The 56230-nt window shown below is 53.0% G+C and carries 57 protein-coding genes, 1 tRNA gene and 1 other RNA gene (2 of these 59 running past the window's edge); 21 read left to right on the forward strand and 38 right to left on the reverse strand.

Features of this window, described 5'->3' with window-relative positions; all coding sequences use genetic code 11:
* The 4 genes from garR to ACUY4S_RS03155 all read left to right on the forward strand — a co-directional run.
* Positions 1-452 carry the 3' portion of a 2-hydroxy-3-oxopropionate reductase gene (gene garR, locus ACUY4S_RS03140; RefSeq protein ID WP_458022859.1) on the forward strand. The gene continues 439 nt to the left of window position 1, outside the view, so 452 of the gene's 891 nt are visible here — the last part of the coding sequence; its start codon lies beyond the left edge, outside the window; it ends in the stop codon at positions 450-452.
* A 128-nt stretch (positions 453-580) separates the two neighbouring features.
* Entirely contained in the window at positions 581-1726 is a 1146-nt protein-coding gene (garK, locus tag ACUY4S_RS03145; protein ID WP_312691266.1) for a glycerate 2-kinase, read from the forward strand.
* A gap of 32 nt (positions 1727-1758) precedes the next feature.
* Positions 1759-2138: RNase P RNA component class A (gene rnpB / locus ACUY4S_RS03150), an RNA gene on the forward strand.
* 575 nt (positions 2139-2713) lie between these two features.
* The gene (locus ACUY4S_RS03155; RefSeq protein WP_458022560.1) at positions 2714-3469 is read left to right on the forward strand and encodes a glutamine amidotransferase; all 756 of its coding nucleotides are present in this window, start codon (positions 2714-2716) and stop codon (positions 3467-3469) included.
* Here ACUY4S_RS03155 and ACUY4S_RS03160 read toward each other — a convergent pair.
* Positions 3449-3841: a nuclear transport factor 2 family protein gene (locus ACUY4S_RS03160; protein ID WP_312690916.1), complete on the reverse strand. Its 393-nt coding sequence runs from the start codon at positions 3839-3841 to the stop codon at positions 3449-3451. The two genes, ACUY4S_RS03155 and ACUY4S_RS03160, sit on opposite strands and share 21 nt — an antisense overlap.
* 94 nt (positions 3842-3935) lie before the next feature.
* Here ACUY4S_RS03160 and ACUY4S_RS03165 point away from each other — a divergent pair, with 94 nt between their 5' ends.
* A complete protein-coding gene (locus ACUY4S_RS03165; RefSeq protein WP_458022559.1) occupies positions 3936-4652 on the forward strand; it encodes a helix-turn-helix transcriptional regulator in 717 nt (238 codons plus the stop codon).
* Between the two features lie 142 nt (positions 4653-4794).
* Here ACUY4S_RS03165 and ACUY4S_RS03170 read toward each other — a convergent pair whose 3' ends face one another.
* Both ACUY4S_RS03170 and ACUY4S_RS03175 read right to left on the reverse strand, forming a co-directional pair.
* Complete coding sequence (locus ACUY4S_RS03170) at positions 4795-4941, reverse strand: protein YhaL (protein ID WP_312690914.1); 147 nt, start codon at positions 4939-4941, stop codon at positions 4795-4797.
* Positions 4942-4969: 28 nt separating this feature from the next.
* Positions 4970-5671, reverse strand: a complete 702-nt coding sequence (locus tag ACUY4S_RS03175; RefSeq protein ID WP_312690913.1) for a pirin family protein — start codon at positions 5669-5671, stop codon at positions 4970-4972.
* Between the two features lie 106 nt (positions 5672-5777).
* Here ACUY4S_RS03175 and ACUY4S_RS03180 point away from each other — a divergent pair, with 106 nt between their 5' ends.
* The gene (locus tag ACUY4S_RS03180; RefSeq protein ID WP_312690912.1) at positions 5778-6674 is read left to right on the forward strand and encodes a LysR family transcriptional regulator; all 897 of its coding nucleotides are present in this window, start codon (positions 5778-5780) and stop codon (positions 6672-6674) included.
* Between the two features lie 32 nt (positions 6675-6706).
* On the opposite strand, the gene ACUY4S_RS03185 is transcribed toward ACUY4S_RS03180, so the two are convergent.
* The 11 genes from ACUY4S_RS03185 to ACUY4S_RS03235 form a co-directional block, all read right to left on the reverse strand.
* Positions 6707-7054 carry a DUF805 domain-containing protein gene (locus tag ACUY4S_RS03185; RefSeq protein WP_312690911.1) on the reverse strand — a complete coding sequence of 116 codons (348 nt, stop codon included), beginning with the start codon at positions 7052-7054 and terminating at the stop codon, positions 6707-6709.
* Between the two features lie 124 nt (positions 7055-7178).
* Entirely contained in the window at positions 7179-8165 is a 987-nt protein-coding gene (locus ACUY4S_RS03190) for a glutathione S-transferase family protein (protein ID WP_312690910.1), read from the reverse strand.
* A gap of 78 nt (positions 8166-8243) precedes the next feature.
* On the reverse strand, positions 8244-8636 hold the full coding sequence (locus tag ACUY4S_RS03195; RefSeq protein ID WP_312690909.1) for a DoxX family protein: 393 nt from the start codon (positions 8634-8636) through the stop codon (positions 8244-8246).
* A gap of 204 nt (positions 8637-8840) precedes the next feature.
* Entirely contained in the window at positions 8841-9131 is a 291-nt protein-coding gene (locus ACUY4S_RS03200; protein WP_312690908.1) for a YqjK-like family protein, read from the reverse strand.
* The gene (locus ACUY4S_RS03205; protein ID WP_312690907.1) at positions 9128-9526 is read right to left on the reverse strand and encodes a phage holin family protein; all 399 of its coding nucleotides are present in this window, start codon (positions 9524-9526) and stop codon (positions 9128-9130) included. The genes ACUY4S_RS03200 and ACUY4S_RS03205 overlap by 4 nt, the downstream gene beginning before the upstream one ends.
* Before the next feature lies 1 nt (position 9527).
* Positions 9528-9830, reverse strand: a complete 303-nt coding sequence (locus ACUY4S_RS03210; protein ID WP_458022558.1) for an ElaB/YgaM/YqjD family protein — start codon at positions 9828-9830, stop codon at positions 9528-9530.
* A gap of 38 nt (positions 9831-9868) precedes the next feature.
* Positions 9869-10237 (reverse strand): DUF1090 domain-containing protein, encoded by a 369-nt coding sequence (locus ACUY4S_RS03215; protein WP_458022557.1) that lies wholly within the window; start codon positions 10235-10237, stop codon positions 9869-9871.
* A 147-nt stretch (positions 10238-10384) separates the two neighbouring features.
* Entirely contained in the window at positions 10385-10771 is a 387-nt protein-coding gene (mzrA, locus tag ACUY4S_RS03220; RefSeq protein ID WP_312690923.1) for an EnvZ/OmpR regulon moderator MzrA, read from the reverse strand.
* Positions 10772-10775: 4 nt separating this feature from the next.
* On the reverse strand, positions 10776-11438 hold the full coding sequence (gene yqjA, locus ACUY4S_RS03225) for a DedA family general envelope maintenance protein YqjA (RefSeq protein WP_312690904.1): 663 nt from the start codon (positions 11436-11438) through the stop codon (positions 10776-10778).
* A 325-nt stretch (positions 11439-11763) separates the two neighbouring features.
* Positions 11764-12540 (reverse strand): transcriptional regulator ExuR, encoded by a 777-nt coding sequence (gene exuR, locus ACUY4S_RS03230; RefSeq protein WP_312690903.1) that lies wholly within the window; start codon positions 12538-12540, stop codon positions 11764-11766.
* A gap of 124 nt (positions 12541-12664) precedes the next feature.
* Entirely contained in the window at positions 12665-13966 is a 1302-nt protein-coding gene (locus ACUY4S_RS03235) for an MFS transporter (protein ID WP_312690902.1), read from the reverse strand.
* A gap of 465 nt (positions 13967-14431) precedes the next feature.
* Here ACUY4S_RS03235 and uxaC point away from each other — a divergent pair, with 465 nt between their 5' ends.
* From uxaC to ACUY4S_RS03250, 3 genes are all read left to right on the forward strand, one after another.
* Positions 14432-15844: a glucuronate isomerase gene (uxaC, locus tag ACUY4S_RS03240; protein ID WP_458022556.1), complete on the forward strand. Its 1413-nt coding sequence runs from the start codon at positions 14432-14434 to the stop codon at positions 15842-15844.
* Between the two features lie 17 nt (positions 15845-15861).
* Complete coding sequence (locus tag ACUY4S_RS03245) at positions 15862-17349, forward strand: UxaA family hydrolase (protein ID WP_312690900.1); 1488 nt, start codon at positions 15862-15864, stop codon at positions 17347-17349.
* Between the two features lie 163 nt (positions 17350-17512).
* Positions 17513-18076: a YgjV family protein gene (locus tag ACUY4S_RS03250; protein ID WP_312690899.1), complete on the forward strand. Its 564-nt coding sequence runs from the start codon at positions 17513-17515 to the stop codon at positions 18074-18076.
* Positions 18077-18081: 5 nt separating this feature from the next.
* Here ACUY4S_RS03250 and sstT read toward each other — a convergent pair whose 3' ends face one another.
* The 6 genes from sstT to ACUY4S_RS03280 all read right to left on the reverse strand — a co-directional run bounded on the left by sstT (position 18082) and on the right by ACUY4S_RS03280 (position 23755).
* On the reverse strand, positions 18082-19326 hold the full coding sequence (sstT, locus tag ACUY4S_RS03255) for a serine/threonine transporter SstT (protein ID WP_312690898.1): 1245 nt from the start codon (positions 19324-19326) through the stop codon (positions 18082-18084).
* Between the two features lie 240 nt (positions 19327-19566).
* A complete protein-coding gene (locus tag ACUY4S_RS03260) occupies positions 19567-20532 on the reverse strand; it encodes a TerC family protein (protein ID WP_312690897.1) in 966 nt (321 codons plus the stop codon).
* Positions 20533-20776: 244 nt separating this feature from the next.
* Positions 20777-21775 carry a Gfo/Idh/MocA family protein gene (locus ACUY4S_RS03265; protein ID WP_312690896.1) on the reverse strand — a complete coding sequence of 333 codons (999 nt, stop codon included), beginning with the start codon at positions 21773-21775 and terminating at the stop codon, positions 20777-20779.
* Between the two features lie 83 nt (positions 21776-21858).
* Positions 21859-22473: a YitT family protein gene (locus ACUY4S_RS03270; RefSeq protein WP_458022555.1), complete on the reverse strand. Its 615-nt coding sequence runs from the start codon at positions 22471-22473 to the stop codon at positions 21859-21861.
* 251 nt (positions 22474-22724) lie between these two features.
* Positions 22725-23204 (reverse strand): Lrp/AsnC family transcriptional regulator, encoded by a 480-nt coding sequence (locus ACUY4S_RS03275; protein ID WP_312690894.1) that lies wholly within the window; start codon positions 23202-23204, stop codon positions 22725-22727.
* Positions 23205-23263: 59 nt separating this feature from the next.
* Entirely contained in the window at positions 23264-23755 is a 492-nt protein-coding gene (locus ACUY4S_RS03280) for a M48 metallopeptidase family protein (RefSeq protein ID WP_458022554.1), read from the reverse strand.
* 70 nt (positions 23756-23825) lie between these two features.
* On the opposite strand from ACUY4S_RS03280, the gene rlmG reads away from it, so the two are divergent.
* Complete coding sequence (gene rlmG, locus ACUY4S_RS03285) at positions 23826-24959, forward strand: 23S rRNA (guanine(1835)-N(2))-methyltransferase RlmG (protein ID WP_458022553.1); 1134 nt, start codon at positions 23826-23828, stop codon at positions 24957-24959.
* A 37-nt stretch (positions 24960-24996) separates the two neighbouring features.
* Here the strand turns inward: rlmG and ACUY4S_RS03290 are convergent, their stop codons facing one another.
* A complete protein-coding gene (locus ACUY4S_RS03290; RefSeq protein ID WP_458022552.1) occupies positions 24997-27018 on the reverse strand; it encodes an oxidoreductase in 2022 nt (673 codons plus the stop codon).
* A gap of 147 nt (positions 27019-27165) precedes the next feature.
* Positions 27166-28740 (reverse strand): autoinducer-2 kinase, encoded by a 1575-nt coding sequence (gene lsrK, locus ACUY4S_RS03295; protein ID WP_458022551.1) that lies wholly within the window; start codon positions 28738-28740, stop codon positions 27166-27168.
* 139 nt (positions 28741-28879) lie between these two features.
* On the opposite strand from lsrK, the gene lsrF reads away from it, so the two are divergent.
* A complete protein-coding gene (gene lsrF, locus ACUY4S_RS03300; RefSeq protein WP_312690888.1) occupies positions 28880-29767 on the forward strand; it encodes a 3-hydroxy-5-phosphonooxypentane-2,4-dione thiolase in 888 nt (295 codons plus the stop codon).
* On the forward strand, positions 29764-30057 hold the full coding sequence (gene lsrG / locus ACUY4S_RS03305) for a (4S)-4-hydroxy-5-phosphonooxypentane-2,3-dione isomerase (RefSeq protein WP_312690887.1): 294 nt from the start codon (positions 29764-29766) through the stop codon (positions 30055-30057). Before lsrF ends, lsrG begins: the two co-directional genes overlap by 4 nt.
* A gap of 34 nt (positions 30058-30091) precedes the next feature.
* Here lsrG and ygjG read toward each other — a convergent pair whose 3' ends face one another.
* Positions 30092-31471 carry a putrescine aminotransferase gene (gene ygjG / locus ACUY4S_RS03310; RefSeq protein ID WP_312690886.1) on the reverse strand — a complete coding sequence of 460 codons (1380 nt, stop codon included), beginning with the start codon at positions 31469-31471 and terminating at the stop codon, positions 30092-30094.
* A 432-nt stretch (positions 31472-31903) separates the two neighbouring features.
* Here ygjG and ACUY4S_RS03315 point away from each other — a divergent pair, with 432 nt between their 5' ends.
* Together ACUY4S_RS03315 and ACUY4S_RS03320 are read left to right on the forward strand one after the other, a co-directional pair.
* On the forward strand, positions 31904-33424 hold the full coding sequence (locus ACUY4S_RS03315) for a methyl-accepting chemotaxis protein (RefSeq protein ID WP_458022550.1): 1521 nt from the start codon (positions 31904-31906) through the stop codon (positions 33422-33424).
* A gap of 445 nt (positions 33425-33869) precedes the next feature.
* Positions 33870-35432 carry a methyl-accepting chemotaxis protein gene (locus ACUY4S_RS03320; protein ID WP_458022549.1) on the forward strand — a complete coding sequence of 521 codons (1563 nt, stop codon included), beginning with the start codon at positions 33870-33872 and terminating at the stop codon, positions 35430-35432.
* On the opposite strand, the gene ACUY4S_RS03325 is transcribed toward ACUY4S_RS03320, so the two are convergent.
* Positions 35429-35977 carry a PadR family transcriptional regulator gene (locus ACUY4S_RS03325; protein ID WP_312690883.1) on the reverse strand — a complete coding sequence of 183 codons (549 nt, stop codon included), beginning with the start codon at positions 35975-35977 and terminating at the stop codon, positions 35429-35431. The two genes, ACUY4S_RS03320 and ACUY4S_RS03325, sit on opposite strands and share 4 nt — an antisense overlap.
* 238 nt (positions 35978-36215) lie before the next feature.
* Between ACUY4S_RS03325 and ACUY4S_RS03330 the strand changes: the two genes are divergently transcribed.
* Complete coding sequence (locus tag ACUY4S_RS03330) at positions 36216-36986, forward strand: siderophore-interacting protein (RefSeq protein ID WP_458022563.1); 771 nt, start codon at positions 36216-36218, stop codon at positions 36984-36986.
* Positions 36987-37022: 36 nt separating this feature from the next.
* Here the strand turns inward: ACUY4S_RS03330 and ACUY4S_RS03335 are convergent, their stop codons facing one another.
* From ACUY4S_RS03335 to ACUY4S_RS03370, 8 genes are all read right to left on the reverse strand, one after another.
* Positions 37023-38192, reverse strand: a complete 1170-nt coding sequence (locus tag ACUY4S_RS03335) for a DNA repair protein (protein ID WP_312690882.1) — start codon at positions 38190-38192, stop codon at positions 37023-37025.
* A gap of 247 nt (positions 38193-38439) precedes the next feature.
* Complete coding sequence (locus ACUY4S_RS03340) at positions 38440-39582, reverse strand: response regulator (protein WP_458022548.1); 1143 nt, start codon at positions 39580-39582, stop codon at positions 38440-38442.
* Positions 39575-40672 carry an HDOD domain-containing protein gene (locus tag ACUY4S_RS03345; protein ID WP_458022547.1) on the reverse strand — a complete coding sequence of 366 codons (1098 nt, stop codon included), beginning with the start codon at positions 40670-40672 and terminating at the stop codon, positions 39575-39577. The genes ACUY4S_RS03340 and ACUY4S_RS03345 overlap by 8 nt, the downstream gene beginning before the upstream one ends.
* A complete protein-coding gene (locus ACUY4S_RS03350) occupies positions 40663-41772 on the reverse strand; it encodes a sensor histidine kinase (protein ID WP_458022546.1) in 1110 nt (369 codons plus the stop codon). Before ACUY4S_RS03350 ends, ACUY4S_RS03345 begins: the two co-directional genes overlap by 10 nt.
* A 5-nt stretch (positions 41773-41777) precedes the next feature.
* Complete coding sequence (locus ACUY4S_RS03355; RefSeq protein ID WP_312690879.1) at positions 41778-42890, reverse strand: FIST N-terminal domain-containing protein; 1113 nt, start codon at positions 42888-42890, stop codon at positions 41778-41780.
* A gap of 295 nt (positions 42891-43185) precedes the next feature.
* Positions 43186-43557, reverse strand: coding sequence for an STY0301 family protein (locus ACUY4S_RS03360; RefSeq protein WP_458022545.1), 372 nt, complete (start codon positions 43555-43557; stop codon positions 43186-43188).
* 136 nt (positions 43558-43693) lie between these two features.
* Entirely contained in the window at positions 43694-44554 is an 861-nt protein-coding gene (locus tag ACUY4S_RS03365; RefSeq protein WP_458024246.1) for a glycosyltransferase family 17 protein, read from the reverse strand.
* A gap of 281 nt (positions 44555-44835) precedes the next feature.
* Positions 44836-45186 carry a DUF1304 domain-containing protein gene (locus ACUY4S_RS03370; RefSeq protein ID WP_312690877.1) on the reverse strand — a complete coding sequence of 117 codons (351 nt, stop codon included), beginning with the start codon at positions 45184-45186 and terminating at the stop codon, positions 44836-44838.
* A 441-nt stretch (positions 45187-45627) separates the two neighbouring features.
* Between ACUY4S_RS03370 and ACUY4S_RS03375 the strand changes: the two genes are divergently transcribed.
* Both ACUY4S_RS03375 and ACUY4S_RS03380 read left to right on the forward strand, forming a co-directional pair.
* A complete protein-coding gene (locus ACUY4S_RS03375; RefSeq protein WP_458022544.1) occupies positions 45628-45978 on the forward strand; it encodes a DUF1493 family protein in 351 nt (116 codons plus the stop codon).
* An 899-nt stretch (positions 45979-46877) separates the two neighbouring features.
* Positions 46878-47135 (forward strand): hypothetical protein, encoded by a 258-nt coding sequence (locus ACUY4S_RS03380; RefSeq protein ID WP_458022543.1) that lies wholly within the window; start codon positions 46878-46880, stop codon positions 47133-47135.
* Positions 47136-47803: 668 nt separating this feature from the next.
* Here ACUY4S_RS03380 and ACUY4S_RS03385 read toward each other — a convergent pair.
* Positions 47804-47879: transfer RNA gene (locus tag ACUY4S_RS03385), tRNA-Ile, on the reverse strand.
* Between the two features lie 125 nt (positions 47880-48004).
* On the opposite strand from ACUY4S_RS03385, the gene mug reads away from it, so the two are divergent.
* Positions 48005-48511, forward strand: a complete 507-nt coding sequence (mug, locus tag ACUY4S_RS03390; RefSeq protein ID WP_458022542.1) for a G/U mismatch-specific DNA glycosylase — start codon at positions 48005-48007, stop codon at positions 48509-48511.
* A gap of 62 nt (positions 48512-48573) precedes the next feature.
* Here mug and rpoD read toward each other — a convergent pair whose 3' ends face one another.
* From rpoD to rpsU, 3 genes are all read right to left on the reverse strand, one after another.
* Complete coding sequence (gene rpoD / locus ACUY4S_RS03395) at positions 48574-50421, reverse strand: RNA polymerase sigma factor RpoD (protein ID WP_312690875.1); 1848 nt, start codon at positions 50419-50421, stop codon at positions 48574-48576.
* A gap of 157 nt (positions 50422-50578) precedes the next feature.
* Entirely contained in the window at positions 50579-52324 is a 1746-nt protein-coding gene (dnaG, locus tag ACUY4S_RS03400; protein WP_312690874.1) for a DNA primase, read from the reverse strand.
* Positions 52325-52490: 166 nt separating this feature from the next.
* Complete coding sequence (gene rpsU / locus ACUY4S_RS03405) at positions 52491-52706, reverse strand: 30S ribosomal protein S21 (protein ID WP_001144069.1); 216 nt, start codon at positions 52704-52706, stop codon at positions 52491-52493.
* Positions 52707-52944: 238 nt separating this feature from the next.
* Between rpsU and tsaD the strand changes: the two genes are divergently transcribed.
* Positions 52945-53958: a tRNA (adenosine(37)-N6)-threonylcarbamoyltransferase complex transferase subunit TsaD gene (tsaD, locus tag ACUY4S_RS03410; RefSeq protein WP_458022541.1), complete on the forward strand. Its 1014-nt coding sequence runs from the start codon at positions 52945-52947 to the stop codon at positions 53956-53958.
* 29 nt (positions 53959-53987) lie between these two features.
* On the opposite strand, the gene plsY is transcribed toward tsaD, so the two are convergent.
* Positions 53988-54602 (reverse strand): glycerol-3-phosphate 1-O-acyltransferase PlsY, encoded by a 615-nt coding sequence (gene plsY, locus ACUY4S_RS03415; RefSeq protein WP_312690872.1) that lies wholly within the window; start codon positions 54600-54602, stop codon positions 53988-53990.
* A 162-nt stretch (positions 54603-54764) separates the two neighbouring features.
* Between plsY and folB the strand changes: the two genes are divergently transcribed.
* Both folB and bacA read left to right on the forward strand, forming a co-directional pair.
* Positions 54765-55133: a bifunctional dihydroneopterin aldolase/7,8-dihydroneopterin epimerase gene (gene folB, locus ACUY4S_RS03420; RefSeq protein ID WP_312690871.1), complete on the forward strand. Its 369-nt coding sequence runs from the start codon at positions 54765-54767 to the stop codon at positions 55131-55133.
* 107 nt (positions 55134-55240) lie between these two features.
* Positions 55241-56059, forward strand: a complete 819-nt coding sequence (gene bacA, locus ACUY4S_RS03425; RefSeq protein WP_458022540.1) for an undecaprenyl-diphosphate phosphatase — start codon at positions 55241-55243, stop codon at positions 56057-56059.
* An 11-nt stretch (positions 56060-56070) separates the two neighbouring features.
* On the opposite strand, the gene ACUY4S_RS03430 is transcribed toward bacA, so the two are convergent.
* Positions 56071-56230 carry the 3' portion of a multifunctional CCA addition/repair protein gene (locus tag ACUY4S_RS03430; protein WP_312690869.1) on the reverse strand. The gene runs 1082 nt beyond the window's last position, so 160 of the gene's 1242 nt are visible here — the last part of the coding sequence; the start codon falls outside the window, past its right edge — the gene reads right to left on this strand; it ends in the stop codon at positions 56071-56073.

Here is a 56230-nt window from a genome sequence, read left to right on the forward strand (position 1 = left end):
AATATTACGATCTGCTGAAAGCCATGGCCGGCTCGGTGGTGCACACCGGTGATATCGGCGCAGGTAACGTAACCAAGCTGGCGAACCAGGTGATCGTTGCGCTGAACATTGCTGCTATGTCTGAAGCACTGACGCTGGCGACCAAAGCGGGTGTGAACCCGGATCTGGTATTCCAGGCGATTCGTGGCGGCCTGGCGGGCAGCACCGTGCTGGAAGCAAAAGCACCGATGGTGATGGATCGTAACTTCAAGCCGGGTTTCCGTATCGATCTGCATATTAAAGATCTGGCTAACGCACTGGATACCTCTCATGGCGTGGGCGCACAACTGCCGCTGACGGCGGCTGTGATGGAAATGATGCAAGCACTGCGTGCGGATGGCCTGGGCAATGCCGACCACAGCGCACTTGCGTGCTATTACGAGAAACTGGCGAAAATCGAAGTTTCCCGTTAACAAGAAGGGCGCAGACCTGCGCCCTTGATTTCTCTTTATTAACATCTTTCAGGCTGCTGGCGGGCTTCCTGTTGCCTGAGCCTGAAGGATGAAGTGGCCAGTCGCGCGGCACTTTCAGGCTGACAATTATGAAAATCGTAATCGCCCCAGACTCTTATAAAGAAAGCCTTTCTGCTACCGAAGTAGCTCAGGCGATAGAAAAAGGATTTCGGGAAATTTTTCCCGATGCTCAGTACGTTTCCGTTCCGGTCGCGGACGGCGGTGAAGGGACGGTTGAAGCCATGATTGCCGCCACACAAGGCACTGTTCACAAGGCGCACGTTGTCGGCCCGCTGGGAGAAAATGTCGAAGCGTGCTGGGGGATGTCCGGCGACGGTAAAACAGCCTTTATTGAAATGGCCGCAGCAAGTGGACTGGCGCTTGTTCCGCCTGAATTACGTAACCCTTTGATTACCACTTCGCGCGGCACCGGGGAGCTTATTTTGCATGCGCTGGAGCACGGGGCGACAAATATCATCATTGGGATTGGCGGCAGCGCCACCAATGACGGCGGTGCGGGTATGGTTCAGGCGCTGGGCGCTAAGCTGACCGATGCTAACGGTACGGAAATCGGCTACGGCGGCGGCAGCCTGATAAGCCTGAATACGATTGATATTTCCGGGTTGGATCCGCGGCTGCAACACTGCACTCTTCGTGTCGCGTGCGACGTGACAAACCCGCTAACAGGCGAAAAAGGTGCCTCGCGTATTTTTGGACCACAAAAAGGCGCAACGGAAACGGTGATCGTTGAACTGGATCGTAACCTCGGCCACTTTGCCGATGTGATCAAAAAATGTCTGCACGTCGACGTGAAAAATGTTCCGGGTTCCGGTGCCGCAGGCGGCATGGGGGCCGCGTTGATGGCATTTTTAGGGGCTGAACTGCGCAGCGGCGTTGAAATTGTGACTCAGGCGCTAAACCTCGAAGAACATATTCATGATTGCACGCTGGTGGTCACTGGCGAAGGCCGTATCGACAGTCAGAGCGTTCACGGTAAGGTGCCCGTCGGTGTGGCGCAGGTGGCAAAAAAGTATCACAAACCGGTTATCGGCATTGCGGGCAGCCTGACCAGTGATGTGGGTGTGGTGCATCAATATGGTATTGATGCGGTGTTCAGTGTGCTCACCAGCATCGGTACGCTGGAAGAAGCGTTTCGCGGAGCGTTTGACAATATTTATCGCGCGTCGCGCAATATCGCGGCCACCTTGCAGGTAGGAATGTTGACGGAAGGGTGACAGTCGCGCGCAAACCCTCTATACTGCGCGCCGAAGCTGACCAGACAGTCGCCGCTTCGTTGCAGTCCTCCTTCGGGGGAGACGAACGGAGGGGAGGAAAGTCCGGGCTCCATAGGGCAGGGTGCCAGGTAACGCCTGGGAGGCGCAAGCCTACGACCAGTGCAACAGAGAGCAAACCGCCGATGGCCCGCGCAAGCGGGATCAGGTAAGGGTGAAAGGGTGCGGTAAGAGCGCACCGCGCGTCTGGCAACAGTTCGCGGCACGGTAAACTCCACCCGGAGCAAGGCCAAATAGGGGTTCATAAGGTACGGCCCGTACTGAACCCGGGTAGGCTGCTTGAGCCAGTGAGCGATTGCTGGCCTAGATGAATGACTGTCCACGACAGAACCCGGCTTATCGGTCAGTTTCGACTTTTCAGGTAAAAACCCGCTTCGGCGGGTTTTTGCTTTTGTGCACCCGGGCAGATGAATGGCTGTCCACTCCGTTTTCTGTGAAAGAACGCGGCTCACCGGTCAGTGTCGACTTTTCAGGTAAAAACCCGCTTCGGCGGGTTTTTGCTTTTGTGCACCCGGGCAGATGAATGGCTGTCCACTCCGTTTTCTGTGAAAGAACGCGGCTTATCGGTCAGTTTCGACTTTTCAGGTAAAAACCCGCTTCGGCGGGTTTTTGCTTTTGTGCACCCGGGCAGATGAATGGCTGTCCACTCCGTTTTCTGTGAAAGAACGCGGCTCACCGGTCAGTGTCGACTTTTCAGGTAAAAACCCGCTTCGGCGGGTTTTTGCTTTTGTGCGCCCGGGCAGATGAATGACTGTCCACTCCGTTTTCTGTGAAAGAACGCGGCTCACCGGTCCAGAAGGACGCAGTGCTAAGAACGTGACGCTTTTTCAGCAGTATTAGGTCTAACCTTATAAATAAATAGCTACGCGGACAGTGGGCGAAAAGCGCTACTCTTTGGTTAACACTATCACCGCGGGAGTCGTTGCCGTAATGGATCAAAAACCCTTAATCATTATCCAGGTGGGGACTGCCCCAGAACCGCTACGTGAAGCGCATGGCGATATCCCGCACTGGTTCTGCCAGGCAATCGGGTGTTCGTCCGATGAAGTCGATGTTGTACGCGTATTCGAAGGGGAAACGCTGCCGCGGCCGGATGCCCGCCGGGCCGCGATCATCACTGGCTCCTGGGCAATGGTTTCCGACCGGTTGCCCTGGAGCGAGAAAACGGCGGAATGGATCCGCGATGCCGTGGCGATAGAAATGTCGCTGTTTGGCGTCTGCTATGGTCACCAGTTAATGGCGTGGGCTCTCGGTGGCAATGTGGAATATCATCCGCAGGGGCGCGAAGCCGGCACGAAAACTGTCAGGCTGAATGCCGCAGCGGCAAACGACCCGTTGCTTAGTCATCTGCCGGAGACGTTCCCTGCGCACCTTACGCACCGGCAAACCGTTACCCGCTTGCCACAAGGCGCTGCGGTACTGGCCTCTTCTCTGCATGATAATCACCAGATCGTCCGCTATGGACCTCATGCTGTCTCTGTGCAATTCCACCCGGAAATGACCCCGGAAATTGCCAGTGACCTGCTGCGTTTGAATCGTGCCAATATCGAAAAAGAGGGCATCGACGCCGACAGCTTAGTGGCTGGCGTACTTCCCGCCCCCGGTGCGGCAGAGATCCTCCGCCGCTTCGTACAGACATTTACCGACCGTAACCAGGCCGCGCGGTCAACGAATGTGAGCCAGTGAACGATCTTCTGCTGCGCCTTGTATTAATCGCGTCAGCTCCTCACAGCGGATAATCATCCCGTCCTGTAGCGTAAAATGCGCCAGGACGTCGACATGTGATACCTCACCTCCTTTCTTACTCACCGCCACCCGGTGGTGGGTTAGCACCTCCTGGTTTGCATGGGCTATGGCGATAATGGTTATCTCCATAGCGTGTGTCAGTTGCTTAAGCCGGGCCATATGTTCAACAAAACCGCGTAAGTCCAGCGATTCCCCGTCTACATATTGTTGATACTCCGGCGAAAAGAATTCGTGGATTCTGGCTTCGTTATGTTCAGGGTGGCAGACGATGGTCTGTAAAGCCTGTACGACGTGTTGAATAGCCGCTGACATGGGTTTCTCCTCTCTGTTTGTGGTCAACAGAGCATATCGCCAGCGCAGCGCGGTATATTAACCGCAACAGGACAGTAAATACGGTGAACCGGCCATGTTGATTGCACGCAGCCAGCGACTTACCCATCAAAGCAGACATCAAACCGTGTGGCATCAGCATCAAACGGGGCAACTGTTTTGCATGCAACGCGGCATGATGATGGTGCAGACAGAGCATGTGCAATGGGCGCTGACGCCCGCCAGTGTTGGATGGTTCCCTGCGCACTTGCCACACCGTGCCTGGACGGTGGGAGAGGTCAGCGGCATCAGTCTGCATATTGAAAATGCGGCTTTGCCCGCAGAGGCGGGCGTCTGGCCTGCCGATCCTTTCCTGCTATTACTCATGGAACGCGTGGCCTGCAGTGAAGGCAGGCGTCAACACCATCTCCTGACTGTCGTGCTCGATGAAATCAGGGCCGCGACAGCGGCACCGCTGCAACTGCAACTACCGGAAGATCGCCGAGCCCGGCAGGTTGCGGAGTTTCTGCTGCTTGAACCTCATAGCCCGCTTTCCCAACGCGAACTTGCTTTCAGATTCGGGATGAGTGCGCGGACTTTAAGCCGCTTGTTCAGTCAGCAAACCGGGTTGCGCTTTAGCCAGTGGCGGCAGCAAGCACGTATCCTGGCTTCGTTGGCCTTATTATTGAAGGGGGAGTCGGTAAGTAACACGGCCACGCAGTGCGGGTATGAGAATGTCAGTGCTTTTATCGCCGCATTTAAGCAGCGTTTTGGCATCACGCCGGGAGAGTTCCGTATACACAACGGCGTGTGATCCCGGTGTTTTGCTTGAGAGTCACCAGAGTGCAACAGGCTGGCAAACGCCTTTGCTTTGGCTCGCGGCAGCAAGGGTCACAAAGGGTTTAAATGGGTGCGGCCCGGCAAGCGTATCCGGGAGAGGCGCTTGGGACGGGCTATCAGGCTGCGGCCTCTTCTTCTGCCAGACGGATCCTGGCCTCGTCGACGATGGCTTCAAACTCTGTTAACAGGTCTTCCAGGCCAAATTCTGCCCCGACATCTGCGGGGCAGGTCTGTAAGTTGCTGAGCATGACAACGGTCGACATCAGGCTATTGATTTACTCACAGCCAGTGTCATACGGGTAAGTCGACCAGCAACGCCCGTAATGGCGTATCGGCAACCAGCGTGATGGTGGCTTCATCGCGAATGAAAGCGCCGTCTCCGCAGGTCAGGGCTTCGCGCGCTTCGCAGTGCGTGACGGCGTGCACCGTACCGTGAATCGACTGCAAATAGGCGCGCGGGCCATGAAGCTGGATTGTCAGCTGTTCACCCTTTTTCATTTCTACATGGTGCAGCCAGACTTGCTGACGAAGTTGCAAACTGCCCTCGCTTCCATCCGGGGAGGCCAGCAATTGCTGCGATGCATCGGCAATGCTCATCTTCTGCACAGACGGGTTTTCCCGCTCCGGGCAGGCATCCAGCCACAACTGCATGCGCGTTAATGACTTATCTTTGCTCAGGTTATGTTCGCTATAGCTGATACCGGGCTGGGTGGCAATCAACAGCGCTTCACCGGCTTTCGCCTGGACATGGTTGCCTTCACTATCGCGGTATTCCGCTTCGCCTTCCAGAATCAGGTTCAAAATATCCACTTTTGGATAGGTGCGTGGCTGGAAGGAGGCGCCAGGGGCGAGGACTTCCTGATTTAATACGCGCAGGGAGGCATAGCCCAGAAGCTTCGGGTCAAAATAATGTCCAAAAGAAAAGGTGTAGCGGGCCTGAAGCCAGCCGAAGTCAGCTTGTCCGCATTGTTTTGCTGTACGGGTAGTAATCATAATTATTGACCTCTCTTTACCTAAAACAATGTTAAAGGTATGGACGCTGCATTGTTAGCCAGATATTCTGCCTGGTATGTTCAAATTTACTGAATGAGAACAAAAAATGGCGAAAGAAAGGGCGCTGACGCTGGAAGCGTTGCGCGTAATGGATGCAATCGATCGGCGCGGTAGCTTTGCGGCGGCGGCAGATGAGCTGGGGCGTGTTCCGTCTGCGCTCAGCTATACCATGCAAAAACTGGAAGAAGAGCTTGATGTGGTGCTGTTTGACCGCTCCGGGCATCGCACTAAGTTTACCAACGTCGGGCGCATGTTGCTGGAGCGCGGCCGCGTCTTGCTGGAAGCGGCGGACAAACTGACGACCGATGCGGAAGCGCTGGCGCGAGGGTGGGAAACGCACCTGACGCTGGTCACAGAAGCGCTGGTGCCAACGGTTGAGCTGTTTCCGCTGGTGGATCGGCTGGCCGCGAAAGCCAATACACAACTGTCGATCATTACCGAAGTGCTGGCCGGGGCGTGGGAACGGTTGGAACAAGGGCGCGCGGATATTGTTGTCGCCCCGGATATGCACTTTCGCTCCTCCTCAGAGATCAACTCCCGCAAACTCTACTCGGTGATGAACGTTTACGTTGCCGCACCGGATCACCCTATCCATCAGGAGCCGGAGCCGCTGTCTGAAGTGACACGCGTGAAATACCGTGGTGTGGCAGTAGCGGATACCGCTCGTGAGCGACCGGTACTGACAGTACAACTGCTGGACAAACAGCCGCGACTGACCGTGAGCACAATTGAAGATAAACGTCAGGCATTGCTGGCGGGGCTGGGCGTGGCCACTATGCCTTATCCATTGGTTGAACAGGATATTGCACAGGGGCGTTTACGGGTGGTCAGCCCGGAATACACCAGTCAGGTCGACATTATCATGGCCTGGCGGCGCGACAGCATGGGGGAAGGAAAGGCCTGGTGTCTGCGCGAGATCCCGAAACTGTTCGCCGGTAAATAAGTTGCCGCTTCGCGAAGGCGAAGCGGTCAGCTTCAGCGGAACGCTTTGGGTTGCGGTCCGAAACGGTTCTCTTGTGGTGTGCCGTGCTGGCTGTAGAAAGCCAGCAGCATCAACCAGCCGATGACCGGGAACAACAGCAGCAGTAACCAGCGCCAGCTTCGGTCGGTATCGTGTAAACGGCGGACTTGTACCGCCAGCGTTGGTATCAGCACCAGCAATTCATACACCAGACTTAATACGTGCCAGCCGATGATCCTGTCGATGACATTCAGCACGCCAAAGAGAATGATGTTGACCAGTGTGAACATCCAGAATTCGCGGCGATGTGCGCGCCCGCTAAACGTAGCGTAGTTGCCAAGTACTTTAAAATACCAGTCCATTCCTCACCTCGGTCAACGGTCAATCCGTTGTTTTCTAAGCAATCACTGTAAGAATAGACGGCAAAAATACAAACGGCGAAATGCGGCAAGAAATATTTGGGCGCGTTGTAACGCGCCCGGAAGATCAGGCGAAACGGCTGTCGCGCCCGTGCGGTTCATTGAGATCCTGCCACGGCCCGATGGAAATAATCCCCGTCGGGTTGATGGTTTTATGGCTGCGAAAATAGTGATGGCGGATATGGTCAAAATCGACCGTTTCGGCAATGCCCGGCATCTGATAAATGTCCCGCATAAAGCCATGCAGGTTCAGATAATCACTTATGCGGTGCTTGTCGCACTTAAAATGAGTGACATAAACCGGATCAAAACGTACCAGCGTAGTCCACAGACGAATGTCTGCTTCGGTCAGACGGTTACCGGTCAGGTAGCGGTGCTGGCCGAGGATCTGCTCCAGCCGCTCCAGTGAGTTAAAGACGCTGACGACCGCATCGTCATAGGCCTGCTGGCTGGTGGCAAAACCAGATTTATAGACGCCATTGTTGACGGTGTCATAAATCCAGCTATTCAGTTCATCGATCTGGTCGCGAAGCTCTGGTGGATAATAATCACCGGCTCTGGCACCTAAGCCATCAAATGCGGTATTAAACATGCGGATGATTTCCGCCGATTCATTGCTGACAATGGTGTGGTTCTTCTTATCCCACAGCACAGGCACCGTCACACGCCCGGTGTAGTGCGGGTCGGCATGAAGGTAGAGCTGGTAGAGAAATTCATGTTGATACAAGGTGTCGCCGGTTGCCCCAGGAAAGGTGTCATCAAATGTCCAGCCATTCTCCAGCATTAACGGGTGAACCACCGAGACAGAAATAAATGGCTCAAGACCTTTTAGCTTACGCAGAATCAGGGTGCGATGTGCCCACGGGCAGGCGAGAGAAACATATAAGTGGTAGCGGTCTTTTTCGGCGGCGAATCCACCTTCACCCGAAGGGCCAGCGGCGCCATCGGCGGTGAGCCAGTTGCGAAACGCCGAAACAGAGCGCTGAAACCGTCCGCCAGTAGATTTGGTGTCGTACCAGGTGTCGTGCCAGACGCCGTCAATCAGTTGTCCCATGATCATTTCTCCTTCAGATAGCAAAAGCGAGGAGTGAACTCCTCGCTTTGCGTTTTTGATGCTTTCAGTATAGAGCGCTTACCATTTTTTATTCAGCAGGCGGTCAATGCTAAAGGCGCCCGGACCGGTGATACCCAGCAGCAGGTAGCCGCCAGCAATGGTCAGGTTTTTCATGAACATCAGCGAGTTCACGCCTTCAGCAAAATTGCTGTGGAAGATAAACGCTGTCAGCAGAGTAAAACCGGCGGTAAACAGGGCTGTGGTGCGGGTCAGGAAACCGAACACAATCGCCAGACCGCCGCCAAATTCCAGCAGAATGGTCAGCGGCAGGAAGAACCCCGGAACGCCCATCGCTTCCATATACTGTTGTGTGCCTGCGTAGCCGGTGATTTTGCCCCAGCCTGCGGTAATAAACAGAATCGGCATCAGGATACGTGCGACCAGAAAACCAACATCTTCTAATTTTTTCATCTTTCTCTCCAGGGAACCACAATGGCGGCTATCAATAAAATATCTGCAATAACGGGCGGATGCCGCGTGCATGCTGTCGATGGAGAGGATAGTAATCGGCGGATGAAAAGATTGTTAGCAAGGAAAACTGTCGAATTTTATCAAAAAAACTGAGTAAGAAAGGATGAAACAGGCGATGCGTTGCAATCGCCTGTAGAGAGCACGTTAGCGCGGTGAATTAAGGGTAACTTTAACCAGCCGCCACAGGCTCCAGGCACTCAGGCCCCGTTTTGCCCAGCGCACCAGTTTGTTTGGGTGGCGAACCGACCAGATGGCCATTGCCCCGCTACCGACCAGCGCCCAGGAACGCAGACTCAGCAGCGTGTTCCAGCCGCGATCGTAAACGGCGGTGGCCTCAAGCCAGTCCCGGCGCTCTGCGGTGAGATCCAGCCGTTGTTGCTGGATCTCGCTCAGCAGCTGCGCTTTGCGCTTCAGACGTTCCGCTTTGGTGCTCACGACTTATCGTCCTCCAGCAAAGCGCGGTCATTCGCCAGCTCCTGGCGGGTGTGGCGTAGCAATGTGGAGGCCCGTGCTTTACGCAACGTCCAGATACCGCCTATTAACGCCAGTACCAGTAGCACCACAGTGGTGGCAATCATCGCATTCAGGCGATATTGCGGATCGATGGCCCAAATTATCAGCACCATCAGGCTCATCAGGCCAAATGCGGCAAAAAGCATGGTCAGCCCTGACATTAAGAGCAACTGGAAGACATTGGCTTTCTCTTCTTCCAGTTCGACCACCGCCAGCCGCAGGCGGGTCTCAACCATTTCAACGAGGATAGACAGAATGCGCTGACCTATCCCCAAAGCACTTTTGCCCGGCCCTTGCTGGTAGCGTGGATCCGTCATATCAACGACGCGTCAGTAGCACGCCCAGCACCACGCCGACGGCAGCGCCGATGCCCACGCTGGCCCACGGGTTTTCGCGGACGTATTCATCAGTACGGGCTGCGGCTTCACGGGTCTGACGAGCCAATGCATCGCCCGTTTCGCCCAGACGATGACGGCTTTCACGCAGCGCCTGTTCAGCCTTACTGCGCAGTTTGCTCAGCTCTTCTTTCGATTTGTCCCCAGAGTTGCTCAGGACTTCTTCCAGGGTATCCGCCAGGGATTTCAACTCAGAGCGCAGATGGTCAGCATTATCTTTGGACATAGTTCTCTCCAGGTGAGTGAGGGGTAATTTCCTTTACATCAGTAATCACGTGCCTCAAGGGCTTTCAGGTGTTCCTGCGCCTCTTTCAGCTTATGTTCGCGTTTACTTATCTTGTCCGCATCGCCTTTTTGCCTGGCCTCGCTCAGATCGCGACGCCGTTCGGCCACTTCTTCTCTCTGCTCAGTGATTTTTTTCTGATGGGCAGCGCGCAACTTGTTGTCAGAGCAACTGGCGCGGACTTCGCGCAGTGCTTTGTTCAGGCCCGCGATCCGGCTTTCATTGTTATGCTTTTCGGCATAGCTGATCTCCCGCTGGATCTCTTGCTCTTTCTCCTGACAAGGCGAAGCCGCCTGCGAAACTGCGCTCAGAGATAACAGGGCCAACGCCAGTGCGATGCGGTTATTCATAATCGAAACCTTCCTTTGTTGGCTGGCGAAACGGTCGTGTCGCCAGCATCCAGTGACATAAAGTGAACCCTGGTTCCGTTTACTCAAGCATAGTTAAGTTAACGAATAACACCAAAGTGAGTGAAAAGATTCAGAATCCTGGAAGGATCAGCCGAACCGGTGCGTACTGCTACGCAGGCGGTTGAGCCAGGCAGAGGTCTGGCTGCTTTCATCGTCCTGGGCGGCGATGATGTAACCGTGGGGTAATGTGCGATCCAGTACGGCTTTCGCTGCTGCGCTCTGGGCGCTGGACTCGAACGTAATCAACAAGGTGTCGTTCTCAGGTGTGATGCTTTTAAACTGAATGCCGTTGGCATCAAGATGATGCCAGACGGAAAAGCCATCTGGCACGCTGACGTTATGCGTCGCCGGACGGATCGCCAGCGTGGAGCCTTTATCCTGTAAGGTCGCCCATGCGAAAAGCATCACGCTTAAAAATGCCAGCGCGCAAATGCTCATTACCAGCCAGCGTAAAAACGGGCGGCGCGATTCCATGGTTTTAACCCCGATTGCCATATTTTTTCTTCCAGAGGACGACCAGCGAGCCGATCAGGCCGATCACCAGCAACACCACCGGAAGCAGCATCAGGCAGGACATAAGCGCGTCTTCGTATTTTCGAAAAACCGGCGTTTTACCCAGCAGATAGCCCAGCGTTGTCAGGATCAGCACCCACAACAGACCGCTCATCCAGTTGAAGAACTGGAAGCGGGCATTACTCAGACCAGAAAGTCCGGCAATAGTTGGCAATAAAGTTCGGACAAACGCAATAAAACGGCCAATTAACAGGGCGGAAAGCCCATGTTTATGAAACAAATGGTGCGCCCGTTGGTGGTAATGCGCAGGCAGATGCGACAGCCAGTTCTGCACCAGACGCGTATTGCCCAGCCATCGTCCCTGTATGTAACTGAGCCAGCAGCCGAGACTGGCCGCTACGGTCAGCAACAAAATGGTCTGCGGATAACCCAATGCACCTTTGGCAATCAGAACGCCAATCAGGACCAGCAGGCTGTCGCCCGGCAGAAACGCCGCCGGGAGCAGACCGTTTTCCAGAAATAAAATGACAAATAATACAAAATAGAGCATGCCGATCATGCCGGGGTTCGACAAAGTCTCGAAATCCTGGCTCCAGAGGGCATGAAGTAACTGGCTTAAAAGTTCCATTCAGTGTTCCTGGTACATCGGTTTACGTCACGCCCGGAACAGCACGGCGATTGGCTTTAATACATTATGATCGCTCGTGAACGATGTGTTACGGCATGTTCCGATAAAAACGTTGTGAGCAAGCACGAACAAATACGATGGCGAAATGCATCTAATTGTAACAAATGCTGACGTTATACGTCAGTCATAAAAAAACGTTTCGGTATTGATTTTGCTTGTCGGAGGTGGGGGAGGCGAGGCTATTTACAAAGGCTGACACTCTATACTTTTCACTTACCCTAAATTCGTGCCGGGCGCAGCGTAACTCTGCGTCCGGCAAGGGAAATTATTTGGTTCCGTTGGCGGCAGTATCCAGATGTACGACCGGATTTTCTGCAAACAGGTAACGATCGGCATTAAATTCAAAATCGTCACTGGTTTCGTTAAACAGCATCTGTTTGGTATTTTCGAGGTGCTGCCACATCGCCAGTTTGGCGGCGTGAGGATCTTTACGGATTAATGCCCGCAAAATCTGGTCATGATCATCACACCAGTTATCCACGGTACGTAAGTCGATATGGTCGTGCAGTTTTTTCCAGTACGGGTTATGCACGCGCTGGGTCCACATCTTCTCGACAATCGCCGCCAGCGCGGTGTTTTGCGTGGCCAGAGCGACCTGCACATGGAACTGTAAATCCCACTCGGAATCGCGGAAGCATTTCTCTTTACGCGCATTGTCCTGGATTTCCATCAGCTTCATGATGTCCTGTTTCGTGACCTGTGTGGCCGCGAATTCGGCAATATTGCTTTCAATCAGCTGGCGAGCCTGCAACAGCTCAAAGGGCCCATAGTTAGCGAACTCCAGGTTTTCATCCGGGACCTGGGTATGGCGCGGCTGGTTCGAGATGACATGAATGCCAGAGCCTTTACGAACTTCGACGTACCCTTCTACTTCCAGCATGATAATGGCTTCACGAACCACGGTCCGGCTCACGCTTTTTTCATCAGCAATAAAGCGCTCTGCGGGCAATTTGTCCCCCACAAGATAGACGCCTTGCTCAATACGATTTTTAAGCTCGGCGGCAAGCTGCTGGTACAAACGTCGTGACTCGGAGATTTCCATATATGAGCTCCAGGGAAAAGAAGGGCAATAATAGATTTGTTATACCACTTTTACACCATTCTCACCATCATCGATAACGAAAAAGCCGCCCGGAGGCGGCTTTTTGAGACATCAAATGGGAGAGTTAACTTTGTGCGGCCGGGCCGCCCACCGAATGCTCTTTCACAACTTCATCGGCTGTTTTGTTTTTCAACACGGTCCAGATAACCACCGCACCCAGCAGGTCAAACAGCGCCAGCACAGCGAACAGCGGGCTGAAGCCAATGGTATCTGCCAGTGCGCCGACAACCAGAGCGAACATGGTGCTCGCCAGCCAGGCTGACATGCCGGTCAGGCCGTTTGCCGTTGCCACTTCGTTACGACCAAAGACGTCGGAAGAAAGGGTGATCAGCGCGCCGGACAGAGACTGGTGAGCAAAACCACCGATGCACAGCAGACCAATTGCCACATACGGGCTGGTGAACAGGCCAATCATACCTGGGCCAATCATCAGCAGTGCGCCCATGGTCACGACCATTTTACGGGAGACGATCAGGTTCACACCGAAGATACGCTGGAACAGCGGCGGCAGGTAACCCCCTACGATGCAACCCAGGTCTGCGAACAGCATCGGCATCCAGGCGAACATGGCGATCTCTTTCAGGTTAAAGCCGTAAACTTTAAACATGAACAGCGGGATCCAGGCGTTGAATGTACCCCAGGCAGGTTCTGCCAGAAAACGCGGCAGAGCGATGCCCCAGAACTGACGGGTGCCGAGGATCTGCCAGACAGTCATTTTCTTGCCATTGTTGGTCTGATGCTGTGCTTCCTGACCACCAATGATGTATTCACGTTCTTCATCGCTTAATTTTTTCTGGTCGCGAGGGTGTTTGTAGAAGTACAACCAGGCCATTGCCCAGACAAAACTCAGCACACCAGAGATGATGAACGCCATTTCCCAGCTGTGCATCACGATCGCCCACACAACCAGCGGCGGAGCAATCATTGCACCAATAGAGGAACCGACGTTGAAGTAGCCCACAGCAATAGAACGCTCTTTTGCCGGGAACCATTCGGAGGCCGCTTTCAGGCCGGCCGGGATCATCGCTGCTTCAGCCGCACCTACCGCACCACGCGCCAGTGCCAGGCCGCCCCAGCTGCCTGCCAGCGCTGTCGCGCCGCAGAACACCGCCCAGGTAATAGCGAAGAACGCATAACCAATCTTGGTGCCCAGAATGTCCAGCACGTAGCCCGCAACAGGCTGCATGACGGTATAAGCCGCGGAATAAGCTGCAATGATATAAGAGTATTGCTGAGTAGAAATGTGCAGCTCTTCCATCAGGGTTGGAGCCGCTGCCGCTACGGTGTTACGTGTCAGGTATCCCAGCACGGTGCCGACCGTCACCAGTGCTATCATGTACCAACGTAATCCTTTGATTTTACGCATGTAAACCTCATCGTTATGTTATTACCGCTTGCGCGGCCATCCTGCGATCGCCCTCGGAGGATGAAACGGGAGGGTGTAAGCGGGAGGCTCTCCCACTACGACCCAAACCTTGCCATAAGTAAGTGTGTTTAAGTCGGTATCCCTACCCTCAAGTTCCGATCAAGTAATTATCGGGAATGCATTCCGTCGGCTTATGTGTTCGACGGCAGGAAAGATAACTTGTCATACAACTTGAAAAGGTGAGTGACATCACAAAAGTGTTTTTCTTTGTGTGGTCTTTAACTTTGGCAGGAGAAGCCAGACGCGGCGCGGTCCGGGGCGCGGTTTACCCGATTAAACGCAAAATTTTTGTCCGCTTTTATTGATCCAACTCACGAAAATATCTTCGGTCTATGGAAATTGGTGTGATAACTTTGTCAGCATCTAAGATAGACATCAGACGCACTCGTTGAGAGGAAGACGATAATGACTCCGTTTATGACTGAAGATTTTCTACTGGACACCGAATTTGCGCGCCGTCTGTACCATGACTACGCGAAAGATCAGCCGATTTTTGACTATCACTGCCATCTGCCGCCGCAGCAAATCGCCGAAAACTACCGCTTTAAAAACCTGTATGACATCTGGCTGAAAGGCGACCACTACAAATGGCGCGCAATGCGTACCAACGGCGTGCCTGAGCGCTTATGTACTGGTGATGCGTCCGATCGTGAGAAGTTTGACGCCTGGGCAGCGACGGTACCGCACACCATTGGTAACCCGTTATACCACTGGACACATCTTGAGCTGCGTCGCCCATTTGGTATTACAGGTAAGCTGCTTTCACCGTCCACTGCCGACGAAATCTGGAATTTAGGCAACGAACTGCTGGCGCAGGATAAATTCTCCGCGCGCGGTATCATGCAGCAGATGAATGTCAAAATGGTCGGTACCACCGACGATCCGATCGATTCGCTTGAGCATCACGCGTCCGTGGCGAAAGACACCACATTCAGCATCAAAGTACTGCCGAGCTGGCGCCCGGATAAAGCCTTCAACATTGAGCAGGCAACCTTCAACGACTATATGGCGAAACTGGGCGAAGTATCGGATACCGATATTCGTCGCTTTGCCGATCTGCAAACGGCGCTGAACAAACGTCTGGATCACTTTGCCGCCCACGGCTGTAAAGTGTCTGACCATGCGCTGGACGTCGTGTTGTTTGCCGAAGCCAGCGAAGCTGAGCTCGACAGCATTTTGGCGCGCCGCCTGGCGGGTGAAGCGCTGAACGAAAAAGAAGTGGCACAGTTCAAAACAGCGGTGCTGGTATGGCTGGGCGCAGAGTATGCCCGTCGCGGTTGGGTACAGCAGTACCACATTGGCGCGCTGCGTAACAATAACCTGCGCCAGTTCAAACTGCTGGGGCCGGACGTGGGCTTCGACTCCATTAATGACCGTCCGCTGGCGGAAGAACTCTCCAAACTGCTGAGCAAGCAGAATGAAGAAAACCTGCTGCCGAAAACCATTCTTTACTGTCTGAACCCGCGCGATAACGAAGTGCTGGGCACCATGGTGGGTAACTTCCAGGGCGAAGGCATGCCGGGCAAAATGCAGTTCGGTTCTGGCTGGTGGTTTAACGATCAGAAAGATGGCATGGAACGTCAGATGACGCAGTTGGCGCAGCTCGGTCTGCTGAGCCGTTTCGTCGGCATGCTGACGGATAGCCGTAGTTTCCTCTCTTATACCCGTCACGAATATTTCCGTCGCATCCTGTGCCAGATGATCGGCCGCTGGGTTGAAGCGGGTGAAGCACCAGCTGATATCCAGTTGCTGGGCGAGATGGTGAAAAATATCTGCTTTAACAATGCGCGTGATTACTTCGCGATTGAACTGAACTAAGGCTGTTTGAGGTTGATATGCAATACATCAAGATCCATTCGCTGGATAACGTTGCGGTAGCTCTGGCCGATCTCGCTGAAGGTGCGGAAGTCGTGGTCGACAACCACACCGTCACGTTGCGCCAGGCGGTGGTACGCGGGCATAAATTTGCGCTGCAACCCATCGCTCAGGGCGAAAATGTTGTTAAGTACGGTCTGCCTATTGGTCATGCGACGGCGGATATCGCGCAGGGCGAGCACATTCATTCCCATAACGCGCGTACCAATCTCAGTGATTTGGACGAGTATAGCTATCAACCTGATTTTCAGGATGAAGGCGCACAGGCGGCAGATCGCGATATTCAGATCTACCGCCGCGCTAATGGTGAAGTCGGGATCCGCAATGAGCTGTGGATCCTGCCAACGGTCGGCTGTGTGAATGGTATTGCCCGGCAGATCCAGAACCGTTTCCTGAAAGAGACGCAGGACGCAGAAGGGATCGATGGCGTTTACCTGTTCAGCCATACTTACGGTTGCTCGCAGCTGGGCGACGATCACATTAATACCCGCACCATGCTGCAAAACATGGTGCGTCACCCAAATGCCGGTGCCGTGCTGGTCATTGGCCTTGGCTGTGAAAACAACCAGGTGGATGCATTCCGCCAGACGCTGGGTGAGTTCGACGCAGAACGCGTTCACTTTATGGTATGCCAACACCAGGACGATGAAGTGGAAGCCGGGCTTGAACATATGCACGCCCTGTACGAGGCCATGCGCAACGATAAGCGCGAGCCGGGTAAACTGAGCGAACTCAAATTTGGTCTGGAATGCGGCGGCTCTGATGGCCTGTCTGGCATTACCGCCAACCCCATGCTGGGCCGTTTTTCCGATTATGTGATTGGAAACGGTGGCACCACCGTACTGACCGAAGTGCCGGAGATGTTCGGCGCGGAGCGGATCCTGATGAGCCACTGCCGCGATGAGAGCACGTTTGAAAAGACCGTCACTATGGTAAATGACTTCAAACAGTACTTTATTGCCCACAACCAGCCGATTTATGAGAACCCGTCGCCGGGTAACAAAGCGGGCGGGATCACCACGCTGGAAGAGAAATCCCTTGGCTGCACCCAGAAAGCCGGTGCAAGCCAGGTTGTCGATGTACTGCGTTATGGCGAGCGTCTGAAAACGCACGGTCTGAACCTGTTAAGCGCGCCGGGTAACGATGCCGTTGCCACCAGCGCGCTGGCTGGCGCAGGTTGCCATATGGTGTTGTTCAGTACTGGTCGTGGGACGCCTTACGGCGGTTTTGTACCCACGGTGAAGATCGCCACTAACAGCGAACTGGCGGCGAAGAAAAAACACTGGATCGACTACGATGCGGGTCAACTGATCCACGGCAAAGCGATGCCGCAATTGCTGAATGAGTTTGTCGATGTGATTGTGGAAATCGCCAACGGCAAGAAAACCTGCAACGAGAAGAATGACTTCCGTGAGCTGGCTATCTTCAAAAGTGGCGTAACGCTTTAATTAAGTTGTGACTTTCGCGCCCGTGGTTACGTTGGCTGCATGCTATCACCGCAGTGGATTTTAGGTAATAAGCGTACTTACCGTGGTAACCTGGCGCGAAATCTCTGGGTAAGTGTCTGAATCAGGGCATTTACCCGCTTTTGTTTTACTGCAAGGATTTTTCATGACCGCGTATTGGCTTGCCCAGGGCGTGGGGGTCATTGCCTTCCTGATTGGTATCACCACTTTCATCAACCGTGACGAAAGGCGGTTCAAAAAACAGCTTTCCGTCTATAGCGCCATTATTGGCGTGCACTTCTTTCTGATGGGCGCATTTCCGGCTGGATCGAGCGCCATGCTGAATGCGCTACGCACCCTGATAACGCTCCGTACTCGTAGCCTGTGGGTCATGTCGCTTTTTATCGTGTTAACCGGCGGGCTGGGGCTGGCGAAGTTTCACCATCCGATCGAGCTGTTGCCGGTAGCGGGTACGATTGTCAGTACCTGGGCGCTGTTCCGTGTGCAAGGGTTGCCAATGCGTTGTGTGCTCTGGTGTTCGACCGGTTGCTGGGTGATCCATAATATCTGGCTCGGATCGATTGGCGGTTCGCTGATCGAGGGCAGTTTTTTAATCATGAATGGCCTGAACATCATTCGCTTCTGGCGTATGCAACAACGCGGCATCGACCCGTTTAACGTCGAAACCGCGGCAGCAAAGAAAACACCGCCGCGCGTTGACGGCGGGTGAAGAGGTTAATTACGCAGGGCGTTGTTAACCAGACGCGAATCTTCCGCCTGGCATACCGCTGCGGTGAAGAGCACATCCGTGGAGGAGTTGAGCGCGGTTTCGCAAGAGTCCTGCAGCACGCCGATAATAAAGCCGACCGCCACCACCTGCATCGCCACATCGTTGGAAATACCAAACATGTTACAGGCCAGCGGGATCAACAGCAGGGAACCGCCCGCCACGCCGGAGGCACCACAGGCACAAAGCGACGCCACAACGCTCAACAGCAACGCTGTCGGCAGATCGACCGTAATACCTAAGGTATGGACTGCCGCCAGTGCCAGCACCGTAATCGTGATTGCCGCACCCGCCATGTTAATGGTGGCGCCCAACGGGATAGAAATAGAATAGGTATCGCGATCGAGGTTCAACTTCTCACACAACGCCATATTAACGGGAATATTCGCCGCTGAACTGCGGGTGAAAAATGCGGTGACGCCACTTTCGCGAAGGCAAGTAAAAACCAGTGGGAAAGGGTTGCGGCGGATTTTCCAGAATACCAGCAGCGGGTTAACCACCAGCGCGACAAACGCCATACATCCCACCAGCACGACCAGGAGTTGCGCATAGCCTAACAGCGCGCCAAAACCCGATGTCGCAAGGGTGGATGAGACGAGACCGAAAATCCCGATCGGCGCAAAGCGGATCACAAGCCGCACCATAAAAGTCACCGCGCTTGCAAAATCCTGCACCAGATTTTTGGTGCTCTCGTTGCTGTGACGCAGTGCAAAACCCAGCCCCACCGCCCATACCAGTATGCCAATGTAGTTAGCATTCATGAGCGCCGTTACCGGGTTGGCGATCATGCTGGTTAGCAAACCACGCAACACTTCCACAATACCGGAAGGCGGTGCGACATCATTTGCACCCGGGACAAGCTGTAACGTGGACGGGAACAGGAAACTGACCAGCACAGCGGTGAGTGCGGCGGTAAATGTGCCTAACAGATAGAGTATCAGTACCGGGCGCAGATTCGTCTTTTGCCCTTGCTGATGACCAGCGATGGAGGCCATCACCAGCATCAGCACCAGTACCGGCGCTACCGCTTTTAACGCGCTAACAAAAAGCGTACCCAGAATGCCGGTCGCAATGGCGGCGGGAGTGGAGATCCACGCCAGTAAGATACCCAGAATTAAACCAATAAGGATCTGTTTCACCAGGCTGCCATCAATAAGACGTTGCAGTAACCCGGCGGAGCGGTGCGTTGTCATGCCATGTTCCTTTCGTGTTGTGGAGTTGCATCCCGCCTGTCTTTTTTGATGACATTTGTCAGGATGTAACATTTATTTGCAGAAAGAAGTATATGGACTCTGCGGCAAGAAGGAAGTGCAGAAGATGTACTTTTCGGGCCTGGCGCGGCTTTTTGATTTTTTGTGTTAATGTTTTGTGATAAAGGCGACAAGGATGACGCTTTCGCCGCTCAGCATAGTGGCAGAGCGGCGAATTACAGCTTACGCCTTCGTTTTTTTGTCGTTCTGGTGGTTGACCCAGGCATTGATCAGCAGTGTCAACACGAGGATCCCACCGACCACACCCAGCGAAATGGCGATCGGAATATGGAAAAAGTCGACGATCAACATTTTGATGCCGATGAATACCAGGATCACCGACAAACCGTACTTGAGCATTGAGAAGCGCTCGGCAACGCCGGCCAGCAAAAAGTACATCGCGCGCAGGCCAAGGATCGCGAACAGGTTCGACGTCAGTACGATAAAAGGATCGGTGGTAACGGCGAAAATTGCCGGAATGCTGTCGACAGCAAAAATGACGTCGCTCAGTTCCACCAGAATTAACACCAGCAGCAGCGGCGTGGCGAACAGCAAGCCGTTTTTGCGCACGAAGAAATGTTCGTTCTCGATGGTATCTGTCATGCGCAGATGGCCACGCAACCAGCGAACCAGCGGCTTATCGCCGATCCCGCCTTCATCCTCTTTCGCCAGCGCCATTTTCACGCCGGTAAATAGCAGGAATGCGCCGAACACATACAGCAGCCATGAGAACTGGGAAATAAGCCAGCTTCCGGCAAAGATCATGATCGTACGCAGCACAATGGCTCCAAGAACGCCGTAGATCAGTACCCGGCGTTGTAATGCCGCCGGAACAGCAAAATAGCTAAACAGCATTAGCCAGACAAAGACGTTATCCACCGCCAGTGCCTTTTCAATCAAATAGCCGGTGAGGAACGCCAGTGCTTGCGTATCCGCCACGGCGCGGCCTTCGGTCTGCGTCAGATACCACCAGAAAGCGGCATTAAACAACAGCGAGAGCGTAACCCAAACTACAGACCAGACGGCCGCCTGCTTCATGGTCATCGTATGGACGCCGCGACGCCCCTGAAGCAGAAGGTCGATGGCGAGCATAATCGCCACCACAATGGCGAATCCGCCCCATAACATCGGTGTGCCGACACTATTCATCATCAGTTCCTTACCTAAAAACAAAAACGGCTAACGTCAGAAGACGTCAGCCGCTTGCTTTAGATGCAGGGAGTCTCGCCTTCCGGCAAGGTCTCACTTACGTCGGTAAAGACGCCCGGCGACCGGATGCATATACGCATCGTAATGACGATCCACCGGCATGGAAGTTACTCCCCTTTGCAGGTAACAAAATATGTCAGCTCATTCATTCCGTCAATGAAAGGCCGGACGGGCTTACGAACCTTTACGCAGGCAACTGCGCACCCACATCATCGGCCGGGAACACGACGCCGGTCTGGCGACGGATCTCGGTTTGCAGTTTTGCCGTTACACGACTGACAGCCAGACCCGGATGGTTGATTTCATTTTCTTCCACCAGCCGGGCAAAGGTTTCAGCTTCATACAGCATGGTATTGATGTGCTGTGGCTGGGTTAGTTCCTGCGGCTTACCGCCGCGCGGCACAAATGACACTTTCTGGCATTCGGAGATCTTCTCGATCACCAGTGAACCTGCCTCGCCCTGGATTTCACTCGGCAGAACAGAATCGCTCACTTTTGAGTGCTGCAGCGTTACGCTGAAATCACCGTAATCCATGACCACCACGCCGTGTGCATCTACACCGCTCTCCAGCTTGCTGGCAGTTGCGTGCACCGCATACGGCTCGCCCCACAGCGCCACGGCAGACGCCAGGCAATAAAAGCCAATATCCATAATCGAGCCGTTAGAGAAGGCCGGGTTAAAGGTATTAGGGTTTTCGCCGTCCAGATAACGCTGGTAGCGGGAAGAGTACTGGCAGTAATTAATAAAGGCTTTACGCACTTTACCGGCTTTGGCCAGTGACTGCTTAAGCAGTATGAAATTGGGCAGGCTGGCGGTTTTAAACGCTTCAAACAACACCACCTGATGCTCGCGTGCGCAGGCGATAGCCTCCTCCACTTCTCTCAGATTCGACGCCAGCGGTTTTTCGCAGATTACATGCTTTTTATGGCTGAGGAACAGGCGGGTTTGTGGAAAGTGCAGAGAGTTTGGGCTGGCAATATACACCGCGTCAATCGCATCGCTTTGCGCCATCGCTTCAAGCGAGGTGAACAGGTGTTCAACGGGATAATCATTCGCGAACGCTTGCGCCTGCTCAAGGCTGCGGGAAAAGACGGCGGTGAGTTTATATTTGCCCGTTTCATGGGCGGCATCGACAAACTGGCGAGTGATCCAGTTGGTGCCTATGACAGCGAAACGTATCATAAAGGCGCTGATTCTCCGTAATGAGGGGACTTTCGTCACTCTACCACGACGAGATGACAAAACCAGTGCCCCTGCCCGCAGAGTTATACCGCATAACGCCCCGGGCGGTGGTTCATGGCGATAATCAAATTGAGCATCGTCGCGCCGATTACCGAGATCACAAGCATGGGCAAGCTGACCACAAACAGCGATGCGGTAACGATGCAGGCGTCAACCACCATCTGGAATTTCCCGGCACGAATACCGCTTTTCTCTTGCAGATAGAGCGCCAGAATATTCATACCGCCGAGGCTGGCTTTATGCCGGAACAGCACCACAAAGCCAATGCCCATCATAATGTTGGCAAACAGCGTGGCGTAGTAAGGATTAAGCTGATCAATATGAATAAAGCGGCCGTGGAGATCGGAAAAGATCGACACCATCGCCACGGCGCAAAAGGTCTTTAGCGTAAACTGCGCGCCCATCCGACGCACCGATAACCAGTAAAAAGGCAGGTTGATGGCAAAAAACGCCGCGCCAAATGAGATGTGCGTTGTGTAGTGGATCAAAAAAGCCAGCCCTGCGGTGCCGCCGGTTAATGCGCCAGACTGGCGAAACAGCACCACACCAAAAGAGATCATCAGCGTACCGAACAGCAGAGCCAGCGCATCTTCCAGCCAGCTATGGGCAAGTTTATTGGGCGTGAGGACGTTATCCATAAGTGTGCATTATTCATTAAGTGAAAAAGATAAGCTTCACTTGCAATAACTACACCAGGCTGCGCCTGTCACGACGACGAAGGGAGGGGAAAACAGGCGTGGCTATCGCTAACGCGTTGAAAGCGCTGAAAACACTACGTTGCACAATGTATGCAGTATTTGGGCCGTAAAGGCGTGAATCGTGCGTTATAGTGGGGTTTAATGCACGTCAGGGGAAGTCTTTGCACCGAATTGGGGCGAAATGCCCCAAATTAGGGCATGGTGTTACTGCCCGGCATCGACATGCCATTCTCTTTCAGGCGATTAAGCACGACCGACGTCTTCAGGTGCGCGACGCTCTTGTTCTGCGCCAAAATACCGCTAATCAGATGGTTCAGGCCTGGCAAATCGGAGACGGCGACTTTCAATAAATAGTCGTTATCACCTGTGGTTTTATACGCATCCACAATGGCCTCAACGCCGCATACCATTTGGTGAAAACTCGCCACGCATTCCGGCGTATGGTTCAGCAGCCGGACCTCAATAAGCCCCAGCATCCCCTGGCCTGCTGCATCGGGTGCAAGACGAGCGTGATAACCGAGGATCAACTGCGCCTGCTCCAGCGCAATGCGCCGCCGGGAACATTGCGAAGCAGACAGACCAATCAGCGCGCTCAGTTCCTGGTTCGTCAGGCGGCCGTTAGATTGCAACAGCGTCAGGATTTTCAGATCGAAATCATCAATGTGGTACATAGGCATCACAGGCAGACAAAAGGGGTGTGCACCAGACTAGCAGTTTTTTGCCCGGTGGGTTATTTCAACGCAAGATGCGTCAGCCACAGGCGGGTATCAAACTCCAGTTGATGATACTGCGGCTCCATATGGCAACAGAGCTGATAGAACGCCTTGTTATGCTCTTTCTCTTTCAGGTGCGCCAGTTCATGTACCACAATCATGCGCAGAAAGGCTTCCGGTGCGTCACGAAATACCGTTGCCACACGGATTTCGGCTTTGGCTTTCAGCTTACCGCCCTGCACGCGTGACACCGCGGTGTGCAGCCCAAGGGCGTTGTTCAGTACGTGGATCTTGTTGTCGTACATTACTTTGTTCACCGGCGCGGCATTGCGCAGGTACTGGTTTTTTAGATCCTGTGTATAGTGCCAAAGTGCTTTATCGGTGGTGATACCATGACTGTCAGGGTAGCGTTTCTGCAGCACCTCACCCAGCCGGTTCTGTTCAATCAATGTGGTCACCTGCGTTAGCAGGGATTCAGGATAGCCCTGAAGATAGGTCAGCGTGTGCATGGCGAAATGTGTTTACTTCCCGACGTATTTAAGCGATAAAACGCGCGAATTTTAGCACTGCGGAGGGGCGATGAGCCAGGTTGAGTTAAACGGACAGTCATTCACTTTAGACAGATTCCCGGTCGGCGTGGAAGAGGCGTCGTTACAGGCATGGGATGCGGCAGATGAATATTTGCTGCAACAGGTGAATGAGGTCGCAGGCCCGGTACTCATCTTTAATGATAGCTTCGGCGCGTTGGCTTGTGCGCTGGCGCAACATCACCCGGTCAGTGTGAACGACTCCTGGATTGCCGGGCTGGCAACGCAGCATAACCTGCGTATTAACGCGCTTGATGAAGATGCGGTGACCTTGCAGGACAGCCTCGCTCCGCTGCCCGCCAACCCCGCGCTGGTGTTGATCAAAGTGCCCAAGCAACTGGCGCTGCTTGAGCAGCAATTGTCTGCGTTACGCGACGTTGTGACGCCGCAGACGCGGATTATCGCCGGGGCAAAAACCCGCGACGTGCATAATTCAACACTGGCGCTGTTTGAAAAGATCCTCGGGCCGACGACGACGTCGCTGGCGTGGAAAAAGGCACGGTTAATTCACTGTACCTTTACGGCTCCGGCACGTGTCGAGGTGGCGCAACTCGCTAGCTGGAAGCTGGATGGAACCGACTGGACTATTCATAACCACGCCAACGTCTTTTCGCGCAGCGCCCTTGATATTGGCGCGCGTTTCTTCCTGCAACATTTGCCGCAAGCGTTGACAGGGGAAATGGTTGATCTGGGTTGTGGTAACGGGGTAATTGGTCTGCAATTGCTGGCGCAAAACCCGGACGGACGCGTGTTATTTGTTGATGAGTCCGCGATGGCCGTCGCTTCCGCCCGGTTAAACGTGGCGACCAATTTGCCGCAGGCGAACGCGCGTTGCGAATTTATGATCAACAACGCTTTGTCCGGCGTGGAGCCGGATCGCTTTGATGCGGTACTGTGCAATCCGCCTTTTCATCAGCAAAGCGCCATCACCGATCATATTGCCTGGCAGATGTTTAACGATGCGCGCCGTTGCCTGAAGTACGGCGGTGAACTGCGTATCGTCGGCAACCGGCACCTGGACTATTTCCGCAAGCTGAAGAAAGTATTTGGTAACTGCGAAACCGTCGCCACCAATAATAAATTTGTCATCCTCAAAGCGGTTAAGGTACGTAAAAAACGCGGATAACCGTGACGCATGCCGGAGCCTGTCCGGCATGCGTCGATCAGATTTCCAGCGCCAGTTGAGTGCCCTGGGCAATGGCCCGCCGGGCATCCAGCTCCAGTGCTACATCGCACCCGCCAATCAGATGCACCGTCTTACCGGCTTCACGCAGCGGCTCCGCCAGCTCACGTCGCGGCTCCTGGCCGGCGCAGATCACCACATGATCAACCGCCAGCAGCTGCGGCTCTCCGCCGATCATCAGATGCAAACCCGCATCGTCGATCTTTTGATAACTGACTGCCGGGATCATTTTCACGCCACGTGACAGCAGGGTAGCGCGGTGGATCCAGCCAGTGGTTTTCCCCAGGCCTTCGCCGGGTTTGCTGGCTTTTCGCTGCAGCATAACGATGTGGCGCGGGCTTTTAGGCAGTTGTGGGCCTTCCGGACGCAGCCCCCCTGCGTTATGCAGGCTGGTATCAATACCCCATTCCACGCAAAACTCGGCAATATTCTGGCTGGTCGGTTCGCCAGGCTGACTTAAATACATCGCGGTATCAAAGCCGATCCCGCCGCAACCTATGATTGCCACCCGTTCGCCAACCGGGACTTTATCGCGCAGGACATCGAGATAACTCAGTACGCTGGGGTGATCAATGCCGTCTATTTCCGGCATACGCGGCTCAATGCCGCAGGCGAGGATCACCTCATCAAACAGTGTCAGCATGCCTGGATCGACACGCTGACTCAGGCACAGGGCCACACCTGTCAGGTCAAGCATTCGGCGGTAGTAGCGCAGCGTTTCGTAAAATTCCTCTTTGCCAGGGATCTGTTTGGCCACATTAAACTGCCCGCCAATCTCGGCTTGCGCATCAAATAGCGTTACGCTGTGCCCACGCGCGGCGGCATTGACTGCAAAGGCCAGCCCCGCCGGGCCTGCTCCCACCACCGCCAGGTTTTTCTTCTGCGCAGCCGGTGTTATTGGCATCAGTGTTTCATGGCAGGCACGCGGATTGACCAGACAGGAGGTTACTTTGCCGACGAAGATCTGATCAAGGCAAGCCTGGTTACAGCCAATGCAGGTATTTATCTCGTCCGCGCGACCACTTTGCGCTTTCGACAGCAGTTCTGCATCGGCAAGAAATGGGCGCGCCATCGACACCATATCCGCATCGCCATTGGCGAGGATCGTCTCTGCCACCTGCGGATCGTTAATGCGGTTGGTGGTAACAAGGGGAATGTTCACCTTGCCTTTCAGCTTGCGGGTCACCCAGCTAAATGCCCCGCGCGGCACGGGCGTCGCAATCGTCGGGATACGTGCTTCATGCCAGCCAATCCCGGTGTTGATAAGGGTCGCGCCAGCGGCTTCAACAGCCTGCGCCAGCGTAACGGTCTGCTCAAAGGTTCCGCCACCTTCGACCAGATCCAGCATCGACAGGCGGAAAATAATAATAAACTCGCGTCCGACACGCGCCCGCACAGCGCGCAGTACCTCCAGCGCAAAACGCATCCGCCGCGTGGCATCTCCGCCCCATTCATCCTCGCGCTGGTTCGTTCTGGCGGCCAGAAACTCGTTAATCAGATAGCCTTCAGAACCCATCACTTCAACGCCGTCATAGCCCGCTTGCTGCGCCAGTTGCGCGCAATAAGCAAAGTCGTCGATCAAGGTCAGGATCTCCTCGTGACTGAGCGCATGGGGAGTAAATCGGTTGATTGGGGCCTGCAGTGCAGACGGTGCGACCAGCCCCGGCTGAAAACTGTAACGCCCGGTATGGAGAATTTGCAGCGCGATTTTCCCGCCTTGCTGGTGGACGGCATCGGTGATTTTCCGGTGGTGAGGAAGCTGGGCTGCATCGCGCAGGATCGCGCCGCCTTCCACCGTCACGCCGGAAAGCGACGGTGCAACGCCGCCGGTGACGATCAAGGCCACGCCGTGGCGGGCGCGTTCAGCATAAAAGGCTGCCAGCCTTTCTGCACCATCCGGGCGCTCTTCAAGCCCGGTATGCATCGAGCCCATCAGCACACGGTTTTTTAACGTGGTAAAGCCCAGATCAAGTGGGGCGAACAGCGACGGATAATGGCTCATGCTCTCTTCCAATGTAAAATAATTGTTATGTGGTCGGATGAGTTCTACTTTAGCCGTCGCGACAGAAAAGGGAAAAGCGGGAACAAATGATTGTGATGAGATTCAAAAATCCCCTCATCGCACCGGAATGAGGGGAGGGGAGAAAGATCAGACGTGAGTGCTCAATCCGGGTGCTGCCCACATTGAGGTGGTTAAACCGCTATCGACCAGACCAAGCTGATCGGCGTAAATCTTCTGCCATTTCTGCATCATCGTATCGTAAAGCTCGCGGTGTTGTAGATTGGGCGTATATTCCCGGCTCCATCTCACCAGCCGTTCACCCGTCGCTGCCATGTCATCGTACAGCCCGGCACCCACACCTGCGGCAATCGCGCAGCCCAACGCGGTCGCTTCTTTCACTTCCGGCACGCGCACCGGCAAACCGGTGACATCGCTTAAAATCTGCCCCCACAGCGCGCCTTTTGCACCGCCGCCTGCAAAAACCAGGCTATCGAAGCGAACGCCGGAAAATCGTGAAATCTGGGCCAGATTACAGGCTGATACCGTGGCAGCGTTTTCTTCCAGCGCCCGGAACAGTGTGGCTTTGTTGCATTTTTCTGCATCAATCGAGAGGTTAATAAACGACGGTGCAGCGTGGTACCACTGTTTAAAATGCATCGCATCAGAGAAAATCGGCATGACGCCCCACGACCCTGCCGGTACGCGGGCCGCCATCTCTTCCAGCAGGGTATAGGCATCGACCCCCAGCCGTTCAGCAATTAACTTTTCTTCTGCACAGAAAGCATCGCGGAACCAGCGCATGGTTAACCCTGTGAAAAAGCTGATCGACTCTGCCTGAACCATGCCGGGAATGACGTGCGGATTAACGCGAATATTCATTTCCGGATCGGTACGTACTTGTGGCAGATTCACCACTTGTTGCCAGAAGGTGCCGCCAAGCACTGCGCTCTGCCCGGGGCGCACCACGCCCAGCCCAAGACAGCCAAGCTGCACATCACCGCCGCCCATGACGACAGGCGTCCCTTCGCGCAAGCCGCTTTCCTGTGCTGCCTGGGCGGTGACTTCACCGAGAAGCGTGCCGGTCTCTTTTACCGGTGAGAGAAAATCGGCTCGCAGCCCGGCCATATCCAGCAATTCGGGCCGCCAGTCGCGGGTAAACAGATCAAGCAACCCGGTAGTGCCGGCATTCGACGGGTCCACGGCCAGCCAGCCGGAAAGACGCGATGCCAGCCAGTCGCTGATCATGGTGATGGTTGCCGCATTGCGATAGATGTCAGGGCGGTTATGCGCCAGCCACAGCAGGCGCGGCATGGCGCTGAGCGCCAGCGTCTGCCCGGAGACTTCATACACTTCGGCTTCAAAATGGTAACCGTGGATCTCTTTTAGCTCGGCGACTTCACGGCTGGCGCGGGCATCCACATTGGCACAAGCCCACAGAGGCTCGCCGTTACGGTCATACAGCACTATGCCTTCACGCATAGAACAACAGGCGACGGACTGGATGTCTGCGCCGCGTAACCCGGCCTGAGCCAGGGCCTGCCGAATGCACTGGCAGGCGAGTTGCCAGTTGGTGTCGAGATCGAACTCCATTGAACCGGGCACATTTTCGAGGCTCAGATGTTTCCACTCAGCCTGGCCGACACCCACTTGTCGCCCGGATAAGTCGAAGATCACAGCACGAATACTGCCAGTCCCTGCATCTAACGCTAATAGGTAACTCATGGGTTTTTCCCCCTCGGGCGGCATCAGAGATAAAACTGTGATCCTCGTACGGTCATAAATATAGTTCACGGCCTACGCTTGTGAACGATCTTCAATCACAAAATCAATGGCTCAATCACAGCTTTCAGTGGGAGGGACGATGGCGGATTTAGATGACATCAAAGACGGCAAAGATTTTGGTTTTGGAACGCCGCAAAAAAATGTGCCCTTCACGCTGAAAGGCTGTGGCGCACTGGACTGGGGAATGCAATCCCGACTGGCGCGGATCTTTAACCCGCACAGTAATCGCACGGTCATGCTGGCTTTCGATCATGGCTATTTTCAGGGGCCGACTACCGGGCTTGAGCGTATTGATTTGTCGATTGCACCGCTGTTTGCCGAAACAGATGTGCTGATGTGTACACGTGGCATCTTACGCAGTGTGGTGCCGCCTGCTACCAATAAGCCAGTGGTATTGCGTGCTTCTGGCGGAAACTCGATCCTGGCGGAACTCTCCAACGAATGCATTGCGGTGGCCATGGAGGATGCGCTGCGACTTAATGTCAGCGCTGTAGCGGCACAAATCTATGTAGGCAGTGAATATGAACATCAATCGATCGGTAACATAATCAAGCTGGTGGATGCCGGTGCTCGCTACGGTATCCCGACGCTGGCGGTCACCGGGGTGGGGAAAGAGATGACGCGCGATGCCCGCTATTTTTCCCTTGCCAGCCGCATCGCCGCCGAAATGGGGGCGCAGTTCGTGAAGACCTATTATGTCGACGAGGGATTCGAGAAAGTCACCGCCAGCTGCCCGGTGCCGATTGTTATCGCCGGGGGCAAAAAGTTACCGGAACAGGAAGCGCTGGAGATGTGTTTCCGCGCCATTGACCAGGGGGCGTCCGGCGTGGACATGGGGCGAAATATTTTCCAGTCCAGCGCGCCATTGGCGATGCTGAAAGCGGTGAAAAAAGTGGTTCACGACAATATGCGCGCCCATGAGGCGTATCAGTTCTGGCTGGAGGAAAAACAAGGAGAGCACCCATGAATGTGACGCTGGTGGAGATCAACATTAAACCGGATTGTATAGAGGAGTTTTTGCAGGTGTTCCGCGCCAACCATGAAGGGGCGATCCAGGAACCCGGAAATTTACGTTTTGATGTATTGCAGGATCAGAAAGTGAAAACCCGCTTTTTTATCTACGAGGCTTACCGGGATGAGGCTGCCGTGCTGGCACATAAGCAAACGCCGCATTATCTGGCTTGTGTAGAGAAGCTGGAAGGTTTGATGTCAGAACCGCGTAAAAAGCGCAGTTTTATTGGATTATTGCCGGAATAATGGCAGTTCCCCTCCCCAAAAGGGAGGGGAACTGTTACGCCTGTTCCACCGTAACCCGCAATGCCGCCAGCGCGTTACCTGCTGCTTTCAGCACCTGCTCACACTGCTCCATTGTGAGTGTCAGCGGTGGTTCAATACGAATAGTTTTCGCGTTGTTGAGCGTCCCGGCAACCAGCACGCGTTGACGGAACATCTCACTGGCAAAGTTATAGCCCGTTTCGTTATCCACAAACTCTATTGCCATCAGCATCCCGCGGCCGCGCGCATCCTGCACCAGATCGGGGTACTCGCGCGCCAGAGCCCGGAAGCCATCCAGCAGGATGTCGCCCTTCTGCTCTGCCTGCGCCGGCAGGTTCTCTTCCAACAGCACGTTGATAGTCGCCAGCGCGGCCGCACAGGCCAGCGGGTTACCGCCAAACGTTGTCGTATGCAGGAAGGGATTATCAAACAGCACGGAGAACACTTCCTGGGTGGCGATGGTCGCGCCGATAGGCATCACGCCGCCGCCCAGTGCTTTAGCAAGGCATAAAATGTCCGGCTGCACGTTTTCATGTTCGCAGGCGAACATTTTGCCGGTGCGTCCCATCCCCGTCTGCACTTCATCGAAGATCAGCAATGCGCCAAACTCGTCGCACAGCTGACGCACCGCAGGCAAATAGCCTTGCGGCGGCAGGATCACGCCGCCTTCGCCCTGGATAGGTTCAAGGATCACGGCAGCCACGTCATCACCGGTTTTATGACACTCGCTGAGCACTGTCCGCATGGCGTCGATATTGCCGAAGGGCACATGGCGAAAGCCTGGCAGCAGTGGCATAAAGGGTTTGCGGAAGGTCGATTTTGCCGTAGCCGATAGCGCGCCTAAGGACTTGCCGTGGAACGCGCCGCTGGTGGCAACAAAGGTAAATTTGCCACGTGGCGACTGATACGCTTTGGCCAGTTTCAACGCAGCCTCGACGGATTCCGTCCCGCTGTTGCTAAAGAAACTGTATTTCAGTTTGCCGGGCGCAAGTGCCGCCAGCGTTTTTGCCAGCATCGCCCGCAGTGGGTCGAGTAGCTCCTGGCTGTGAAGAGGTTGTTTGGCGAGTTGACTCTGTACGGCGGAAACCACAACTGGATTACGGTGCCCCACATTAAAAATTCCAAATCCACCCAGGCAATCTAAAAACTCCTGTCCCTGGGTGTCGACAAGCGTATTCAGACTGCTTGCTTGCCATTCTACGGCTCCGTAATCCCCGCCAGCGGTAACAGATTTGCGATACTCCAAAAACCCCGGATTTACATGCTCTTTAAAGTATTCAACCACCTCTCGGTTTAACGCTTTCATCTCCTCATGATCAAGATCTTGTTTTTCAATGATATTTAATGCGTGAGCGCTGCACGCTAATGCCGATGCGCTGGAAGGTAACCTGTTCAAAATGTGCTCCAGGGGCTCGCGTATCACATGATACCGATTTAAGTATTGCAGGGATTACGCCACTTCGGCTGAGGGAAGCAAAATCGGGATAAACGCCAGGGGAAGGGGCTTTTGTACAAGATTTAATCGTCCCGTTACGTTTAAAAGTTCCCAAATACATGATTAAAATTTGAACGAGTGTGACAACACTGTTGCACTTATGCCCCTTACTGGTGCAGTCAATGCTCTTTAAGGGGGCATTTAGCCTTAGCTTTAGTGGGTGGTTACGCAACGAAACTATTTAAATCAGCATGTTAGTGGCTGTACAAAAAATGCGGATTTATGCTGAATTGCGATCTAAATCAAATTTAACAACTAAAGATAAATTCATTTTCGCCGAAATAACATTCGCAATAATTCTTAACAGAAGTATAACCTGCACAGGACGCAACCATGTCTTCTCCTCGCTATGTCAGCCAGCAGGCGTTTTTGCTGGATGATGACACGACCCTCATGTCGACCACCGACCTGCAAAGTCATATCACCCACGCCAATGATGCTTTCGTTAAGGTAAGCGGCTATCACCTTGATGAACTCCATGGCCAGCCACATAACCTTGTTCGTCATCCGGATATGCCCAAAGCGGCCTTCGCCGACATGTGGTACACGCTTAAACAAGGGGAGCCGTGGAGCGGTGTTGTTAAAAACCGTCGCAAAAATGGCGACCATTATTGGGTGCGTGCAAACGCAGTCCCGATGATCCGTGATGGGCAACTTAGCGGATACATGTCGATTCGCACGCGGGCGACAGAAGATGAGATTGCCGCTGTGGAGCCGCTGTATCAGGCATTAAAGGAAGGGCGCAGTAATAAACGGCTCTATAAAGGCCTGGTGATCAGTAAACGCGGCTGGGGGAAAATATGCGCCATGCCGTTACGCTGGCGCGCCCGCAGCGCCGTGGCATGTGTGGGGCTCGCGCAGTGCGCCGCGCTGGCGTTATCCGGCGGCAGTGCGTTGACGCTGGCAATCAGCGTACTGGCGATGGTGGCGACAGGGATGGCTATAGAGTGGCAAATTGTACGCCCGGCCGCCAATGTGGCGCGCCAGGCGTTAAGCGTGGCGACAGGCGAGCGTAACAGCATACAGCCGCTTAACCGCAGCGATGAACTGGGGCTGACTCTGCGCGCTGTCGGGCAGTTGGGGCTCATGTGCCGCTGGCTTATCAATGACGTTTCCAGCCAGGTGAGCAGTGTGCGTAAAGGCAGCGAGACGCTGGCCAGAGGCAGCGACGATCTGAACGAGCGCACTCGCCAGACGGTGGTCAACGTTCAGCAGACCGTGAGCACGATGAGCCAGATGGCGGCGTCGGTACAGACCAACTCAGAAACCGCGTCGGCGGCGGATCAACTCTCCAGTGCGGCCAGTAGCGCCGCACGGCATGGCGGTAAAGCAATGGAAACGGTGGTGAAAACCATGGATGAGATTGCGAACAGTACGCAGCGCATTGGTTCTATTACCACGCTGATTAACGACATTGCTTTTCAGACCAATATCCTGGCGCTGAACGCCGCCGTGGAAGCCGCCCGGGCAGGTGAACAGGGGAAAGGTTTTGCGGTAGTCGCCGGCGAAGTACGGCATCTGGCCAGCCGAAGCGCCAGTGCAGCCAACGATATTCGTAAGCTGATTGATGCCAGCGCAGATAAAGTACAGTCCGGCTACGACCAGGTGCATGCCGCCGGGCGCACAATGGAAGACATCGTCAACCAGGTACAGAACGTCACAGCGCTGATTGGGCAAATCAGCCAGTCGACGTCTGAACAGGCGGCAGGGCTCTCTGATTTGACGCGTGCGGTGGCGGAACTGGACGCGATTACGCAAAAAAATGCGGGGCTGGTCGAAGAGAGCGCCACCGTTTCGGCTATGGTGAAGCATCGCGCTGGTCGTTTGCAGGATGCTGTTTCCGTATTACATTAATCATCATTATAAGAATTAAAAACCGCCCGAAGAGATTCCGGCGGTTTTTTTTGCTATATCCGTATTTATAGCAAGGTTAACTTGTAATGGTATTATTCATTCTTTGTTAAATTATTATTAATTATGGTTTCAAGTGTGAATGAATAATAATGTTCTCTTTTTTATGTTTAATTATTAATTAAATGTGATTAAGCATTATTAAATATATTGTGATTACCGATACTTGCGTGCATATAACGATCGATTAACTGTCATTAATAGCTCCTGGCTATCTAATTGCACATTAAGTAATTAAAAAAACGATCAAACTCATAAAGTTAGCGTGACTGTTACCGATAACGACTAGTGGTTGCTCCCTTTTAAATTTGCGCCAGGGACTTAAGCGCGCCTTTACCATCCGTGGCGCGACGCTTTCGTCAGAAAAAATCAAAACCATGGAGAATATATGTTTTTACATGATGTAAAAATCGGCACGAAATTATTTCTGGCATTCGGGTTTTTTATTGTGTTGATGGTGATAAGTTCCACTCTTTCGCTACTTAGTCTCAATCGCACAAATAATGGAATGCAAGAAATTGTGCACCATGACTATCCCACCACGATCAAAGCCAATGACCTGATCGATAACTTCAATGCCTTTATCAATAACCAGCAACTGATGCTGCTGGATAACGAAGGCAAATGGACCGCGGACACGCCAAAGCAACTTACCGACATCAGCGCTAACATCACCGCGCTGCTGGAAGAGTTGTCGAAAAGCTTACCGGATGAGGAGTCGCAGAAAATTCTCGGCGAAATCCGCACCGTGCGTCAGCAGTATCTTGATTCGCGCTTCCGCATTCTTGACGCCGTGAAACGCAACGACCGCGCCGGTGCCGTTGAGGAGATGATGACCCACACGGTTCAGATTCAGACTGCGTACAAAGACAAAGTGATGGATCTGATTGCGGTGCAGAACAAAAAAATGCGCACCGCAGGCGACCAGGTACAGGATGATTTTAGTACCAACCGCCTGGTGATGATCCTGCTCGCCGTATTCAGCATTAGCGTCGGCAGCCTGCTGGGTTTGTACATAATGCGCATGATCACCCGTCCGTTAAGCGAAGCCGTAGTCTTTGCCGAAGCGATCGCCGATGGCGATTTAACCCGTGCTATTGATTCGCCACATCGTGATGAAACCGGCATTTTGCTGCGTGCTCTGATGGAGATGAAAAACCGGCTGGTGGATATCGTTCACGAAGTGCAGCATGGCTCTGAAAGTATCTCCAGCGCGGCTGCGCAGATCGTTGCCGGGAACCAGGATTTGGCAGCACGTACCGAAGAGCAGGCCAGCTCTGTTGAGCAGACGGCCGCGTCTATGGAACAGATCACCGCGACGGTGAAAAATACGGCCGATCATACCTCTGAGGCAACCCAGCTCTCCGCTGGTGCGGCAACGGTGGTGAAAAATAACGGTGAGATGATGAAGCAGGTGACGGAGAAGATGCGCGTCATTAATGAAACGTCTAACCGTATGTCCGACATTATCAACCTGATTGACTCGATTGCTTTCCAGACCAATATTCTGGCGCTTAACGCGGCGGTTGAAGCGGCGCGGGCAGGGGAGCACGGGCGGGGCTTTGCAGTCGTGGCGGGCGAAGTGCGTCAACTCGCGCAGAAAAGCGCGTCATCGGCCAATGAGATCCGTCATCTGATCGAGAGTTCGACCACCCAGACCCGCGAGGGGATGTCGCTGGTGGAAAAAGCCAGCTTGCTGATCAACGGCATGGTAGATAACGTGCAGGAGATGGACGTTATCCTGCGCGAAATTGGCCAGGCAAGCCGCGAACAAACCGATGGCATTTCGCAGATCAACAGCGCAATCGGTCTCATTGACTCCACTACGCAACAGAACTCCAGCCTGGTGGAAGAGTCTGTCGCAGCGGCGGCGGCTCTGAATGACCAGGCGATGCACTTGCGTCAGTTAGTGCAGGTGTTCCGCTTACGGGAATCCCCCGCCGCGGCTTAATCCAGCTGCGAGATATCCAGCGCCGCACGGTCGATAATGCCGATTATCTGCTTAAGCTGAGCGGCGCTGACTTCTCCCTGATTAACGCGCAGGTCCAGCACGGCTTTAAAATTTTCCAGCGCGCGCTTCATTTGCGGATCCTTACGCAACTGGCGACCGACATTGCGGGCTTTGATTCGCTCGCGGATCTGTTCAAGCTGGGTCTGGCTCTCATCCAGCCAGCGCAGACCTTCAGCCGTGATGGTAATGCGCCGGCGCCCGTTCTCTTCATCATTAACGGTGATCAGTTGTTGGTCCTGCAAAAAATCAAGCGTGGGGTAGATCACCCCCGGGCTTGGCGTGTAATTGCCGCCGGTCAGTGTTTCAATCTCTTTGATCAGCTCATAGCCATGGCTGGCACCGCTGGTCAATAAGTGCAGGATCACCAGCCTTAATTCCCCATGCCCAAAAAAGCGCTGACGGCGACCGCCGCCGTGTCCGTGGTGGTGCGCCTCGTCGTGACGGTGGCGTTGTTCGTCATCATGATGATCGTGGGGATGCCGCATTGTGATCTCTCGTGTGATATTGATATATCTAATTTATATCTAAATTTGAAAGTAATACAGTTTAATACTGATTTTGTATTTAACTAAATGATTATTAATGTTTTTAATTCTACGTTTAACAAGCTGTGCGCTTTCACTCCGCTATATCTTAAAAAGATCTTGCCTTCAGCCTAATCAGCAATCATTATCATTTGCACAATATTTAGATATATCGTATTCAACTTTACGAAGGCTGATGATGACGACACTATCCCGAAAGTACCCTCAGCGCGTACGCAATGAACTGCGTTTTCGCGAATTAACCGTCCTGCGCGTGGAACGCCCCGGCGTGAGCTTCCAGCGTATTGTACTGGGCGGCGATCAACTGGATGGCTTTACCTCGCAGGGGTTTGATGATCACACCAAGGTTTTTTTCCCACAGTCGGGTAGGGCGTTTGTGCCGCCAGTGGTGACCGATGAAGGGATCGTTTGGGGTGACGGACCGCGTCCGGCATCCCGCGACTATACGCCGTTATATGATGCGTCCCGCCATGAATTGCTGCTGGATTTCTATATCCATGATGGCGGTGTCGCGAGCAACTGGGCGGTCACGGCGCAGGTTGGCGATAAACTGACCATTGGCGGGCCGCGCGGTTCGTTAGTGGTGCCGGAGGATTACGGCTGGCAGTTATATGTATGTGATGAGTCCGGAATGCCAGCGCTGCGCCGCCGCCTGGAAGCGTTAAGCCAGCTTGCTGTGCGCCCGCAGGTAACGGCGGTGGTTAGCATTAATGACGCTGCCTGTCAGGATTACCTGGCGCACCTGAGCGGTTTTGATATCCACTGGGTGACAGGCCATGATGCGCAGATGCTGGCAGACAAACTGGCGTCCGTGCATGTTCCTGCTGATGACTATTTTATCTGGCTGACGGGGGAAGGTGAGGTGGTGAAATCCTTGATAAGCCGTTTCGATACCGCGGCTATCGACCAGCAGCTTGTCCGTGCGCAGGCATACTGGCATAAAAAATAGTGTTCAGGCCCGGCGCATTTACCGGGCCTGGTGCGTTCAGGCCACTTCGTCGAATTCTGCTTCGCTTACCTGCTGCTCAAGCGTCTGGCGAATCTCCGCCAGTGTTTTTTCCTGCTGGCGGAAGTAGGCTTCCTGATCGTGGAGCGTGGAAACCAGTTGCCATGTATCTTCTTTTTCCAGCGTAGCCAGCTCGTCAATCAAGGTTGCGATATGCTGCTTCACTTCAACAATGCGCTGACGCAGACGCTGCAAATCATTTAAACGATCGCTCGCCATCAACGGATCGAGACCCTTTTGCAAACGCGTCAGAAGGGAACGGATCGCGCTGAGGTCGCCACGCTGACGTGCCTGGTTGAGTTGCACCATCATGCCGTGCGCTTCGTTCTTCAGATCGTTATCGACCAGGTCGGGGTGACAGAGTTTGCTGGCCTGACGCCACAGACGTTTCAGCTCATGGCGTTCATCTTCCGACATTTGTTGCTCAAAGCTGAACCGTTTTTCAGCGTCAAACTGCTGTTCCTGATAATCCTCATACTCCTGGCGGGCTTCGTCGCGCGCCTGGCGTGCGGGTTCATCTTCCCGCGTCAGACCACGCTCCAGCTCCTGCGCTTCGGCGAGCAGAGAGGCAATGAGATCGTTTTGTTGCTGCAGATGCTTGCGCGCTTCGGCGGCTTGCGGCGAATGGGGCGGCATGCTCTGCCAGCGCTGCGTAAGCGTGAGCAACACATTCACAGCCTGTGACAGATACTTCTGGCAGCGCAGGTAATCGGCTTCGCGACGGCGCGCTTCGGCTTCCTGGCGGCGTACGGCCGCTTCGGCGAGGGTTTGGCGTAAGCGCAGGATCTGCGACATCAGCGGCCCGAGGCGCGTCATATAAAGATCGTTGAAATCATCCAGCAGTTGGATCCGTGCGTTGCGTTTATCAATCAAATCCCGCATTTGCTCTTCCAGCGCCTTCAGTTCCAGTTTGCTGGCGGCTACCTGAGGATCTTGCCAGGAGACCACCGCACGCTGGCTTTGCAGCCACTCGGTGATGGCGCGCATCGCTTCGCTGTAATTTTTCTCTTCAAGCGTTTGTACGATAAACGCTAACTCCGGATCCGTGACTTCGGCTTTGAGTGAAGGAAGCTGGCTGTGGATGATGCCGTCATCCTCCAGTTCAATGGCGTATTTGATGATTTCAAGCCGTTTGATTGGTTTGTTCATGGCGTTTCGTCAAAGCGCTTAATGAGTCTGTTAAAGGGAGTTGTTCATCAAATCTGGACCACAGATGCGAAACTCGCAATAGTCCGGTGCCATATTACATGCGACATATTTCAATGCGTTAGTCTTTCTGTGAAAATTGCGCTTACGGCTGCGTTTTCATGCGAAATGGGCGAAAAGTTGCCTTATGGCGGGGTAGATTATGGCCGGGCAGCGGTAAACGTTCCGCTGCCGTGGCACAGGCATAATATTACTCGGGTGTCGGGCTGTCGGGCAGGCCCCGAACCCGAATTGGCTCTTTAATCGCTTCTGCGCTAAGCAGGCGCTGGAGGGCTGAAATGGCGGTGTCGGTGAGTTCATGCCCTTTCGTCAGCACCATCAGACCATTAGTGGTGCGGATATCTTCATCCACCACCCAGCCGGGCATCAGCTCGCGAATGCGCGCAGAGCGTACCCCAGTCACATTGGTGCGGAAATCCGACAGTGACTTGATAATGTAGTCCGGCAGCGCCGGACTGGCAGCACGTAAGATTTCCCATGGCCGCTCCAGGCTCCATCCGCGTGCCGCATGGCGTTCAAGCTCAAGAGCGGCGCGCAATAAATGCGAACCGCGCAACACTTCGAGGGGCACATTCGGTGCGGGTTCTTTCGCCTGGTGACGAATAATCCCGGCCACCATTTCAAGGCGTGGAATATTGCCCACCAGCCGGGCGGCGACCTCCGGGTGCCCCAGTAACAGTTTTTTCTCTTCGTCCGTGAGTTTTCGCTGCGCAGCATCGGCCTGTACGATGTCCGCCGGAATACCGACGCAGCCGATTTGGCTCAGGGATGCGGCAATGGTGTAAATCCACTCATCCGGCCATTCCAGTTTTGGCAACGCATGAAGGACGCAGGACTGGGCAAAGGCTGCACGCTGGAAAGCCCACGGAGCCACCATGGCGAGCACTTCGGTCAGCGTTTTTACCGAGGCGGTAAGCGTGGTCGCCAGCAGCTCTTTTTCTGCGCAGACAAGACGGTACTGACGGACAGCGTCATTCAGTGTCGCAATCAGTTCCTCTTTCGGACAGGGTTTACAGAGATAGCGAAAAATAGCCCCTTTATTGATAGCCGCAATGGAGGAGGTAACATCGGCCTGCCCGGTGAGCAGTAGCCGCACGCTATCGGGGGAGAGTTCCCGTGCTTTAGCCAGAAAGGTTGCCCCGTCCATGTTCGGCATGCGCATGTCCGACATAATGACGGCAAAGCGATCTCCCCAGCGAATGGCATCCAGTCCGGCTTGCCCACTCGGCGCTACCACCACGTCAAATTCGCCGAACAGTGTTCGTTCCATCGCTGCGAGTACATTCGGTTCATCGTCAACGCACAGCACCCGGGGTAAGGCGGTATCAGTCATGAGGCGTGTCCTGTAGGTTGGCCAGCATTTGCTGCCATAAAGGGAGTTGATTCAGCATGCCTGTCTGTTCGAGATAATCCCGATCCGGCATGCTGTTATTAGCAAGGGAGACCGCAACATGCACGATACCCACGGCGTCAAAAACGCCGTGTGCGGAACGAGAAGGCTGTGTATGACCCGCCACGATTTCCACAATGTCCATCGGTAACCCCCAGAGCGCCAGCAAATATGCACCGACGGCAGAGTGCATAGCGTTATTGTCGCGAGTGAGGTGTTTTTCGCCGCTCTGTTCTCTCATCTCCGGGATCAGCAACGCAATATTGGCCAGCAGGGCGGCTGTGGGCGCCAGTCCCTGATGCCCGGCAATCCGGGCGGCAAGTGTAGAGGCGAGCAGCGCACGGCGTTGTAACTCATCAACCTCGGGATCTGCCTTCGCGTCCGCAAAAAATCGTGATGCGAGCACCAGTTGCTTGACCTGTTCCAGCCCCAGATGGGAAATGGCGCTGCCAATGTCATGTATTTTCGCTTCCTGACTGAACCAGGCGGAATTTGCCAGCTGCATAATTTTGGCACTGAGTGCGGGGTCGCTGCTCAGATGTTCTGTAATTTGCCGGGTATCACCGCCGGGAGCTGCAATCAGCTGGCACACTTCGGTGTAGACTTTTGGCGAAGCGGGTAACTGGTTAATTCCGCCCACTACGCGCAGAACTTCCGGGTCTTTAAACATACCGCGTAATGCCAGCGCGCTGCCAATCAGCGTTAACAATGCTGTGCTGTCGCAGGGTTTAGCAACAAACCGGTGCGCCACTTCCAGCATCCGCCGGGTGGCATCCGGCTCGGAGTAGCCAGAAAGAATAATGCGCAGGGTGCCGGGCCAGCGATTTCGCACCTGCGTCAGTAACTCTGCACCGTCCATAAACGGCATGCGCATATCGGACACCACCACGTCCGCAGGTGTCTCTTCCAGCATCGCCAACGCTTCAGGGCCACTGGTGGCAAAACGGCATGCCCACTCCGTGTCCTGCATCATGATGGCCCGCTCAATACCCGAGAGCACCTTGCTTTCGTCATCCACGAACATCACTTGCATGCCGTGTCATCCTCCATGGTGTCATATAGTGGAAATTGCAGAATAAACGTCGAGCCGACGCCTTCTTGCGACTCGCAGCGGATCTGCCCTCCGTGTTTGTCCACCACCGTAGAGTACACAATGGCCAGCCCCTGGCCTGTCCCTTTGCCGACCGCTTTGGTAGTGAAAAAGGGATCGAAAATACGGTCACGGATAGCAGCAGGAACCCCGCTGCCGTCGTCATGGACGCGGATCTCCATCCAGTCGCCATTCTGTTGCGCGGAAAGGGTAATGCGGCCTTTCTCTTTAACGCCTTCTTTCAGCGTATCTGCAATCGCGTGGGCGGCGTTTACTACCAGGTTAAGGATTGCCTGGCCGACCATATCGCGCAGGCAGGGAAGTGGGGGCAAATCATCACTGAAATGGGTCTCGAGCTCGGCGACGTACTTCCATTCATTTCGCGCCACGGTCACGGTGGTATTAATCACTTCGCGAATATCCACCCGTTCCTTTTCGTTGAGCGACGGGTGCGAGAACTCTTTCATCGCGGCGACGATCCTGGCGATATGCCCAAGACCTTCGAGCGATTCGTCTAAAGCGCCGGGGATTTGACGGCGTAAAAAGTCTAATTTTGAGCGCTTGAGTGTCGCGTCAAAATCTGCGATTGCAGGATCGTCAGCCATTTTCTCCCTTGCAGCTTCAGCCAGAGCAAGAGCGGCGTCCAGCAGCGTTAACAGCGTGGCGTTAGCGCTTTTAACAAAACCGACGTTATCGGAGACGTACTGCGTTGGCGTATTGATTTCATGGGCAATACCGGCTGCAAGCTGGCCGATAGATTCCATTTTCTGTGCCTGAAGCAACTGTGTTTGGGTAATGCGCAGTTCAGCCAGCGCTTTTTCCAGTTCATGCCGCTCGTTTTCCAGTTCCATGGTCTTGCGGGCCACCACTTTTTCAAGGCCGACATTTTGCTCCAGGATGGCGAATGGCGTGGCGTGACTGTGTCGGGCTTCTTGTGCGATACGGCGTTTCAGAACGTCGATGGTCTTATCGCGGGCGATAAGTTTGCGCTCATAATCCGCAAGGGACAGATCCGCAGTAGAGGCGTGGGGAAGGGCAGGCATATTGGTTAACCTCCAATGGCAACACCCGTGAATGTCTGGTTGACATGCAGCCCGTTATACTGCTCGCCGTAGGTAGAGAAACCCACGACCCGGTTCTGCACCATGATCTCGCCAATTTGTTGCTCAAGCCCTTCTTGTTCAAACTGGAGGCGGCGCAGAATGCAGTCACAACCGATAATGACGGCCGGATCCGGAATGGTTTCGCGCACTTTGTCAAAGGCCTGACTGAAAGTTTCGATCGGATCTTCGGCGATGCCGATCGACACGATTAACCCTTCTTCTATGGCGCAATAGCAGGTGATCGAGAGGTCGTCATTAATTTTCTGGATCGAGCGGACGTAAGGTTCATCGCCGAAAGAGAGCACCAGCGGATTACGGGAAAAGACCCTTGGTGTGAGTTCATCAATGGTTACGCCAAGCGCCTCCGCATACACTTGGGCGGCAGGTTCGCCATTGATCTCAAGGATCAGACGTTTCTCGGCATCGGCCTCGGTGATCACCAGTTCTATATCGCTGGGCTCGAAGTGTTGGATCTTAAAGGTGGCGATTGGGGAACTGGTTTCGATAACAGAAAAAACGGCGGCATCAGAAACGAAATGCCCTTCTCCATCATAGACATAGCTTTTTTCGAAACGTAAGTCGTCACCCGCCGAACCGCCGACGATAGGCACATTACCAATCTGCTGATACAGGTTTGCCACCAGCCGTTCTTCGGCCATCGAAAGGCCATCCACCAGCAGCAGGCCAAAGCGATGCAGGCTCGGTTTCTCTTCGCTGTCGCGGCGAATGGTTTCCGCAATGTCGCTAATCACGGCGGTGTATTCCACCAGCGGGTGGATAAGAAAAGTGCGGGCGCGAAAACTGCCGCCTAAGCCCAGACCTAACAGCCCCGAGTGCTGGAAACCTTCCGTGCCAATATGCCCTGAAGAAGTACATCCGATACAAGGGCAGGAAAACGTGTTTTTTAAAGCCTTACCTAATACTTCCAGATCGTAATCCGGAGAGCAGAAAAAAATAACGGTTTCGATCTCGTCATGACCAAGCTGTTGAGCAAATTCGGCCACGGCCTGAACCGGATCCGGAGATTCGCTACTTGCATATCTGGGCTGGAAATTCACGGCATGATCTCCCAAGTTTGAACCGCGACGTTCGCGTCTGGTGGGGTGCTGCGTCAACTATCCTGATGATCGAAGAGTAGGAGTTGGCTTGTTAAATAGCAAATCCGCAGGGGGTAATTTGACAGGCTTTTTTGACGGGATTTTTACTTATCTTTCAACGTTTACAGCCGCAGGCACCGCCGGTGCCGCAGGCGATGAATAAGCAAAAGAAAGGCTAAAGAAAACGTAGCGGCGGGCACAGTTCAAAAACACATCAGGCACGTTTAACGTGATACCCGCCCCCGAGACAGATCCTTTATTTGCAAGCCGCGATCAGATTATCTTTTTTATCATAGGCAACGGAACATGTCTGAGCGGTTGCCGAAACAGTGAGGTCCACTGTCTGTTTGGTATTTTTATATCGGCAAATGAAATGGAGCGACGTTTGATCCTTCCGGGCTGCATCCTGGTAATCAGGTAATGTCCACACGGTTTCTTGATCGGTATCCGGCATTAAATCAACCTTATCTTTTTGCGGCCCGATAAATAAACTGGCGTCTTCTAAACTGTGCGACTTATCGCTTGGATTGGGGTACTGAGGGCATTGCGTAGTAGCGGCCTGGGCCATACTTGTGGTTAACCATACCGCCGCCGCTAACAGGCAATTTTTATTCCACCACATCGTCATTTATTCTCCTGGCTTTTAGTTGAGTGTATTCCCGGTTATCAGGGCAATCGGCCATAACTTCTTTTTTCCGGTGCTGTTATTCCTTTCGCGGCGGGTTTGCTAAGCCCGCTGCGTCTGGGCGTTCGTTTTTATACCATTACACCACACTAATAAACGCGGCAAACCGGTCGGCGTTATCCACCAGCCAGGCCGGAAACTTCTCTTTGGTGAGTGGCTGAGGCACCATCAGGCGATCGCGTCCCCAGATATCTTTTGCATGCGTGAGCGCATCAACAATGTGCGTTTGATTATTCAAATGCGGCAGATCGTATTCCGTATGAGAAATGCTCGACATCTTCTCCGAAATGCGTTCGGCCGTCATAATCCACGAGAAGTGCCATCCCGCGTTCGTTACCACTTCGCTGCGGAATTTGAAGAGTGTTTTTACAATAAAACCCCGGTGTAACCCGGACTTTTTAAGGTTGCGAAAATCTTCCGGTTTCCCGCCAAAATAGCCCTTCAGATTGTGTAATGAGGTCGCTCCAGGCAATGTACACTGTCGCGGCGTTCCATCCTTATTAAATACCTGAAGATTGAACTGGTAATTATAAAATCCCATGTGCAGCTTTGTGCAAAGCTTGTCGGGATTGATGGCTTTAATAGCTTGTGGCGAGAAAATTTCATCGACGTCTGAAACCAGAATCAGGTCATCGTCTTTTGCATCTTTTAGGCCGTGCATAATGGCGTTTCGCTGTGCGGCTTCGTTAGCCCAGGCATCGACTTCATGGGTATTCTGCGCGGACGTTTTCATGATCGGCGGCTGATCATGCACCACGTAAATAATTTTATCTTTGAAAGCGGAGAATTTTTCTTTGTCAAAGTGCAGTGTTCTGGGTTTACCTGTAAAGGTATGTTTCGATTCCACAATCACAAAATAATCAACAACATTTGCAAGTGTATTCAAACGAATATCAAGCAACATGTCTTCATCATAATATAAAAAACAATCATAAATCATGGTGGTATTCTCGGTTGTATTTTGACCAATGATTCTTCGTTTATTTCACCCTAATTGACCGGGGTGAATTCTCCTTCACTGAGGATGGTAAGTAAAGTCTGACAGGACAAAAGCAAATATGCAGGGAGTTGCGGCGCCACTTAAGCGAAATCAAACGGGATTAATATTGAACAACGAGGTGGCTGGATGCCTGTACTCATATATGGGCAAAAACATCCGCCAGGCAGGCTTATTGCGGGATTATGCATTACATTTATTAGCGCTTCATTGCTCAGCTCACGTCACTGAACCAGTAGCGCAATAATCGCCAACAGCGCAGGCAGTGCTTGTACATAGAGTATTTTGCGGCTGGCGGTGACCGCGCCGAACAGACCGGCAATCAAAACGCAGCTCAGAAAGAAGAGCTTGATTTGCACACCGTCTTCCCCAACTGATAATCCCCAAATCAAACCCGCAGCGAGGAATCCGTTGTACAGCCCCTGATTCGCCGCCAGCGTTTTTGTGTCCCGTGCAAAATCGGCCTGCATGTTAAACGCCTTGCGCCCTGCGGGTGTATCCCACAAGAACATTTCGAGGATCAGAATGTAAATATGAATCACAGCGACGAGGGTGATGAGTACATTGGCTAACACGGTGCAACCTTATCCAGTGGAGTCGACGAGACAGAGTATAGGTGATAGCGAGCAGAACAAAAGCAGGCCGGAACGAAAAACAAAATAGCGATGTCAGTTGGGGATGTTATAAACCGATAAGTTTCTATAAGAGATAAAATCAACCCCCGCACATAAAATATTTCTTCGCGACAGGGGGATAACGGATTTTTATATTATTAGAATGGGTGTTGGTTCCTTATATCACTTGTATCCACGGCTGCAGAGCTAATAGCTGCCATAAGTGAGTCATTTCTTAACATCTTCATGAGGTTGTAACGTTCCTGACCACAGGCACTTGGTAGCGGTTTTGTCTGTTGGTTGTGCAGTGATAACGGTTATGCGTTATTCTTTGTCTTGTACGAAATGATAATCAACAGGAACGTTACATCTTAAATCTACTAACGTGTCGAGAGATCGCTTATGAAAGACAACGCCACACTGGTTTATGAATTGATAAAAAAGCATTTCTGGGAAATGCCGGAAGATGCCTCCCTGACCACGGGAAAGCAAAGTTTATTGCCAGAAGATGCCAGCGATTTTCTCGACGAGTATGCTACTGTTCTGGCGGTGGACATGACAGCATTCAATTTTAACTGTTATTTTCCCAATGAAGGTATCCGCTTTTTGCCAAATGCTCTCCTGCCACGTTATCTACGGACTGACCACCATAACCCAGAAGCACTGACAGTAAGTATGCTTATCGCTTCAGCAAATGCAGGACGCTGGCTCTTCCCGGATACTGCTTCAGGTTATCCAACCCAGAGCGGCTAACTGTCCTTTTTATTTATGCTTAACTCTCTGATCATAAAGATGAAGCACAAATACCAGCGATCATATTTAATATAAATAAAGGATACAATGATAATCCAGCTTATGCACAGTGCTGCTGCATATTTGGGAATATAGAGTATAAATATAAAAACCCCAGCCATAATCAATGCAACAGGTATGAGGTAAATATGTGCTTGTAATAACAATATTATTTATTTGTGTGTGAAGTTGCTTAAAAATAAAGTAGTTCGAACGTTTTTCTATGGGTTTTTTATAATGCCTGGTTACTTGTGATTTTGTTTTATGCTGGCATGAAGAACTGATTTTTCAATTTTTTTCGTCATCTTAACTAACTGCCTAAAAATTTTATGACTTTGATAAGGTTTTTTTGAAAATCGTAGTTTCTTATAATCAAGCTTGCGATTGTCTGGAATGTCGAAAGCTTAGTGACCTTAAAGGTTGCAAAATGGTACTGGTCACTAAATTTATTTTTGAAATAAAGGGGGAGATTAAAATATTTTTATCAACAAGTTATTCGATTTTTTAGGAATTATGTCTTTACCATGTCACATGTCAAGAATAGCGTCGTCTCATTTGTACATTTCGTTAAATCTTAAAACCAGCCGTTTGTCTTCCGCCCACTGTTGGAGGCAGATTCTTCAGTAATAATCTTCAGATGAAAGGTAGGTGCCATAGTTAACAAGCTTCAGGCTCTCGGTTTAAGCCTTTTAATATTTTTCCTATGCCCGGCATACATCTCGTGCGCGGCGTTTGTTAACCAGATAGTGAATAGCCTTTTAGATTGAATTTTAAGTTTGAGATATTTTGCTGACATTATGACTTACCTTGTTGTAACATTATGGTTCAATAATTTATCGGGGTGGCTGACAGGGGCAAGTATGAAAAAGAGCAGGAAAAAAATGGCTTATGTTGTGATATCCACTATTTTCTTTCTAATAATTCCGGAGATCGTTTTGCGGGTGGTATCAACTGATCATCTATTGCGCCTGAGCGATTTTATTAGTTTAGGGGGGATCGTTAGCCCACTTCTTTCTTTACTTATTTTTCTGGGGTTAACTTCCGTCATTCTGGCCAGCCTGACTGTTTTTGTCGTCAGAAAAATTTATCGGTTTGTGTCACGATCAGACTTGGAATGATACTGGATAAAAACAACGTTATGTAGGCTGAGTAAGGCATCTTCAACAAAAGTATTCCAGAATTTATTTTAAGGTGTCGCCAATGAATCTGAACATGGCTTACTTTCTTGTTGAAAGTGAACTGGAGCCTTATTTAATGTTTATCCATAGCCACCCTGTGCAATGCAAAAGATATTGAAAATGAAATCTGCAAAATCATCTCTTGCTAATTTTTGCACATTCATTGGAAGACACACGGCGAACATGGTTGAGGCTTTATCAACCTGCGTTTGCACTACAGTTGCGTTAGTGAGCCTGTTTGTGCTGGACGGCTGGGTAATGAAACTTGCTGGCCTTTTGGGGTTTCTTGTGCTCGCTTACCTTGTCATCTGGGTAACTGACATAGTTAAAGGTGAAGCATAGCGGCCACAGGGGGTTAGTTTTTAATAAAGTGGGTGCCAAATGGATAGCAGACATTAACAAGGGGTTGCGTTTTCTAGCAACCCCTTGTTTTATTTTAATGATATGTTCATTCCTGAATTCAGGTCATTGATTCCCTTCTCATACATCGTGCGACAGCGCAAAACGGTTTTTTTTCTTGAGGGGACAAAAAGGGGACATTAGGCATATGTGATAAAAAAGCCACTTCGCTGGAAGTGGCTTAATTATATGATTTTAAAGCTAAAATTTGGTGGCCCCTGCTGGACTTGAACCAGCGACCAAGCGATTATGAGTCGCCTGCTCTAACCACTGAGCTAAGGGGCCGTGGCGGGGAATTATAAAGTAACTTATCCCTGCAATCCAGCAGGAATCGCCTGGCTGTTGTTTTTATAAACAACCTGTTATCAATCCCTTATACTTGGTTTTTCTGTATTCATCAGGAGGTGGGTATGATCCACGATATTCTTGAGCCGGGGTTACGCGTGGTGTTTTGTGGCATCAATCCTGGCAAATCTTCCGCCCATACTGGTTTTCATTTTGCCCACCCGGGTAATCGTTTCTGGAAAGTGATCCACCAGGCCGGATTTACCGATGCTTTGCTGCGTCCGGAAGATGAACGCCATCTCCTCGATACCCGCTGCGGCATTACAATGCTGGTAGAAAGGCCGAGCGTACAGGCCAGCGAAGTGGATCTTCATGAACTCCGTACTGGCGGCAGGGCGTTGATCAAGAAGATCGAAGTGTATCAGCCGGCAGCATTAGCGATCCTCGGCAAAAATGCGTTTGAACAGGCATTCAGCGTGCGCGGTGTTTCATGGGGTAAACAGCAGATCACAATCGGCGTTACTCAGGTATGGGTGCTGCCGAATCCAAGTGGGTTAAATCGCGCTACGCTGGATAAGCTGGTAGAAGCTTATCGGGAACTGGATGACGCGCTGGTCTCGCGTGGGCTTTAGCGCAGGGCAAGAGGCAAAAAAAAGCTCCCTGACGGGAGCTTTTCATCTTATGACGTAACGAATTAATCGTCGAGGAAGCTACGCAGCACTTCAGAACGGCTCGGATGGCGCAGTTTACGCAGCGCCTTTGCTTCGATCTGACGGATACGTTCGCGGGTGACGTCAAACTGTTTACCCACTTCTTCCAGCGTATGGTCGGTGTTCATATCGATGCCGAAACGCATACGCAGGACTTTCGCTTCGCGAGCAGTCAGGCCAGCCAGAACATCGTGCGTGGCCGCGCGCAGGCTCTCAGTTGTCGCAGAATCCAGCGGCAGCTCGAGGGTCGTATCCTCAATGAAATCACCCAGATGTGAATCTTCATCATCACCGATCGGCGTTTCCATGGAGATCGGCTCTTTAGCGATTTTCAGCACCTTACGGATCTTGTCTTCCGGCATCAGCATGCGCTCAGCCAGCTCTTCCGGCGTCGGTTCACGCCCCATTTCCTGCAGCATCTGGCGGGAAATACGGTTGAGCTTGTTGATGGTCTCAATCATATGCACCGGAATACGAATGGTACGCGCCTGATCCGCGATGGAACGGGTGATTGCCTGGCGGATCCACCATGTTGCATAAGTTGAGAACTTATAACCACGGCGGTATTCAAACTTATCCACCGCTTTCATCAGACCGATGTTGCCTTCCTGAATCAGATCGAGGAACTGCAGGCCACGGTTGGTGTATTTCTTGGCGATAGAGATAACCAGACGCAGGTTCGCTTCTACCATCTCTTTCTTCGCACGGCGGGCTTTCGCTTCGCCGATAGACATACGGCGGTTAATGTCTTTAACCTGTTCGATCGTCAGGCCCGTTTCTTCTTCAATCTGTTGCAGCTTCATCAGGCCGCGCTGAACATCTTCCGTGACTTCGTGCAGTTTTTCTGACCACGGTTTGTTCATGGCCAGGGCTGCGTTGAACCAGGTTTCGCTGGTTTCGTTGCCGGTAAACAGCGTAATGAAGTTCTTCTTCGGCATTTTGCATTGTTCAACGCACAGCTTCATGATGATGCGTTCCTGGGTACGCACGCGATCCATCATGGTACGCATGCTGTTCACCAGGTAGTCGAACTGTTTTGGCACCAGACGGAACTGTTTGAACACTTCAGACAGCTTCAGGATCTCTTCCTGGGCAGCAGCGTGGCTACGGCCTTTTGCTTTGATTGTGTCGCGGGTCAGTTCGTACTGAGAACGCAGTTCGGCGAATTTTTCGCGCGCCAGTTCAGGATCGATGCTGTTGTCATCGTCGCTGTTGTCGTCGCCATCTTCGTCTTCTTCATCATCGTCGTCGTCATCCATCTCTTCGCTGGACAGTTCAGAACCAACGTGGGTCGCCGTAGGCGCCATGTCTTCTTCAGCGTTAGGATCGACAAAACCAGTGATCAGATCGGACAGGCGAGCCTGTTCAGCTTCAACACGATCGTATTGTTCCAGCAGATAGGTGATGGCTTCCGGGTACTCGGCAACAGAGCACTGAACCTGGTTGATCCCGTCCTCGATACGTTTGGCGATGTCAATTTCGCCTTCGCGGGTCAGAAGTTCAACGGTGCCCATTTCGCGCATGTACATGCGCACCGGGTCGGTAGTACGCCCGATTTCAGACTCAACGCTGGAAAGCACCTGTGCAGCAGCTTCTTCCGCGTCTTCGTCAGTGTTGTTGGAGTTTTCAGCCAGTAACAAATCATCGGCATCCGGTGCTTCTTCCATCACCTGGATACCCATGTCGTTGATCATTTGGATGATGTCTTCGATCTGATCGGAGTCGACGATATCTTCCGGCAGATGGTCATTGACCTCGGCATAGGTCAGATAGCCTTGCTCCTTACCACGGGTAACAAGAAGCTTCAGCTGTGACTGCGGGTTTTGCTCCATAAGACGGTATCCACACTTAAATTCATGAGGGTTGGTGTCGGTCAGCGAAATAAACCGCCAACATTTAACGCGAGGGTATATTTATATTTTTGCCGCTGGCCCTCATCGCGGCTGTCGGGATCTACCCGATCGGTTATCGGCACTTAAGCCGTTGAATTCACTTTTTCGCCAGTTCCTGGTTTAACTGCCAGAGTTCGCGGCGTTCTTCGTTGCTTAAACCGTGTGTGCGATCGCGAGCTATCAACTCTTCTTGTCGCCGTTCAAGCATCGAATCAAACATATGATTGAGCGCGTCGGTGAACGTTTTTTCCGCAATGTCCTTATCTGCTATATCGTCCCACATCGACAGTTTTTCAAGGGTAGCGGCCTCTTTTGTGCCGCGATAATGCTCCAGTAACTGCCCGGTGGTCAGACCTGGCTGTGACAAACAAGTGTTGACCACATCTGCAAATAAGCCAAGCCCAGGCAGTCTGGATTGATCTAAACCCGTTAACGGTGGCACCGCTGGTGCCAGTTCCGGGTTCTGGATCAATAACCCTATCAGTATACGCATGGTTGTACGTTTTAGCTGCGGAGCGGGGCGAACCGTCGCGTTTTCCGCCTGTTTTGGCATTAATCGATCAAGCTGAGCATCATCGAAAATACCAATTTTGTTCCCCAGCAGCTGTCGCAACTGAATGCGTAACGTTTCGCCAGGAACCTGGTTGATCAACGGTAACGCCAGCGCGGCAAGCTGTGTGGTGCCATCCGGCGTGGTTAAATCCGCCTGCGGCAACAAGCTGTTAAACAAAAACGTGGAGAGTGGCAATGCCTGCTCCATCCGCGCTTCGAACGCCTCTTTGCCTTCTTTACGCACCAGCGTGTCCGGATCTTCGCCATCCGGCAGAAACATAAAACGCAACTGACGACCGTCGCTCATATACGGCAGCGCCGTTTCCAGCGCTCGCCATGCGGCATCGCGGCCTGCGCGGTCGCCGTCGTAGCAGCAGATGACATTTTTCGTCACCCGGAACAGCAACTGGATATGGTCTGCTGTGGTCGACGTTCCCAGCGAGGCTACCGCATAGTTGATGCCGTATTGTGCCAGCGCTACCACGTCCATGTAGCCTTCAACGACCAGTAGCCGCTGAGGTTCATCGTTATCCTGCTGCGCTTCATAAAGGCCATACAGCTGGCGGCCCTTATGGAAAATATCGGTTTCCGGGGAGTTCAGGTACTTGGGCGTATCGTTGCCTAACACACGTCCGCCAAAACCGATCACCCGGCCGCGCTTATCGCGAATGGGGAACATCACCCGCTCGCGGAAGCGATCGTAACTGCGTCCCTGATCGTTTGTTACCAGCATGCCCGCATCGATCAATGATTTGCGGTTTTCACTGTTGCCGCCAAAACGCTTCAACACGTTATCCCAGCCGGGCGGGGCATAACCCACGGCGAATCGCGCAATAATGTCGCTGCTCAAACCGCGCGCTGCCAGATACTGGCGCGCAGGCTCAGCGGCAGGTTGCGTCAGTGATTGCTGATAAAATGCATTCAGGCCGTCCATCAATTGATAGAGCGTTTGCCGTTGATGGCGCTCAATCAGACTTGGCCCGCTGCCTGCTTCGAAAGGCACTTCAAGGTTGTGCATGGCCGCCAGTTCTTCGACGCTTTCGACAAACTCGAGCTTGTCGTAGTTCATTAAAAAGTCGAGAGCGTTACCGTGCGCACCGCAGCCAAAGCAATGGTAAAACTGTTTTTCACCGTTCACGGTGAAAGAGGGGGTTTTTTCGTTATGGAACGGACAACACGCGTGGTAATTCTTGCCCTGCTTTTTTAGCTTTACCCGCGCGTCGATAAGATCGACGATGTCGGTGCGTGCCAGCAGGTCATTAATAAAAACACGTGGGATTCGTCCAGCCATAGGCCCCGTTTATTTATATTCATTCTTTTTCATGCCGCTGCGATGCAGCCTGAAAGCCGTAGAATATGTCAGCTTATAAACGAAAATAAGCCGCGCATTCCTTTCGGAAGCACGGCCTTACAACTACAACTCGGTCTGCAATTGAGGGCGATGCGCCCTCAACAGATTAGTACAGACGAGTACGGCGTGCGTTTTCGCGAGCCAGTTTCTTCGCGTGACGTTTCACAGCGGATGCTTTAGCGCGTTTACGTTCGGTAGTCGGTTTTTCATAGAACTCACGACGACGAACTTCCGCCAGAACACCTGCTTTCTCGCAGGAACGCTTGAAGCGACGCAGAGCTACGTCGAACGGCTCGTTTTCACGTACTTTAATTACCGGCATGTGCCTCTCACCTTTGATTAAATCGGTTTGCCGCTGGCGTTCACGCCAGCTTATTTCAAAATGGTGCGGAATTTTACTGCAACTGCTGCTGCTTTGTAAAGCACCGCCGCCCTTTTTGAAAGGGGACTTTTGTAAGGGTGAGGAGTATACACGAACTCCTCACCTGGGGTGAGCAAAGTTTTACATCGACCCGCATTCGCCCTACACTGCGCGGTATTGCAACGAGGTAAAAAGAGCCATGCGCGTACTGGGCATTGAAACATCCTGCGATGAAACCGGCATCGCTATCTATGACGATCAACAAGGGCTTTTAGCCAACCAACTGTATAGTCAGGTAAAACTGCACGCTGATTACGGTGGCGTAGTGCCAGAACTGGCCTCCCGCGACCATGTGCGCAAAACTGTTCCGCTGATTCAGGCGGCGCTGAAAGAATCCGGTTTAACCGCAAAAGATATCGATGCGGTGGCCTATACCGCAGGTCCCGGGTTGGTTGGCGCTCTGCTGGTCGGCGCGACCGTAGGGCGTTCACTGGCTTTTGCGTGGAACGTACCAGCCATTCCGGTTCACCATATGGAAGGGCATCTGTTGGCGCCAATGCTGGAAGATAACCCGCCTGCGTTCCCGTTTGTCGCTTTGCTGGTGTCCGGTGGTCATACGCAATTGATTAGCGTCACGGGCATTGGCCATTATGAACTGTTGGGCGAGTCGATTGACGACGCAGCAGGCGAAGCCTTTGATAAAACGGCAAAATTATTAGGGCTGGATTACCCTGGCGGGCCTATGCTGTCTAAACTCGCCTCGCAGGGTACGGCCGGGCGTTTTGTTTTCCCGCGCCCGATGACTGACCGTCCGGGGCTGGATTTTAGTTTCTCCGGTCTGAAAACCTTTGCGGCGAACACAATCCGCAGCAATGGCGATGATGAGCAAACGCGTGCCGACATTGCTCGCGCGTTTGAAGACGCGGTGGTGGATACGCTGATGATCAAATGTAAGCGCGCATTGGATCACACCGGCTTTACGCGGCTGGTGATGGCGGGCGGCGTGAGCGCAAACCGCACATTGCGGGCAAAACTGGCGGAAATGATGCAAAAGCGTCGCGGCGAGGTGTTTTATGCGCGCCCGGAGTTCTGTACTGACAACGGTGCGATGATTGCTTATGCCGGAATGGTGCGTCTGAAAGCGGGGAATGACGCGGGGCTTGGCGTTACCGTTCGCCCACGCTGGCCACTGGCGGAACTGCCCGCAGCGTGATGTGCAATTGCCCGGCGAGCCGGGCATTATCACGGTTGTTCTTTCTTTTTCTTCCGCAGCCGGGTCCAGATTTTGGTTTCCTGGCGCCGCCACAGCCGCTGAATGTTGTCATGATGACGTAACAGGATCAGGCATGACAGCATCGCGACCGGAAAGGTGAATTGCGGTTTAAACCACCAGACATAGAATGGCGCAATCAGCGCGCTGACAATCGCCCCCAGCGACGAATAACCGCTAAGCAGCACGGTCAACAGCCAGGTTCCCGCCATCACTCCGGTCAAATCCCAGCCAATTGGCGCAATGGCGCCAAACGCAGTAGCGACCCCTTTACCGCCCTGGAATTTAAAGAAAACGGGCCAGATATGCCCAAGACAGGCCGCAATCGCAATCAGCCCCAGCCAGAATGGCGTGATGCCCAATGCATAAGCGCCCCAGACCGGCAGCATGCCTTTCAATACGTCAAAAATCAGTACCGTTACGGCTGCTCCTTTGCCGCCAATTCTTAATACATTGGTCGCCCCGGGATTTCCGGAGCCACTCTCGCGTGGGTCCGGCAGACCCGCGATGCGGCAGACCAGAATTGCGCTGGAGATTGAGCCGCAAAGGTACGCAAGGAGGATCATTCCAGGCGCGATTGCACTCATAACGCTGTTCCGTTGTGAAAATGTCGTTTTATTCTCTGCATCCGTGGATAATACGCATAAATTCTGGAAAGTGGTATCCAGGTAATGCGCAAATCTGACAGACCGCCACTAAACAGGCGGCCTGACGCAAAAAGTCTGGAGCCAAACTGCAGGTGGAATGTAATGGATATTGTTTTTATTGAGCAGCTTTCGGTGATCACCACCATTGGTGTTTACGACTGGGAACAGACCATCGAGCAGAAGTTAGTGTTCGATATCGAAATGGCGTGGGATAACCGCAACGCCGCCAAAAGCGATGATGTCAAAGATTGTCTGAGCTATGCCGACATTGCAGAAGTGGTTATCGGGCACGTAGAGGGCGCGCGTTTTGCGCTGGTAGAACGGGTCGCGGAAGAAGTCGCTGAATTGCTGCTGGCCCGGTTCAATTCGCCCTGGGTGCGCATCAAACTCAGTAAACCGGGGGCGGTGGCGCGGGCGCGGAACGTGGGGGTCATTATTGAGCGTGGCCTAAATCCGAAAGAAAGTATTTAAATTCATAATAATTAAACCAAGCGCTAGTATTCAGGTCATAGATAGCGGTCATTCGCGGCTTCTCCTCGGGGTAAGCCGTTTTTTATAGCTTCTTAGGGGTTTATTTGATGGGCGATATGCATTCGTTGCTGGTGGCAGCCATTTTGGGTGTCGTTGAAGGGCTTACCGAATTCCTGCCAGTTTCCAGCACTGGCCACATGATCATCGTGGGGCATTTGCTGGGGTTTGAAGGCGATACGGCAAAGACGTTTGAAGTCGTGATTCAGTTGGGTTCTATTCTGGCGGTCGTGGTGATGTTCTGGCGTCGCCTGTTTGGTTTAATCGGCATTCACTTTGGCAGTCAGCCGCATGAAGGCACGGGTACGGGCCGCTTGTCGCTGGTGCACATTCTGTTGGGAATGGTGCCTGCTGTGGTGCTCGGGTTGGTTTTCCACGATGCGATCAAGTCCCTGTTTAACCCGCTTACCGTGACCTATGCGCTGGTCGTGGGCGGTGTCTTATTGATTGCCGCTGAAGTACTCAAACCCAAGGTTCCCCGCGCGGAAGGGGTGGATGATATTACCTATCGTCAGGCATTTATGATTGGTTGTTTCCAGTGTCTGGCGCTGTGGCCGGGGTTCTCCCGCTCCGGGGCGACGATTTCTGGTGGGATGCTGATGGGTGTTAGCCGATATGCGGCTTCAGAGTTTTCATTCCTGTTGGCGGTGCCAATGATGATGGGCGCGACGGTACTGGATCTGTATAAAAGCCGTGGCTTCCTGACGATGGCCGACATCCCGATGTTTGCCGTCGGTTTTGTGACGGCTTTTATCGTTGCGCTGATTGCGATCAAAACCTTCCTGCACCTGATTAAACGGATCTCGTTTATTCCTTTCGCGATTTACCGTTTTATCGTGGCCGCTGCCGTGTATATGGTCTTTTTATAAGGCCTGAGCCCTCAGTCCTGTGGCTGAGGGCAACGTTGCGCTTTCCAGAGCGCTAGCGCTGCAATTCGCCTGCGGGTCAGCTCTTCCCGCACGCCTGCACCGGTAAAGCCCGCCTCTATTACCGCTTTTGTTGGCACTGCGCGTGCCACCTGCCAGGCTTCGCGCAATAAA

The sequence above is a fragment of the Kosakonia beeri genome (genome assembly GCF_054165705.1).

Excerpts from the sequence above, each read along its gene's own strand:
- garK (WP_312691266.1), top strand. The coding sequence starts at position 581 with ATGAAAATCGTAATCGCCCCAGACTCTTATAAAGAAAGCCTTTCTGCT.
- ACUY4S_RS03155 (WP_458022560.1), top strand. The coding sequence starts at position 2,714 with ATGGATCAAAAACCCTTAATCATTATCCAGGTGGGGACTGCCCCAGAA.
- ACUY4S_RS03160 (WP_312690916.1), bottom strand. The coding sequence starts at position 3,841 with ATGTCAGCGGCTATTCAACACGTCGTACAGGCTTTACAGACCATCGTC.
- ACUY4S_RS03165 (WP_458022559.1), top strand. The coding sequence starts at position 3,936 with ATGTTGATTGCACGCAGCCAGCGACTTACCCATCAAAGCAGACATCAA.
- ACUY4S_RS03170 (WP_312690914.1), bottom strand. The coding sequence starts at position 4,941 with ATGTCGACCGTTGTCATGCTCAGCAACTTACAGACCTGCCCCGCAGAT.
- ACUY4S_RS03175 (WP_312690913.1), bottom strand. The coding sequence starts at position 5,671 with ATGATTACTACCCGTACAGCAAAACAATGCGGACAAGCTGACTTCGGC.
- ACUY4S_RS03180 (WP_312690912.1), top strand. The coding sequence starts at position 5,778 with ATGGCGAAAGAAAGGGCGCTGACGCTGGAAGCGTTGCGCGTAATGGAT.
- ACUY4S_RS03185 (WP_312690911.1), bottom strand. The coding sequence starts at position 7,054 with ATGGACTGGTATTTTAAAGTACTTGGCAACTACGCTACGTTTAGCGGG.
- ACUY4S_RS03190 (WP_312690910.1), bottom strand. The coding sequence starts at position 8,165 with ATGGGACAACTGATTGACGGCGTCTGGCACGACACCTGGTACGACACC.
- ACUY4S_RS03195 (WP_312690909.1), bottom strand. The coding sequence starts at position 8,636 with ATGAAAAAATTAGAAGATGTTGGTTTTCTGGTCGCACGTATCCTGATG.
- ACUY4S_RS03205 (WP_312690907.1), bottom strand. The coding sequence starts at position 9,526 with ATGACGGATCCACGCTACCAGCAAGGGCCGGGCAAAAGTGCTTTGGGG.
- ACUY4S_RS03210 (WP_458022558.1), bottom strand. The coding sequence starts at position 9,830 with ATGTCCAAAGATAATGCTGACCATCTGCGCTCTGAGTTGAAATCCCTG.
- ACUY4S_RS03215 (WP_458022557.1), bottom strand. The coding sequence starts at position 10,237 with ATGAATAACCGCATCGCACTGGCGTTGGCCCTGTTATCTCTGAGCGCA.
- mzrA (WP_312690923.1), bottom strand. The coding sequence starts at position 10,771 with ATGGAATCGCGCCGCCCGTTTTTACGCTGGCTGGTAATGAGCATTTGC.
- yqjA (WP_312690904.1), bottom strand. The coding sequence starts at position 11,438 with ATGGAACTTTTAAGCCAGTTACTTCATGCCCTCTGGAGCCAGGATTTC.
- exuR (WP_312690903.1), bottom strand. The coding sequence starts at position 12,540 with ATGGAAATCTCCGAGTCACGACGTTTGTACCAGCAGCTTGCCGCCGAG.
- ACUY4S_RS03235 (WP_312690902.1), bottom strand. The coding sequence starts at position 13,966 with ATGCGTAAAATCAAAGGATTACGTTGGTACATGATAGCACTGGTGACG.
- uxaC (WP_458022556.1), top strand. The coding sequence starts at position 14,432 with ATGACTCCGTTTATGACTGAAGATTTTCTACTGGACACCGAATTTGCG.
- ACUY4S_RS03245 (WP_312690900.1), top strand. The coding sequence starts at position 15,862 with ATGCAATACATCAAGATCCATTCGCTGGATAACGTTGCGGTAGCTCTG.
- ACUY4S_RS03250 (WP_312690899.1), top strand. The coding sequence starts at position 17,513 with ATGACCGCGTATTGGCTTGCCCAGGGCGTGGGGGTCATTGCCTTCCTG.
- sstT (WP_312690898.1), bottom strand. The coding sequence starts at position 19,326 with ATGACAACGCACCGCTCCGCCGGGTTACTGCAACGTCTTATTGATGGC.
- ACUY4S_RS03260 (WP_312690897.1), bottom strand. The coding sequence starts at position 20,532 with ATGAATAGTGTCGGCACACCGATGTTATGGGGCGGATTCGCCATTGTG.
- ACUY4S_RS03265 (WP_312690896.1), bottom strand. The coding sequence starts at position 21,775 with ATGATACGTTTCGCTGTCATAGGCACCAACTGGATCACTCGCCAGTTT.
- ACUY4S_RS03270 (WP_458022555.1), bottom strand. The coding sequence starts at position 22,473 with ATGGATAACGTCCTCACGCCCAATAAACTTGCCCATAGCTGGCTGGAA.
- ACUY4S_RS03275 (WP_312690894.1), bottom strand. The coding sequence starts at position 23,204 with ATGTACCACATTGATGATTTCGATCTGAAAATCCTGACGCTGTTGCAA.
- ACUY4S_RS03280 (WP_458022554.1), bottom strand. The coding sequence starts at position 23,755 with ATGCACACGCTGACCTATCTTCAGGGCTATCCTGAATCCCTGCTAACG.
- rlmG (WP_458022553.1), top strand. The coding sequence starts at position 23,826 with ATGAGCCAGGTTGAGTTAAACGGACAGTCATTCACTTTAGACAGATTC.
- ACUY4S_RS03290 (WP_458022552.1), bottom strand. The coding sequence starts at position 27,018 with ATGAGCCATTATCCGTCGCTGTTCGCCCCACTTGATCTGGGCTTTACC.
- lsrK (WP_458022551.1), bottom strand. The coding sequence starts at position 28,740 with ATGAGTTACCTATTAGCGTTAGATGCAGGGACTGGCAGTATTCGTGCT.
- lsrF (WP_312690888.1), top strand. The coding sequence starts at position 28,880 with ATGGCGGATTTAGATGACATCAAAGACGGCAAAGATTTTGGTTTTGGA.
- lsrG (WP_312690887.1), top strand. The coding sequence starts at position 29,764 with ATGAATGTGACGCTGGTGGAGATCAACATTAAACCGGATTGTATAGAG.
- ACUY4S_RS03315 (WP_458022550.1), top strand. The coding sequence starts at position 31,904 with ATGTCTTCTCCTCGCTATGTCAGCCAGCAGGCGTTTTTGCTGGATGAT.
- ACUY4S_RS03320 (WP_458022549.1), top strand. The coding sequence starts at position 33,870 with ATGTTTTTACATGATGTAAAAATCGGCACGAAATTATTTCTGGCATTC.
- ACUY4S_RS03325 (WP_312690883.1), bottom strand. The coding sequence starts at position 35,977 with ATGCGGCATCCCCACGATCATCATGATGACGAACAACGCCACCGTCAC.
- ACUY4S_RS03330 (WP_458022563.1), top strand. The coding sequence starts at position 36,216 with ATGACGACACTATCCCGAAAGTACCCTCAGCGCGTACGCAATGAACTG.
- ACUY4S_RS03335 (WP_312690882.1), bottom strand. The coding sequence starts at position 38,192 with ATGAACAAACCAATCAAACGGCTTGAAATCATCAAATACGCCATTGAA.
- ACUY4S_RS03340 (WP_458022548.1), bottom strand. The coding sequence starts at position 39,582 with ATGACTGATACCGCCTTACCCCGGGTGCTGTGCGTTGACGATGAACCG.
- ACUY4S_RS03345 (WP_458022547.1), bottom strand. The coding sequence starts at position 40,672 with ATGCAAGTGATGTTCGTGGATGACGAAAGCAAGGTGCTCTCGGGTATT.
- ACUY4S_RS03350 (WP_458022546.1), bottom strand. The coding sequence starts at position 41,772 with ATGCCTGCCCTTCCCCACGCCTCTACTGCGGATCTGTCCCTTGCGGAT.
- ACUY4S_RS03360 (WP_458022545.1), bottom strand. The coding sequence starts at position 43,557 with ATGACGATGTGGTGGAATAAAAATTGCCTGTTAGCGGCGGCGGTATGG.
- ACUY4S_RS03365 (WP_458024246.1), bottom strand. The coding sequence starts at position 44,554 with ATGATTTATGATTGTTTTTTATATTATGATGAAGACATGTTGCTTGAT.
- ACUY4S_RS03375 (WP_458022544.1), top strand. The coding sequence starts at position 45,628 with ATGAAAGACAACGCCACACTGGTTTATGAATTGATAAAAAAGCATTTC.
- ACUY4S_RS03380 (WP_458022543.1), top strand. The coding sequence starts at position 46,878 with ATGAAAAAGAGCAGGAAAAAAATGGCTTATGTTGTGATATCCACTATT.
- mug (WP_458022542.1), top strand. The coding sequence starts at position 48,005 with ATGATCCACGATATTCTTGAGCCGGGGTTACGCGTGGTGTTTTGTGGC.
- rpoD (WP_312690875.1), bottom strand. The coding sequence starts at position 50,421 with ATGGAGCAAAACCCGCAGTCACAGCTGAAGCTTCTTGTTACCCGTGGT.
- dnaG (WP_312690874.1), bottom strand. The coding sequence starts at position 52,324 with ATGGCTGGACGAATCCCACGTGTTTTTATTAATGACCTGCTGGCACGC.
- rpsU (WP_001144069.1), bottom strand. The coding sequence starts at position 52,706 with ATGCCGGTAATTAAAGTACGTGAAAACGAGCCGTTCGACGTAGCTCTG.
- tsaD (WP_458022541.1), top strand. The coding sequence starts at position 52,945 with ATGCGCGTACTGGGCATTGAAACATCCTGCGATGAAACCGGCATCGCT.
- plsY (WP_312690872.1), bottom strand. The coding sequence starts at position 54,602 with ATGAGTGCAATCGCGCCTGGAATGATCCTCCTTGCGTACCTTTGCGGC.
- folB (WP_312690871.1), top strand. The coding sequence starts at position 54,765 with ATGGATATTGTTTTTATTGAGCAGCTTTCGGTGATCACCACCATTGGT.
- bacA (WP_458022540.1), top strand. The coding sequence starts at position 55,241 with ATGGGCGATATGCATTCGTTGCTGGTGGCAGCCATTTTGGGTGTCGTT.